The sequence below is a fragment of the Streptomyces sp. NPDC048461 genome, assembly GCF_055587105.1.
Window position 1 is genome coordinate 1 of record NZ_JBVJGW010000022.1, and the last position, 55646, is coordinate 55646.

Below are 55646 nucleotides of genomic sequence, written 5' to 3' on the forward strand. Positions count from 1 at the left end.
TTGGGGCGGGCGACGAAGCCGACCAGCCACAGGACCAGGACGGCGATGGCGACCCACCAGAGAATCTTCACCGCGAAACCCGCGCCGAAGAGGATAAGTGCCAGCAGAAGAACGAGAAGCAGGGGAACCATAGTTATCAACCTCCGAGGCACCGTGTGCCCGACCCCGCCCCCACCATGCACATGATCCTATGCGTTTCTTATCCGCAGGCGGGGGCATGGGGGCCGCCCGGAGGGCATGTGGGCCGACCGGTGCGACGCAAGGCGCTTCCCACGCGGCCTGTCGAGCGCGGCCGAGCGCCCCTCTTACGCGGAGCTCGATTACCTCCTCGTCAACCGCATGAAAATCTGTGACGGCCAGAGTAGACATTGCTCGATGACGTGGTTATGGTTTCTCTCGTAGCCCAGAGAGACCGAAGGGCCTGGCAGAGACGAACTGCCGGGCAATCAGTATCGAAGTACCCGTAGTTGCAGTGCGGTGCGGTGGTGGAGTGTCGGAGCCAGGGTTTGTGCAGGTCGGCGACGGGACTGGTCACCGGACCGGGTGGCCCGCAGTCATCAGGGGCCGCCGCAAGCAGTACCGCAGTCGATGCGGTGGTGCAGTACCCAGCAGCGAAGTCAGTGGGCAGTGCCTCGGTGAAGGCGTCGGGCTGCGGACGCGCGCACCGGGAGGTTCGGCAGTGGGGTTCCAAGCCAGAGCAGACGCAGGATGGGCGACGGGGCTGGCTGCCGGAAGCGTGGCGCTAGGTCAGGTCACGAGCAGTTCCCAGTGGTGAGTAGTTGATCGTCCGAGGGATGAACGGAGGAATGGGGCGCCATCAGGATCGCCCGGGCCGAGGTCTGAGTCCGGGTACCGCAGGACATCGATAGTGAGGTGGTCTCCGGTCGAGCAACAGCGATCCCCGTACACCCGACGGCATTCCGGTCGGGCACGCGGGTAAGTAGGCCGGCGCGTTATCAGGGCCGGCAGATGGTGTAGCAGTTCCTTCGGGGCCCGGGTGCCACAGGCGCCCGGGCCCCTCCATGCGTTCCCCAGAGGGGTGCGATGCGGTGCGCGGACCGTTCTTCACCCGCGTACGGGTCTGTCCGCAGCCGACCAGTACGCTCGCGGCATGATCAAAGGGGTGATGTTCGACTTCTCCGGGACCCTGCTGCGCATCGAGTCGACCGAGGAGTGGCTCGGCGCGGTCCTGGCGTCGGCCGGCCTCCCGTCGACCGGCGAGGAGTTCGCCTGCCTGGTGCAACGCCTGACGGAGTACGGAGCACTTCCAGGCGGACCGGCACCCCGGCACGTGCCCGCGCACCTCGAAGCAATGTGGCGCGAGCGGGACCTGAGCGCCGATCAACACCGCGTCGTGTACACGGCATTGGCCCAGGAGGCCGGACTGCCGGCGCCGGAGCTGGCGCAGGCGCTCTACGACCGCCATATGACGCCTGCCGCCTGGCGGCCCTACCCGGACACCGAACCCACGCTGCGCGAGCTGCGCCGGCGAGGGATCCCGGTGGCCGTGGTGAGCAACATCGGATGGGACCTCCGGCCCGTGTTCCGCACGCACGGACTGGACGGCCTGGTCGACGCCTATCTGCTCTCCTTCGAGCTGGGCACGCAGAAACCCGACCCGGTGATCTTCCGGACCGCTTGCGAACGGCTCGGCCTGGCACCCGCCGAAGTGCTGATGGTCGGCGACGACCGCATCGCGGACGGCGGTGCGCAGGCCCTGGGGTGCGCCGTGCGCTTCGTCGACCATCTCCCGGTCGATCAGCGCCCGAGCGCATTGACGCAGGTCCTGGGACTGCTCGGCCCCTCGTAGCCGGACAGCGCTGCCGCGCTGCGGGTTCCAAGGGGCGCCGCGGACGGTCGGATCGGGGGACGCGTGTGCCGGAGGCGAGATGTCAGGGCAGTCCGACCAGTCCGAGCAGTGTGACCAGGAACCCGAGCAGCCCGAGGACCACCAGGAACACGAGGGTCAGCACGGTGCGCACGGTGCCCGGGCCCGCTTCGGCGAGGACGGCGCGTTCCGGGCTCGACGGGAGGTAGCGCAGTCGCACCTGCGCACCCAGGGGCCTTCGCCTGCCGGTTTCCACGTCGATCCGGTGCGCGCGCCCGTCGGCCGCACGGAAGCCCACGATGGCGTGCTGCAGGCCCGCCCGGCCCTGGTCTCCGGACACGACGTAGGCATCCAGCACCTTGCCCTCGGTGAACAGCCCTTCGTCGAACGTCTTGCGGAGGAACAGCCATCGGCTGCAGGTCCGCACCGCGAGGGCCGCACAGACCGACAGGGCGACGAGCCCGACCGAACTCAGCAGCAGCCGGTACCCGCCCTCGCGTAGGAATTCCATGGTGCCCTTCCCCATCGGCCCACCGCCGGGCCACCGTCCGGGTGCTGCGGGACGGAATCTACCGGCCGTGCTGCCGCCAGGCACCTGGCAGCACCCTCGTCGACCCGTCCCCGGCCCACGTGGACCGGGCCCTGGTACGCGGGTGGCGGCCGGGCAGGCTAGTTTGCTCGGATGAGTCTTCTTGATGATGTGGCCGAGCGCGACGGCTGGCGATGCTGGGTGTGTGACGAGCCGGTCGACCCCGACGAGTCGGTGAACGACCCGCGGGGCCCCAGTGTCGACAGCCGGACCGCCGACCGGAAGGCCAAGGTCGCCGAGCGGCTCGCGCACCGCGGGTGCAACACCCGCAAGGGTGCGGTCAAGGTGGTCATCGCCTGGCCGGAGCGCCTGTACGTGGTCGAACCCGCGCCGCTGATCGCCGTTGCCGACAGGCTGGGGCGCAAGGGCGGCCGCGAGATGGTGGGCCGCTGTCCGACCAGGAAGGACGCCCAAGAGGCGGCGGACTGGCTGGTGGACCGGTTCTCCCGCCTGGTACCGGGGATGCCCGTGACCGCCGACATCGAGCCCGGCGGCGGCCAGTTCCTCGTCATCCTGGCCACCGGCCGCCGCTGACCCGAGATCACTCGCGCCCACCTGCGTCGCGATCGTGGCGATCCGGGCGGTGGGTTCCGGTGTCCGGATCCCCTGGCCCGAGCGGGTGCGATCAGCGTCCCGCCGCCGACCGCCTTCGCGGCGGCCGGCGGCCGGCGCAGGGTCTCTGGCAGTTCAGCCGGGATCCACGGCGGCGCGCAGGGCTCGCGCCAGCCACGCCAGCTCCTCGGTCGCGTCGGGCGAGGCGTACTGTCCGCGTACGCGGGCGGCGAGCCTGCGGTAGCGCTCCGCCTCTGCCGCGATCCCGGCCTCCAGACACACCAGTACGGCGGTGCGATCTGCGTCGCCGAACAACTGGGACAGCACCTCGGCCGCTGCTGCTCCCTCGGGCGCGGTTCCGCGCTCCCTGGCCTCCGCGACGGTCCGCACGACCTGCCGGGCCCACCAGATGGACGCCCCGGGAGGCGGACCCTGCCCGGGGACGGGGGTGCTCAGCTCCAGCAGGGTGCGCATCCGGGTGCGGAAGCCCGCGTCCCGGACCAGCTCGGCCAGTTCGATCCAGGCGTCGACCTGCTCGGGCGTGGGGTCGTCGGGCAGCTCGATGCCGAAGGTGCGCATGCGGTCCCGCAGACGCGGCCCGAGGTCGAGGCCGCCGAACACCTCCTCCTTGAACTCGTCGACGATCTCCTTGCGTTCGGCGGCGGACAGTCGAGCCAATCGGTTCATCAGTGCTGTCTCCTCGGCTGTCGAACCGCGTTTCGAGACGGTGGACAGGACGGCCCGGCTCACCTTGAGGGAGCGGATGCGCGCGTCGATCGCCGCCACGTGCGCGTCGGCGACCTCGGCGACCGTGGCGCGGCCGTTCAGGACGCGGCACACGTCGTCGATCCCGAGGCCCAGCTCCCGCAGGGTGCGGACCAGCTCGACACGGGCCACCGACGCGGCGTCGTACAACCGGTAGCCGCCCGCGGAACGAGCCACGGGGGGCACCGCTCCCTCGTCCGACCAGAAGCGCAGGGTGCGCACCGGAAGCCCGGTGAGGTTCGCGAGACGGCCGATGGTGAGCACGTCGGGGCGTCGTTCGTTTTCCATGCGTCGGATCCTCGACCCTCCAGCCGCTGGAGGGTCAAGGGAAGGGCCCCTAGACAGGCACGGCGGCCCGCAGGAGGTCCTGCGGGAGGTAGGGGGACTCGACGCGGATCGCCCAGCCGCGCCGGCGGGCGTGGCAGGCCAGGGCCAGGATGTCGAGGCTGACGGAGACGTCCGGGCCGTCGGCGCGGTCGGCGACCTGGTAGTAGGCCCGATGGGCTTCGAGCGCGTCGGCCAAGGCGAGGTTGAAGCTTTCCTCGTCGCCCTCCACGAGCTGCGACAGAAGGACGGCCGGCGGCATCGCGAAGCCCCAGTCCTTTGCCTTCTCGGCCTCCTGGAGCGCACGCTGCGCGGCTGCTTCGGGCTCGGCGCCCTTCAGGTAGGCGTGGAGGGCTTCACGGTACGCGGTGCCGGCGGAGCCGTCCGGGCGGGCGAAGGTCGGGCCGGTGAGGACCAGCGGGGCGAGGTCCTCGCGTACGCCGGTGATCAGTGCGAAGGCGGTGGCCGTCTGCCAGTACCCGGGGCCGGCGTCATGGTCCCGCTCCGCCGGATAGCGCAGCGTGCGGCCCGCGACGGTCACCTCGACCTCCGTGCCCGGCTCCGCCAGCGCGATGCGGAACAGGGCCGCCCCGAGACCGGAGGCCAGCCGAAGGGTGGCGAACTGGGCGTCCGTGATGTCGCCGGGGTTCCCCGCCCGCCACTTGAAGAGGCGTTCCTGATCGCCCATGGCGTCGGCGAGGCGCCAGACCGGGAGGGGCCCGCCGTCGACCGGGACGAACGCCTCGCGCAGGTCTTCCTCGTACATGGCCTCGACCCGCGCGATCCCGTCGCGCTCGCACGCCGGCCGTTCCACCACCAGCGGTCCCGCGGCGAGCGCGGCGACCGCGTCGGGCCTCCGGTTGCGGCCGAACCCCGCGACGCGCGGGCCCTGCGTCTCGAAACCGGTGACCAGGGCGTGCGGGAGGTAGTCGGTGCGGACGGCCGGTGCCCAGCCCAGCGTCCGGTACGCGAACGCGGCGAGAGCGAGGGGGACGAGCGGGAGCAGTGAGCTCGCGGGGGCCGCGGGACCCTGCCGGGCGGCGTGCCCGACCAGGAGGCCGGTGAGTATGCCCTCGAAAGCCTCCCGGTCCTCGACGACGAGAGCCCGCAGCGCGTGGAGCGCCGTACTGGCCGGCTGCTCCAGGAGGGGCCGGCCGGTCTCCGCGGCGCGGGCGCGCACACGGTCCAGGGCCGCGTCGACGGCGGCGAGCCTGGCCCGCGCGCTCGGCGGGTACTCCCCGTCGTCGCCCGTGTAGTCCAGGATCACGGCCGTCAACCCGGTGGCGAGTTCGCCGGCGGGCGTGCCCGGCACCCGCGCGGCGAACTTCTGCCGGGCGAAGTGGAAGGCCTCGCCGTGGAACGCGGCCCTGTCCCTGAGGACCGCCAGGCAGAGCGCGTCGATCCACGTTCCGGTCGCGATGCCCTCCTCGGGCGCGTCGTCACCCGGGTCGTAGCCCATGCCGAAGTTCACGTACTCCAGGAAGACGTGGAAGCTGCAGTGCGGGTTGTACGCGGCGTAGGCGACGGCGCCGGCCGCGGCCTCGGAGGCATCCTTGAGGGCGGCCTTGGCCTCCGGGGTGTCGAGGTCGGGCGTCTCGACGGAGAGCGCACCCAGGTAGTCGAGGAACTCCTCCGCGATCGACTGCCACTCGTAGGTGGTCATCCGTCCGGCCCTCGACATGGACCGGACCTGACGCCCGATGCGGTTCGTGAAGTCCTCGCGCGCTGCCGATGTCACGGCCTCGTCCACCTGGTGACGCTCTACTCGCACAGTCCTGCTCCTTGATCGAATCTTCCGACAGCCTAGGCGCGGGGGCTGACAGCGGCCGGCGCCCGGGGAGGCGACCGGTCCGCCGTTCGTCAGGAGGGGAGGCTCAGTGCTCGCAGAGGGAGAATTCCCGTTCGTAGAGCTGCTCGTTGTGTTCGTCGACGAAGAACTTGCGCTCCCGCATGAGTTCTTCGCGATGGCTCTCGGCCTGCTGGAGAGTCATGGTCGTGGTGGCGGACCACGGCTGTTGCGGCGGCACGTCGGACGTCGAGACGATCCGCTGCGACGGGTCGACCAGGAAGAACGCGAGGATCTTGCGGTGCCCCGGGCGGGCGGGGTCGTCCAGGCGGAACGGGCCGACGCGGTGTTGCAGGACGTTCGGGAACGCCAGGCAACGGCCCGCGGGGGTCGAAGCCGATCCCAGCACCTGGTTCAGCGCGTCCTCGTTCTCCAGGCCGTAGACCTCGCGCATGCCGTTGTCGTCGCTCTGCTCGTAATCCGGATCGTCGAGTGCGGTCCGGAAGCTCAGCCGGCTCTCGGTGATGTTCTCGCTGTCCCAGTAGTAGATGCCGGTCGAGACGATCCGCTCGTTCATCATTCCCTCGACGTGCCAGGAACCGCCCGCGTACTCGGGCTTGTCCGGGGTGAGGTGGATGGTGGCGAGCTTGACGATGACCTGGAGACGACGGCCGCGCAGGTCGACCCGGGCGGATGCGCCGGGCAGCTCGGGCGGGGTGAACTCCGGGGCGTCCGGGACGACCGGACGGCGGTTCTCCCACCAGTCGTCCATGGCCTCGTCCCAGGCGTGGCGGGCTTCCGTAAAGGCCGCGTCATCGCTGTACGAGGATCTTTCGGGACGCTCCGGCTCCGACGCGTACCACCCGTAGGGATCGGCCTCGATCCGCAGGGGGCGGGGATGGCGCAGATCGGTGAGTACGTTCTCCAGCAGCGGGAGCATGCGGGCGAACAAGTCCGGCAGCACGGCGGCCAGTTCCCGATGCGTTTGCGGATGGACGTTGTTGACGTACGAACGGAAGGCGACATCGCCGTCGTCACTGACGTCGACGTCCGTGGGCAGCCACTGGAACCTCTCCGAGAACTCGTACTTCGAATAGCGGTCCGTCGGGTTCTGCCAGGCCTCCTCGGGTGCGCCGCTCGCCTCCCGTACCAGGCAGAACAGGGAGGGGTGGACCAGATCCAGCACCTGGCCGTCGGAGCCGGGGTGCCAGTCCTTCTCCGCTTCCGGGACCTGTTCCAGAACCCGCACCGCATCGCGCAGCCGGGACCTGAGCGCGTCGTCGACGAGCGAGTCCGACTGCCACACCCCGTCGACGGCGGACACCTCGACGCCCGTTCGCCCGTCGCGCAGCCCGGCGTAGTGGGCGAGTTCGGCCAGCACGTAGCGGACCTGTGCTTCGGTGAGGCCCTGGTCGACCGCTTCTCGCGTCCACCTGCCGACGATGTCGGCGTCGTTCATCTTCTCGAACCACCCCGGCTTCGCCCGAAGGTGCGAGCTGCACTGCATCATCTGAATTTCCCGCAGCGTTCGGGGTGTCGCGAACGATATGGAACGGGATGCTTGAAAGGGCAGGGGGAAAGCGGGCAGGGCAGACAATTCTCTCGGTCCTCCGAGTCGGTGTGCGGTGGCCGGAAGGATACGTCAGCGCACTGACACCGCAGCCGGGCCCGGGCCGGGTGACCGGCCGCCGAGGGGACGTGTGAGACTCCTGCGTGCGCGGCCGGAACGAACCTCGTCCGGCGGCTGGGCAAGGGGTGGGGCGCAGTATGAACAACAAGCTCAAGGGGCTCGCGGTCGTGACCGCCGGGCTCGGAGTGCTGGTGGCCGGGGGCCTGCTCGCTCCGGACGGCGAAAGCTCCGCCCGCGGCGGCTGGCAGGCGGAGCCTGCCTCGGGGTCGCCTCGGTACACCGGTCCGGACCCGGCTCAGGACGACGTGCTCCAGGACTTCGATTCCGTGGCCGCATCCGCGGGCGTGGGACCCGGCACGCCCCACACCGCGCCGGAGATGCCCGGGTGCGCGGCGGCCCGGAACTACCCCGGCTCGACCAGCGCCACCCAGCTGACCCTGATCCTGGACCGGCTGGCCGACCGCGGCTGGCACATCACCCAACGCCGGACGGCGCCGGTGGCCGTGGCCCTGTCCAAGGGCACCTGGAGCCTGGTCGTCAACCCCGAGCCTCCGGGCGGCCGGACCCACCTCGCCCTCCTGGCGCTCCGGGGCACCCCCGCGTGCGACGAACAGTTCGCCGCATGGGGACGAGCGGCCTGAGGCAGGGGGTCCGGCGGCGGAGCAGGGGTCCGGCGGCGGAGCGGCCTGGGGTCAGTGGTCGCCCGGACGGCGTTCCAGAGGGGTTGCTACCGCTGAGTTGCTCACACTGAAGGTCACGCTGCCGGCCCTGTAACGGTCGTCGGACCACTCGATCGGGCGGGCGGCCGCCGTTGCCGAGACGTGCCGTTGGCGCAAAAGCGGGCTGCCGCGCCGGATCCCCAGGAGGCGGGCGTCCTCGCTGCCCGCCGCGAGGGCGTCGATGAGGTGCTCGCCGTAGTGGGCCACCACCCCGGAGTCCTCGGCCAGGGCGTCCATGACGGACCGGCAGTCCGCCGGCATCGCCTCGACCGCCGCCGCGACCCAGTCGGCGTACGCGGTCCGCTCCACCATCACCGGCTCCCCGTCGAGCAGGCGCAGCCGCAGCACGGCGAGGACCCCGGTGCCCGGCGCCAGGTGCAGCCGGTCCGCCTCCTCGGCCGTGGCGGGCCGGCGGACCCGGGACAGGAAGCGGCTGCCGGCCTCGTGCCCGACGCCCTCGGCCCACTGCGCGAAACTGTTCAACTCGCCGAAGCTGTGCCGCCGCTCGTGCCGCAGGACGATCCGGCGCGCCCCCTGCCGGGAGCCGATCAGGCCCTCCGCGGCGAGCGTGGCGACCGCCTGGCGGACCGTGCCGCGCGAGGCGGACCAGCGGGCCGCCAGATCGCTCTCGGAGGGCAGCTGCCCGCCCACCGGGAGCTCGCCGGAGGCGATCGCCCCGCGCAGCGCGTCGGCGATCTCCAGGTACCGGACCGTGCCCATGCCGTTCGCTCCCTCGTCGCGGTGTGTGCCGGGTGCCGGGATTCCGCACCCCGCCCCTCCATGATCACTCCAGCAGCTCCGGGCACGTCTCCTTCCGGCCATTCTCGTCTCTTCCCCCAGTCGTGCTTCGGGCGACGGGCGCCGTTCACCGTCCGTACAGCGGGCCCGGGCGAACTGGAGCCAACTTGTTCAGACAAGTGATTGCCCCCTTCTTGTTGGATCCGTCTCCGGGAGAGACCGTGCTCAGTTCCTCCGCCCGTCGCGGTGCGGCCGTACTGCTCAGTGCCGCCGTCCTCACCACGCTCAGCGCGTGCGGCGCCGCCCCCGACCCGCAGCCCGCCGGCGCCGCCGGTGACGCGAAGAACGCGAAGCAGCCGGGCGCCGCGACCTCCGCGGCCGACTTCGGCTCCGTGGAGGCCCTCACCGCCGCCGCGCAGAAGGAGGGCCAGCTGAACGTGATCGCGCTGCCCCCGGACTGGGCGAACTACGGCGAGATCATCAAGGCCTTCGAGGCCAAGTACAAGATCAAGGTCAACAGCGAGAACCCGGACGCCTCCAGCTCCGACGAGATCGCCGCCGTCAAGTCCCGCAAGGGCCAGAAGCGCGCCCCCGACGTACTGGACCTCGGCATCGCCTTCGCCCGCAGCGGGGCCGCGGAGAACCTGTTCGCCCCGTACAAGGTCGCCGCCTGGGACAAGATCCCCGCCGGCCAGAAGGACGCCGACGGCCGCTGGTACAACGACTACGGCGGCTACGTCTCCATCGGCTGCGACGCCGCCCGCGTCCCCACCTGCCCGCAGACCTTCGCCGACCTGCTCAAGCCCGAGTACAAGGGCAAGGTCGCCCTCAACGGCAACCCCACCAAGTCCGGCTCCGCCTTCGGCGGCGTGTACGCGGCCGCACTGGCGAACAAGGGCTCCTTCGCCGACATCCAGCCCGGCATCGACTTCTTCGGGCAGCTGAAGAAGAGCGGGAACTTCATCCCCGTCGAGTCCACCCCGGCCACCGTCGAGAAGGGCGAGACGCCCATCTCCATCGACTGGGACTACCTGAACGCCGGCTACGCCGATCAGTTCAAGGGCAAGGGCGTCGACTGGAAGGTCGCCGTCCCCACCGACGGGGTCTTCGCCCAGTTCTACTCGCAGGCCATCAACAAGGAGGCCCCGAACCCGGCGGCCGCCCGCCTGTGGATGGAGTTCCTGTACAGCGCCGAGGGCCAGAACCTGTGGCTCAAGGGCTACGCCCGCCCCGTGCTGCTGCCCGCCATGACCCAGGACGGCACCGCCGACAAGGACGCCGTCGCCAAGCTCCCCCAGGTCCAGGGCACCCCGGCGTTCCCCGCGTCCGAGGAGCTCGACAAGGCCAAGGCCGCCCTCGCCGAGAAGTGGGACAAGGCCCTCTCCTGATGTCCGCCACCTCCACCACCCCCCACCCGGCGGGGACCGCCGGCGGCACCAGCCGCCGCCGGCGGCGCGGCCCGCGCACCTGGCTCGCCGCCCTCCCCCTCCTCGCCTTCACCGGCCTGTGCTTCGGGATCCCGCTCGGCGCCATCGCCTTCGGAGCCGTCACCCGCACCGACCCGGCGACCGGCGCCACCGCACTGACCGGCGAACACCTCGCCCGCTCCCTCCAGGGCCCGTACCTCGGCTCGCTCGTCGGCAGCGTCCAGCTCTCCGCCCTCACCGCACTGATCGGCGGAGTCCTCGGCGTCGTCATCGCGCAGGCCGTGGTCACCTCGGGCTCGGCCGGCCTGCGCGGCGCGGCCCTCACGGCCTCCGGGGTCCTGGCGAACTTCGGCGGCGTTCCGCTCGCCTTCGCCTTCATCGCCACGGTCGGGATCTCCGGAGTCGTCACCCAGCTCGCCGACCTCGGCAGCCTCGGCTGGAACCTGTACTCCTTCACCGGACTGACCGTGGTCTACCTGTACTTCCTCACCCCCCTGATGGTGCTGGTGATCGCCCCCGCCCTGGACGGACTGCGCCCCCAGTGGCGCGAGGCCGCCCAGAACAGCGGGGCCACCGCCGGACAGTTCTGGCGCCACGTCGGCCTGCCGGTGCTCGCCCCCTCGCTGCTCGGCGGGTTCGTCCTGCTCTTCGGCACCGCCTTCGCCGCGCACGCCACGGCGGCGGCCCTCGTCGGCGGATCCGTACCCCTGGTCACCCTGAAGATCGCGGACGCGCTGTCCGGCAACGTGCTCACCGGCCAGGAGAACGTGGCGCTCGCCCTCGGCCTCGACATGATCCTGATCGCCGGCCTGGTCATGGCGGTCTACCTGCCCCTCCAGCGACGGAGCGCCCGATGGCTGCGATGACCCCGACCGCCGCCCGCACGACCCCGCCGGCCGAGGCCGGAACTCCGGCCCCGCGCCCCGCCCCGGCCCGCGCCCGGCGCCGGCCCCGCGTCTGGCGCGGCGCCGTACTCGCCCTCGCGGGCGCCTACTTCGTCCTCCCGCTCCTCGCCTCCTTCGTCTTCACCGTCCACGTGCCCGGGCAGGGGATCTCCTTCGAGGCGTACACCGGTCTGCTCGCCGCCGACGGCTTCACCGAGAGCCTGCTGCTGTCCCTGGGCCTCGCCGCCGCCACCATCGCCCTGTCCCTGCTGCTCGCGGTGCCGGCGCTGGTGGCCGTGCGCATCGGCTCCCCGCGGCTGCGGCCGGTCGTCGAGGTGATGTGCATGCTGCCGCTGGTGGTACCGCCGATCGCCCTGGTCACGGGGATCACCACCGTCCTGCGCTGGGGCCCCGAGCACCTGTCGCGGACCCCGCTCTACCAGACCTTCCTGGCCGTGCAGAACGAGAGCTTCCCGGTCGTCCTGGTCCTCGCCTACACCGTGCTGGCCCTGCCTTTCGTGTACCGGTCGCTCGACGCGGGCCTGCGCGCCGTCGACGTGCCGACCCTGGTCGAGGCCGCCCGCAGCTGCGGCGCGAGCTGGCCGTACGTCGTCCTGCGCGTCCTCCTGCCCAACCTGCGGGCCGCGCTCGCCGGAGCCGCGTTCCTGACCCTCGCCCTGGTCCTCGGCGAGTTCACCATCGCCTCGCTCCTCGGCTTCCAGCCCTTCGCCGTCTGGATCGTGTCGATCTCCGGGGCCCAGGCCCGGATGTCGGTCGCCGTCTCCGTCCTCAGCCTCCTCATCACCTGGCTGCTGCTGCTCGCCCTGTCCCGGGCCGGCACCGCTCCGTCCACGGCCGCGGCCGCACCCGCCACCACCTCCCGCAAGGAATCCTGAGCCCATGTCCACCACGCCCACCACCGCCCCCGCGGCCCCGGCGCCCGCCGACTCCGCCGCCCCCGCGGGCGCGCGCGTCGAATTCCGGGCCCTGCGCCGGGCGTTCGGCTCCACCGTCGCGCTGGACGGCCTCGACCTCACCGTCGAGCCCGGTGAACTCCTGGCCCTGCTCGGCCCGTCGGGCTGCGGGAAGACCACGGCCCTGCGCGTGATCGCCGGCTTCGAGCAGCCCGACTCCGGCGAAGTCCTCGTCGACGGAAGGGACATCACCCGCGTCCCGGCCAACCGCCGCGACGCCGGCATGGTGTTCCAGTCGTACAGCCTCTTCCCGAACCTCAGCGCCCGCGACAACGTCGCCTTCGGCCTGTGCGTCCGCAAGGTCGGCGCGGCGCAGCGCCGCGAGCGCGCCGCCGAACTGCTCGACCTGGTGGGCCTGCCGGACCACGGCGACCGCTACCCGCACCAGATGTCCGGCGGCCAGCAGCAGCGCGTCGCACTGGCCCGCGCCCTGGCGCTGCGCCCGCGCGTGCTCCTGCTCGACGAGCCGCTCTCCGCGCTGGATGCGAAGGTACGGGCGAACCTGCGCGAGGAGATCCGCAGGCTCCAGCTGTCCCTGGGCATCACCACCGTGTTCGTCACCCACGACCAGGAGGAGGCGCTGTCGATGGCCGACCGGGTCGCGGTCCTGAACGCGGGGAAACTGGAGCAGTGCGCGGCCCCGGCCGAGCTGTACGAGCGCCCCTCGACGCCGTTCGTGGCCGAGTTCGTCGGCACCATGAACCGGCTGCCCGGACGGCTCGCGGGCTCCGGCCTCGTGGAGGTGGCGGGCGTACGGCTGCCCGTGGACGGCCCGGTACCGGCCACCACGGAGGTCGAGGTCCTCGTACGCCCCGAGAACGTGACGGCGAGCGCCGACCCCGACGGCGACGCCACCGTCGTCTCCGCCTCCTTCTTCGGCTCCGTCACCCGGCTCCACCTCGAACTCCCCGGCGGCGTCCGGGTCAAGGCGGACCTGCCCTCGCGGGACGCGGGCGCCCTGGCGCCCGGAACGCGCGCCGCGATGGGGCTGGCCGAGCGGCCGGTGCTCGTCGTGGCGGGGTCCGCGTGAACGCCCTCGGAGCGGTCCTGTTCGACATGGACGGCACGCTCGTCGACACCGAGGTGCTGTGGTGGCGGACCGCCGAGCGGACCGCCCGGGAGCTGGGCTACGCGCTGAGCGACGCGGACGCGCCGGAGGTGGTCGGCCGGGCCGTGCGGGACACCGCCGCCCACCTGGTACGCGCCGCGGGCGCGGGCGACGCGGCCGAGGTCGCCGCCGCGCTCACCCGGGACTTCTTCCGCCGGGTCGACGCCGGCGCGCCCCTACGTCCCGGAGCCCGGCGGCTGTTGGCCGCACTGGAGGCCGAGGGCGTACCGTTCGCGCTGGTCAGCGCCTCGCCGCGGGTGGTCGTGGACTCGGTGGTGGGCGGTTCGCTGGCCGGCGTCCCCTTCGCGTTCACCGTGTCCGCCGACGACACCGAGCGCACCAAGCCGCACCCGGACCCCTACCGGGCCGCCGCCGCCCGGCTGGGCCTCGCACCCGGGCGGTGCGTGGCGGTGGAGGACTCGCCGGACGGCGCCGCCTCCGCGGAGGCCGCCGGATGCGGGGTCCTGGTGGTGCCGTCGCTCCTCGCGGTCCCGGCGTCGGCGGCGCGCACCTTCGCCGCCTCGTTGGAGGAGGTCACCCCGGAACTGCTGCGGCGGTGCCTGGGAGCACCGGCCCGGGCGTGAGCCGGCCGACGGTCCGCAGACCCTCTCCGCGTCCCGGCCGTCCCGGCGGGCGTGGCAGGCTGGGTCCGTGAACCAGGCACCGGAACCGGCCCCGCCGGCACCCCGCCGGACCCCGCTCCACGTCGGGCTCGCCGCGGACCTGCGGGCCGCCATCGCGGCGGGGGAGTACGGGTCCGGGGCCAGACTGCCCGCCGAGGACGAACTGGCCCGTCGGCACGGCGTGTCCAGGGGTACGGTCCGCCAGGCGCTCGGCGCCCTGCGCGCCGACGGCCTGATCACCTCCCGCCGCGGCACCCGCCGGGTGGTCCTGGCCGGCCCCGGGGCACAGGGCGACGTCGCCGAGCTGCGGAGCTTCACGCGCTGGGCGCGTTCGCTGGGCGAGCGGCCCGGCGGCCGGACCGTGTCCGTCGACCGGGGCGCGGCCGACGCCGAGGAGGCGGAGCGGCTGCGGATCGCACCCGGCGCCGAGGTCTACCGCGTCCTGAGGCTGCGCACGCTCTCCGGCGCCCCCGTGATGGTGGAGCGTACGGCGTACACCGGGGCGGTCGGCGCGCTCGTCGCGCGGATGCCGCCGGACACGGTGTCGTACTCCGAACAACTCGCGCTGCACGGCGTGCTGTTCACCGACGCCCAGCACACCATCGACCTCGCCCTCGCGGATGCGGACGACGCCCGGCTGCTGGGTTGCCGGCCCGGGGAGGCGCTGCTGCGGGAGCGGCGCCGCTCCACCGACCCGGCGGGCGTCCCGGTGGAGTGGTCGCAGGACCGCTACCTCCCCGGCACGGTGGCCTTCACCGTGCACAGTACGGCGGCCGGCGCGCTCGGCCGGCGGCTCAGCCCCTGAGCAGGAGCCGCTCCAGCAACGGCCTGAAGTGCGCGAAGTCCGGGGTCGCCCGGTCCGGGTCCTTCGCCTCCTCGTCCCAGCGCCGCACGGCCACCGCGTCGGCCGCGCCCGGGAGGCCCTCGAAGGCGCGGGCCTGCGCCTCGGTCATCGGGCCGCCCTGCACCCGCAGCGTGTGCACGGAGGCCTCGGAGAGCAGGGCGGAGTACCCCGGCTCGACCGCGCACAGGTACCGCTTGGCGGCCACGTGCAGACGCACCGGCCCCGTCACCTCCGGCCCGAACCAGCGGGCCAGCCAGTCGGCCCCGGTGTGACTGTGCCGGTTGTCCAGGCCGCCCTCCATCAGGTCGCGGCCGCTCACGGCCCCGTGGAAGTGCCCCACGTCGTGCAGCAGCGCGGCGGCCACGAGGTGGTCGGGGGCGCCGGCGTCCTCGGCCAGCGCGGCCGCCTGGAGCATGTGCCCGGCCTGGGTGACGGCCTCCCCGAGGTACTCGGCGCCGCCCTCGCCCGCGAAGAGCGCGGCGATCAGGTCGAGCGGGGGCGCGTCGCCGTTCACGCGGCGCCTCCCGCGCGGCGCAGGACGGCAAGGGCGGAGAGGAGGCCGTCCAGGTCGGCGTACGCCCCCTGCAGGTGGCGCTCGCCCGACTCGGCGAAGGCCGTACGGGCGTGCAGCAGGCGGGTGTTGTCGAAGACGACGCAGTCGCCGGGCGCGAGCCGGAAGTCCAGCCGCAGTGCCGGGCGGAGCAGGATCTCCCCGAAGCTCCGGTAGGCGGCGTAGAACGCGTCGACCGCGTCGGCGGGCCCGTGCAGGGTGCCGATGGAGCGGTTGTTGAAGCGGATCTCGCGGATGCGGCCGAGGGGGTCCACTTCGATCAGCGGACGCTCGGCGCGCAGCTCGGTGTGCGCGTCGGCGAACACGAACTCCACGGGCGTGCGGGCCAGTACGGCGAAGGCGTCCGGGTCCTGCGCGCGCAGCAGCGCGGCGGCGTGGAAGCCGTCCACGAGCCCGGAGTCACCGCCGGGCGCCCCGTTGGTCAGGCAGTGCAGCAGCTGGAGCGTGGGCACCGGGTCCCGGTAGGGGTTGTCGGTGTGCGGGGCGATGCCGGCGCCGGTGAAGGCCAGGTTGGTGGGAGCGGCCTCGACGCGCACCTCGAAGAGCTCGCCGTAGTTCGTCGCGCGCACGAAGCCGAACGTCCGGGCCACGTCGAGCACCGCACGGTCCCGGATCGGCACGTCCCGCAGCAGCGCGAACCCGAGCCGCGCCACGCCCTCCAGTACCTCCTCGCGCACCCGCGGATCGCTCCGGTACGCCTCCCAGCCGGCTTCCGGCACCCGCCCCCGCAGGTCCGCCGCGGCCCACAGCTCCTTGTCGGCCTCGGTCCGGCCGTCGCCGGGCAGACCCCGGCCGGCGGCGCCCCCGCCGTCGCCGCGGCCCCCGGCGGGAGCGCCCGGCGCATGGGCGGCGAGCCATGCGGCGTCGTACACGGACCGGTGGCCGTCCGGCTCCCACACCACCTCCCAGCCGGGCCCGCCCCCGGCGGCCGGCACGCACGCGCGCACCTCGCCGACGGCCAGGCCGGAGGGCAGGTCGGTGATCTGGAACAGCTTCTGGCCGTTGCGCGGATCGCGGCACGCGCCGCAGGGGCAGTTGTCGCGCAGCCAGGGCGCCGGCGGATCGGTGATCGCCGTCGCGGGCGTCGCGGGCGTCGATGGGGTCATGGGACGCTCCCGTCCTCGTCTCGCAGAGTTGTCTGTACAACTCCGTCCCCCGGCATGCTGGCAGCCCCGGGTGACGGCCACGTGGCTCCGAGGGGAAGGGCGGGGGCGGGGGTGCGCGGGCGGCCGGCCGGGAGCGGGCCGTACGGGCGTGCGGAACCGGAACGCGGGGCCGGTCGTCTGAGACCCCGTGTGGACGAAACGAAGGATCCTGGCGCTGCTGTTCGCCCTGCTCGCGACCCAGCTGGGCTCGCTGGTCAGCCCGGCGTACGCCTGCGGATGCGGGGCGATGGTTCCCGACGGGCAGTCCCGGATCGGGGTCGACCGGGAGACCTCGGTGGTGCGCTGGGACGGCCGTACGGAGCAGATCGTGATGCGCTTCACCGTCGGCGGCGACGCCCGCCGGGCCGCCTGGATCATGCCGGTGCCGGGCCGGGCGACGGTGGAACTGGGGGACGGGGACCTGTTCGGCGAACTCGCCTCGCTCACCCGGCCCGAGCGCCGGGCCCGCGGCTACTTCTGGCCGCGGAACTCCGACTGGCCCTTCTCCTCGGGCCGCGGCGACAGCGCGGGAGCCGCGCCTCCGGGCAGCGACGGGGCGGGGGTCGGCGTCGTCGGCCGCGAGCAGCTCGGCGACTTCGACGTCGCCCGCCTCACGGCCACCGACCCCCGGGCCCTGCAGAACTGGCTGGAGGGCAACGGCTTCACGCTCTCCGACCGGCTCGCCGCCGAGGTCGAGCCGTACGTGGACCAGAAGTGGGAGTACGTCGCGGTGCGGCTCGCCCCGCGCCGGCCGGACGCGGTGCTGCGCGGCGACCTGGACCCCCTGAAGATCCGCTTCGAGAGTCCGCGGCTGGTCTACCCGATGCGGCTGTCCCGCCTCGCCCGGACCCCGCAGTCCCTCGGCCTCTACGTGCTGGCCGACCACCGCATGGAACCCGCCTCCCGCATCGGCGGCTCCGCACCGGAGGTGACGTTCGCGGGCACCGTCTCGCCGAAGGACGGCCCGCTCGCCGAACTGGCGGGCACCGGACCGGTGTTCCTGACGGCGATCGACCAGAGGTTCCCGGACCCGTCCCGCATCGACGCCGACCACGAACTGCGCGCCGCGCCCGCGGACACCCCGTACCGGCGGGTGATCCACCACGACGAGCTCCTCACGGTGTGGGGCGGCACCCCGGTGTGGCTCCTGACCCTCGCGGCGGCCCTGGTCCTCGCGGGCGCCGCCTCCGCCGCGGCGCTGCGCCTGCGCCGCCGTCGCGCCCGCACGGGAACCTGACACCGGCGGCCGTGCGCGTCCGCGTCACCGCCTACCGGTCGGCGGGATCCGGGCCGTCCGGCAGCAGCCGGGCGGCGGTGACCCGGTGCAGGTGGATGACGATGTCGTGCGCGGACGCGAGCGCGACCGGGTACTCGGCTCCGGAGGGCCCGGGATAGGCGGTGCCGATGCTCCGGGTGGCACGGGCCGTGGCCAGCCACGTACGGGCGGCGGGCGGGGCGCTGCGCAGGTCCAGGACGTAGTCGCGGTGGCCGACCCGGTCCAGGGTGTACTCGTTGCTGCCGGGCTGCGCCGGACCCACGGTGTGGCGGCGCACCGTCCCGTCGTCACCGGTGGCGTTGAACGAGCCCCGGTCGAAGGTGGTGCCGATGCTCACGTAGCCCTCGGCCGGCCTGTCGCGCAGGAAGCTGCCCTGAACCTTCGGGTACTGCGCCGGATCGCGGGTCTCCAGGGCCAGGTGCGCGTTGTGCGCCGACAGCATCACCTTGTCCCCGGTGTTCCTCCGCCACCAGTCGACGTTGTCGGCCATGACCGAGTCGCGGTAGCGCATGCAGGCCGCGACCTGCGCGGGGTCGGCGAAGTCGAAGGCGTAGCCCCTGGCCGTCTGGTCGATGGCGGTGGCGTGCTGCAGGGCCCAGGCGTACGCCTCCCCGTCGGCCCCGGTCCCGGGGCGCTGCTGCCCGAGCAGGGCCAGCGCGCGGCCCGTCCGGTCCGCCATCTCCTGCCGCTCGGCCGGCGGCTTCGCCGGGTACGCGTTCATGTACGCGTCGGCGGAGGTCGTCGGCCGGAGGCCGTCGTACAGTCCGGCGATCTCCGGCAGGAGCGCGGGGTGGGCCCGGGCGACGTAGTCGGTCACCCGGTCGTAGAGCTCCGGGCCTGCGTAGGCGAAGTCGTCGCCCATGAACTGCACCGGATCCTGCGGGTGTCGGACGTTGTACGCGCGCATCCACCGCAGGAGGCCGAGGTACTCGGCGCTGTTCCACCAGGCGTACGTGTTGCGGAACTCCTCGCGCATGATCTGCCGGGCATCGCCCTTGCCGTGCAGCACGTAGTCGTTGAGCCGGAGCCCGGTGCTCCAGCTGCTCTCCAGGGCGAAGGTGCGAAAACCCTTCTCCTCGACGAGGTAGCGGAACATGCGGTGCTTCATCGTGAAGAACTCGTGCGAACCGTGCGTGGCCTCGCCCAGGCCCACCACCCGGGCCTCGCCCACCATCCGGCCCACGGGGCGAAGGTCGTCCACGCCACCGGTGGGCTCGGTGGTGCGCAGGGGCTGCGCGGCCCGGCTCAGGGCGGACACCGGCGAGAGGGCCGGCGGCGGGGGAGCGGCGGCGAGCACCGCCCCGAGCGCGAGGAGCAGCAGGGCGGAAAGCGCCGGAGTGCGTTGTTTCATACCCCAAGCCTCCCCGCCGGCGCCCACCGCCACCAGGATTCAAACCCCCGGTTCGGGGGTGGGGCCACCCCCACCCCCCGCCCGGACGCGGGGCGGGTGTCGGGGGCCGTTCGGACGGTCCCGCCGGCCGTCCCGGCGATCCGGCCGGATCCGGACCCCGCCGCGACCGCCCCGGCGTATCGTCGTGCCGTTCCCGCGGCGGACGGCAGACGGCGGACGGCACGTTCGGCGAAGGGCCGGGCGGCCCACCGCGGGCCTCCGCCCGGACGTGTCCGTACCGGCCGGCCCCGACGAGGAGGAGCGCCCGTGCCCGTTCCGATGATCATCGACTGCGACCCGGGGCACGACGACGCCCTCGCGATCATGCTGGCCGCCGCCGATCCCGCGGTCGACCTGCTGGCCGTCACCACGGTCGCCGGCAACCAGACGCTGGAGAAGACCACGCTCAACGCCCGCCGGGTCTGCACCCTCGCCGGGATCACGGACGTCCCCGTCGCGGCCGGGTGCGACCGGCCGCTGGTCCAGCCGCTGGCCGTCGCGGCCGACGTACACGGCGCCTCCGGCCTGGACGGGCCGCGGTTCCCCGACCCCACCGTCGACGTGGTCCCGGAACACGCGGTGGACCTCATCCACCGGATCCTGACGGACCACCCGGAGCCGGTCACCCTGGTGCCCACCGCCCCGCTGACCAACATCGCCCTGCTGCTCACCCGTTACCCCGAGAGCGCCGCCCGCATCCGCGAGATCGTCCTGATGGGCGGCTCCACCGATCGGGGCAACCGCACGCCGGCGGCCGAGTTCAACATCCACACCGACCCGGAGGCCGCGGACATCGTCTTCCGCAGCGCAGTCCCCGTCACCATGTGCGGGCTCAACGTCACCCACCAGGCTCTGGCCACCCCGGAGATCCTGGCCCGCTTCGAAGGCCTCGGCACGGAACTGGGCGACACCTGCGCCGGACTCCTCGCCTACTTCGCCTCCGCCTACAACCGGCTGTGGGGCATGCCCCACCCGCCGCTGCACGACCCCGTCGCGGTGGCCCGGGTCATCGACCCGTCGATCGTCGGCTGCGTCGACGCGAACGTCACCGTCGAACTGCACGGGCGGTACACGCGCGGCGCCACCGTCGTGGACCTCCACCAGTACCTGGACCGCCCGGTGAACGCGCAGGTCGCCGTCACCCTCGACGCCGAACGGTTCTGGGACCGCATGATCGAGGCCGTCACGGTCCTCGGCTCCCGCCACCCCTGACCGGCCGTACGGCGTACCCGCGACCGCGGCCGACCGGCCGGCCCGGAACCGGCCCCCCGCCGCCCCGGCCCCCGCCGCTCGCCCAGCCGGCGACGGGACGCATCAGCCCGCGACGGGATACATCAGGCCGCGCCGCCCCTCCGGAGACGTCAGCCACTCCAGTTTGGCAGCGGTGTCCGTGCCCGGCAGCGGAGCGTGGAGCACGATCGACAGGTCGGGGCGGGCCGGCACGCGCAGCTGCGTGGACTCGACGTGCAGCGTGCCCACGACCGGGTGCTCCATCTCCTTCCGGAGCTGGCCGCCGGGCCGTACGTCCCGCTGCTCCCACAGCGCGGCGAACTCCGGGCTGCGTTCCTTCGCCTCCGCGACGACCGTACGGAACCCCTCGTCCCGCGGGTGCTCCGAGCAGGCCGCCCGGAACTGGGCCACGACCTCGCACGCCACCTCCTCCCAGCGCGTGGAGCGGAGCCGGTAGATCGGATCGGTGAAGAAGGCGACGAGACAGTTCTGCACGGTCTCCGGGCGCATCCCGAGCACCAGCGCGGCCGCCTCGTTGTACATCACCGTGTTCCAGTACACGTCCATGATGTGCGCGGGGTAGGGCATCCAGGTGTCGATCAGCCGCTTCAGACCGTGGCACATGTCGCGGTCCCCGGGGGCGACCTCCAGGGCGGGCGGGTTGAGACCGGCGAGCACGTACAGGTGCCGCCGCTCGGCGCTGGTCAGCTTGAGCACCCGGCCCACCGCGTCCAGCACCTGCGCCGACACGGTGATGTCGCGCCCCTGTTCCAGCCACTGGTACCAGGACACCCCGACCCCGGCCAGCACGGCGACCTCCTCCCGCCGCAGACCGGGCGTGCGGCGCCGCGCTCCGCCGTCCGGCAGCCCGGCCTGCGCCGGAGTGACCCGGGCCCGCCGGCTCATCAGGAACTCGCGCAGTTCCGCCCGGCGGTGCTGGTCGATCGGTGTCGCCACGAAGTTCCCCCTGCCGGCCCCCTGGTGGTGCCACCAACAGGATAAGTTCCCACTCTTCACGGGCATTCCCGCGCCGTGAAGGTAGGGCCATGGCGACCGACACACAGACGACGACCACCGCTCCGCAGACCGCGGACCCCGCGGACCCCGAGGACCGCCGGCTCTCCGGCCGGGCCAGACTGGTCCTCTTCGTACTCTGCGCCGCCCAGTTCATGGTGGCGCTCGACTTCTCCGTGCTCAACGTGGCCCTGCCCGTCCTCGGCAAGGACCTGGGCCTCGGCCGGTCCGCCCTGCAGTGGGCGGTCACCGCCTTCGCGCTGCCGTCCGGCGGATTCCTGCTCCTCTTCGGCCGCATCGCCGACCTCTACGGCCGCAAGAAGCTGTTCCTGACCGGCCTGGCCGTCTTCGGCGCGGCCTCCCTTCTCGCCACCTTCGCCTGGGACCCGGCGTCCTTCCTGACCGGACGCGCCGTCCAGGGCCTGGGCGCGGCGATCATCGTGCCGACCGGCATGTCCCTGCTGACGACCACGTTCCCCGAAGGCCCCCTGCGCGACCGGGCGCTGGGCATCTCCGGCACCCTGCTGTCGCTCGGCTTCACCGTCGGCATGCTGCTCGGCGGCGTCATGACCGACACCCTCGGATGGCGCTCGACGATGGGCCTCCTCGCGGTCGCCTCGGTGATCGTTCTCCTGCTCGCCCCCGGGCTGCTGCCCGAGTCGCGCACCCCCCGGCGACCGCGGCTGGACGTACCCGGCGCCGTGACCGTCACCGGCGGACTCCTCGCGCTGATCTACTCCCTGTCCACGGCCGCCCAGCGCGGCTTCGGCGGGGCGGACGTCCGGATCACGCTGGCCGCCGGGATCGTGCTCCTCGCCGCCTTCGCGGTCGTGGAGGCGAAGGCCGAGGCCCCGCTGGTCTCCCTGCCGATGCTGAAGCGGCGCACGGTCGCCTGGGGCAACATCGGCGGCCTCGTGACCTTCTCGATGATGTCGACGGTCGTCTTCGTCCTGACCCTCTACCTCCAGGAGACCCTGCACCTGTCCGCCTTCCGGACCGGCCTGGTCTTCGGCGTCCAGGGCATCGCGTCCGCCGTCGCCGGCACGTACGCCCCCACCCTCATCGGCCGCTTCGGCGCCCGCCGCACCCTCGTCGGCTCGCTGCTCGGCCAGGGCGTGTTCATCTCCGCACTGCTCGGCGTGGGCCCGGAGTCGGGCGCCCTGCTCGCGACCGTGGCGGTATCGCTGGCCAGCATGTTCCACCTCGGAGCGATCATCTCGTACGGGGTCACCGTGACGAGCGGGGTGCCCGACGCGGAACAGGGCCTGGCCACCGGCCTGGTCACCACCACCCAGCAGGTCGGCATCACCATCGGCATCCCGCTCCTCGGCGTCCTGGCCACCACGCAGGCGTCACTGCTCGACGGCGTGCGGACGGTGCTGGCGGTCGACGCGGCCGTGGTGCTCGCCACCGCGCTCCTGGTGGCGATCGGACTCGGCCGACGGAAGGCGTGAGGCCGGACCCGCGTGCCCGTGCGCACCGGCCGCACCGCCCCACCGGCCCCACCGCCCCATGTCCGCCCCGCCCCTGGACGTGACCCGGATCACGTCCAGGGGAAAACCCGGGGCCGCCGCCGCGCGTCTAGCAGGTGTGAAACGGGTGGGAGCGGCCGCGGCGCCGCAGCAACTGGACGAGGAACACCTCCTGCGGAGGGTGGCCCGGGGAGACCGGGCCGCCTTCGAGGAGCTGTACCGGCGCACGTCGCCGTGGCTCGCGGTGCGCCTGCGCCGCCGCTGCGCCGACCAGCAGATCGTCGCCGAGGTCATGCAGGAGACGTACCTGGCCGTGTGGCGGGCGGCGGGCTCCTTCGCCGGGAGCGGTACCGCCACCGGAGGCACGGCCGTCGGCTGGCTGTGGACGATCGCGGCCCGCCGCCTCGTCGACGCGTTCCGGCGCAGGGCCCACCACGCGCAGCCGCCGCTCGCGGCCGCCGCGCACCCCGCGGCGCCCGCGGCGGAGGAAGAGGCCCTGGGAGCCACCGTGGGCGGCGACGTCGGGGACGCGCTGCGGCGCCTGGCACCCGAACTCAGGGACGTACTGCAGGCCATGGTGCTCGACGGGCTGTCCGTCCGGGAGACCGCCGTTCTGCTCGGACTGCCCGAGGGAACGGTCAAGACCCGCGCCCGCCGGGCCCGGATCGCGATGCGGGAGGCACTGGCATGAACGGGGAACACGCGTCGGCACGGCTCATCGAGGGGTACGCGCGCGGCGACACGGACCTCGCCGCGGACGAGCTGTGGGCCCTGGAGGCCCACCTGGAGGGCTGCCGGGTCTGCCGCGACCGGCTGTCGGACGCCGTCACGGCCGGGGCGCCCGCCACGGCGGCCCTGACCGAGGCCGTCTGGTCCGAACTCGCACCCCTCCTGGCCGCCACCACACCGGCCCCACCTCGCCGCCGCCCGGCCCGCTGGTCGGCGTGGACGACGCCCGCCATGACGCCGTGGCTGGCCATGATCCTGGCCGTCGTCCTGCTCGCACTGCTGCTGGACGCGATCGGCCCGGGTTCCGGCCGGGTCTCCCTGGTGCTGCTGCTGGCCCCCGTCCTGCCCGTGTGCGGCGTCGCGGCCTCGTGGTCGCGCGCCCTGGACCCGGCCTACGAACTGACCGCCGCCACACCGCGGGCGGGGCTCCCCCTGGTGCTGCGGCGCACCGCCTCCGTCCTCACCGTGGTCATCCCCACGCTGCTGGCCGGGGGATGGGCGACGGGAATGCCGGGGGTGACCGCGGCCCAGTGGCTGCTGCCCTGCCTGGCCTTCACCGCGCTGACCCTGGCCCTCGGCGGCGTCTTCGGCGTGACCCGCGCCGCCCTCGCGCTGATCGGCACGTGGGCCGCGGTCGTGGCCGCGCCGACCCTGGCCACGAGCCGAACGGCCTTCGTCCTGCGCGGCGACGGCCTCCCCGTGTGGGGGCTGCTGCTCGCGCTCGGCGTCGCCGTGGTCATCGCCCGCAGACGCTCCTACACCGTGCCGGGAGCCCGGCCGTGAACCCCGTCGCAGCAGACCCCCTCGCAGCAGACCCCGTCGCAGCAGACCCCATCGAAGCGGACCCCGTACCGCTCGGACGACCCCCGCACGAGCCCCGACAGCAGAGGAAGCGCACCATGCCCGCAGTGAGCAGGGCCGACATCGCCCCCACGGCCTACGCCTGGGAGATCCAGGCGACCGGACTGAAGGTGAGGGCCGGCCGGAAGCGGATGGCCGTCGACGGACTCGACCTGGCGCTGGGCACCGGGGTGCACGGTCTCCTCGGCCCCAACGGAGCGGGCAAGACCACCCTCATCCGGGCACTCGCCACCGTGCTGCGGCCCGCCGGAGGCGAGCTGGAACTGCTCGGCCGGTCCGTGGGCGGCCCGGGCGAGCACCGGGCGCTGCGCCGCCGCATCGGCTACCTCCCGCAGGACTTCGGCTACTACAAGCGGTTCACCGTGCGCGAGTTCGTCGAGTACATGGCGTGGCTGAAGGAGGTGCCCAGGGCGGACATCCCCGCGGCCGTACAGCGCGCCGTGGAGCGGGTCGGCCTGGCCGACCGCGCCGACGAGCGGATGAAGGCCCTGTCGGGCGGGATGGTGCGGCGGGCCGGCATCGCCCAGGCCATCGTCAACGACCCGTCGATCCTGCTGCTGGACGAGCCGACGGTCGGGCTGGACCCCGCACAGCGGCTGCGGCTGCGCGCACTGCTCCAGGAACTGGGCACGGACGCCTGCGTGGTCGTCTCGACGCACCTCGTGGAGGACGTGGCCACCGCCTGCACCGACGTGCTGCTCTTCGCCGAGGGACGGCTCGTCTTCCAGGGGTCCCCGGACGAGCTGGCCGCGGCGGGCGGCCCGGAACACGTGGGCGACAGCCCACTGGAGCGCGGCTACTCGGCGCTCCTCGTCGACCCCGTACGGACGCGGGGTGCCTGGTGAACCTCCGCATCCTGCGCACCGAACTGCGGCGGTCCGTCGCCCCCTGGGCCGGCGCCGCGGTCCTGGCGGTCTCGCTCGCCTTCCTGTACCTCGTCCCCGGCCCGTGGTGGACCGGCACCGCGCTGTGGACGGCCCAGTGGACCTCCATGGCCCTGTGGACCCGCTTCCTGCTGATCTTCCTGTGGCCGCTCGCCGTGGGACTCGGTGCGCTCCAGGGACTGCGCGACCACCGTTCGAAGATCGCCGAGCTGCTCATCAGCACCCCGCGGCCCGCCCGGCACCGCGCGGCCGCCTCGGCGGGCACGACGGCCCTCACCCTCGTCACCGCCTTCGCGATCCTCGTCCTCCTGGGCGCGGTCCGGGTGCTGGCGGGCGGAGCCCCGTACGCCCACCTCGGCTGGCTGCCCGTCTCGCTGGTCGGCGCGCTCGCCCTGGCCGCGGGGGCCGTCCTGGGCATGGGGGTCGCGCGGGCGCTGCCCTCGGTCCTGACCCCGCCCGTACTGGCCGTCGGCGCCTTCCTGTTCACCACCCTGGTGCGGCAGACCACGGACGACGCGGTACCGGCCTCGGCCGCGCCGAACCGCCTCTCGCTGCTGTCGCCCGCGGTGCCGGAGGTGCGCGAGACGCTCCTCACGCTCTCCGCCCCCGTGCACCTCGGACAGACCGTGTGGCTGCTCGGCATGGCCGCGACGGGCCTGGCGCTGCTGGCCGCCGCCACCCCGCGCGTGCGGCTGCTCGCCCTCACCCCCCTCGTGGCGGGCGGGGCCGCCGCCGTGCTCCTGCTCCCGGCCGACCCGCGCGACACGCACGTCGTCGACCGCGCCGCGGCGGCCCAGGTGTGCGACGGCCCGGTGTGCGTGACGACGGCCCGGCGGGCGCGCCTCGACGGCCTGGAGGGCCCCGGCAAGGAGGCGTTGCGCCTGCTGCGCGAGGCCCTGGGGGACCGGGCCCCCGTCACCGTCCGCGAGACCACCGTCCCGCGGGCGCTCGGCGACACACCGGAGCGGTCGGCCGATTCCGTGCTCGTCGACTTCGGCGACGGGACGATCGGCGGCGCCGTCGGCCGGGAGCGGCTGACCCGGGCGCTGGTCGGCCAGGGCCTCGCTCCCGTGTGCCGCCCCCGCAGCGGCACCGAGAGCGGCACCCTCGACGAGGCCGCCGCCCAGAGCATCGGAGCCGCCTGGGCGCTCGGTGAGGACCTCCGGCCGCTCGACGGAACCATGCACTCCGCGCGTCACCAGGAGGAGGTGGCCCGTCCGGTGTGGGAGGTGTTCACCGCGCTGCCGCGCTCCGAACAGCGCCTGCGGATCGCTGCCCTGCACGCCGCCGCCGTCGACTGCTCGGGCGACGTGCTGGCCGCGCTGACCGGCGGGGCACCCCGGTGAGGTGGCTGGTGCTGTACGCGCGCTCGCGGCGGGTGCCCGCCTCCCTCGCCGCGGTGGCGGCCGGTGCGGTGGCGGTGTGCGCCCTCGCCCGGATCGTCGGCACGGGGCCGGGCGACCCCCGGCTCGCCACCCTGGTCCTCGCCGCGGGGGTGACGGCCCTGTCGGTCGGGCTCGGGGGGCAGGACCTCGGGCTGGACCGAACGGCGGCGATCCGCTGGAGGCCCCGCAGGGCCGTGCACGTACTGCTCTGCGGGGTGCTGGCCGGCGCGGTGCTGCTGGCGGCGCAGACGGCGGGCGGGCAGCCGGCCGCCCTCGCGTTCACGGTGCGCAACAGCGCGGGCCTGATGGGGCTCGTCGCCCTCGGGGCGGCCTGGTGCGGGAGCCCGTACGCGTGGATCCCGCCGTTCGCGTGGGTGGCCGTGTCCCTCGTCGTCCCGCCCGCGGCGGACGGACCGGCCCGGGTGCTGACCTGGATGCTCCTGCCGCCCGGCACGGCGGCCGGCACCTGGACGGCCCTCGCCCTGGCCGTCACCGGCACCGCGGTCTACGCCACCGGGGGCCCGAGGCGCTGAGTGCCTTCAGGGGGCTCTGCCCCGGCCCCGGGCCGCCGGTGGTCAGGCGGGCCGTACGTCCTCGCCCAGCAGGTCCGCGCGCCACACGAGGAGCTGGGTGGTACCGGAGCCGTACCAGCCGGCGCCGCGGGCGACCCGCAGCCGCGGCTCGCTCCGGGTCCACCAGGCCAGCCGCTCCTCGTCCTCCGGCGTCACCTGGTGCGGGGCCGAGGTGATCGCGGCGGGGGCTCCGCCGTGCGTCCAGGACGTCAGGCGGTCCAGCCAGTCGTGGTCCGGCCCGCTGCCCCCGTACTGGGTACAGGTCCAGGGCGTGCAGCGCCGGCTGGCCCGCCGCTGGAGCCACCGGGGGCAGCAGCCCGACCGGCTCTGCTTCAGCCCGAGCGACCCCGCCCAGCCGGTGACCGCCTACTGCGCGGCCAACCGGTCCGCCACGGCCTCCTCGTACCGGGCCTGCGCCTCCCCGGTCGGCTGCCTCGGGGAGTTCGGCAGGTCCAGCCCGTACGGCCAGCGGATACGGCCCGCCTCCCGGCCGAACACGGCGGCAGCCCGGTCGGCGAGCGGGGCGTCGGGGCGGGGCCCGGTGGCCTCGCGCGCCCGCCGGGCCGGGGCCGAACGGCGCTGGGCGGGGCGCGCGTCGGTGTGCGGTGCGCCGCGGCCGTCGCAGGGGGAGGCGCCGCAGCGGGGGCAGGGTGGGGCCGAGCGGTGCGCGGGGAGAGGGGGAAGCGTGGTCGTCACCACTCGACGGTATCGGGGGCGCCGGGGGAAGCGCGGGACCCCCGTCCGCTCCTGTATGAATGGACGTCGAGCACCCGCCGCGAACAGTCGTGAACCGGACGGTGAACCGGGCCGGCCGGGCGCGAAAACCGGCGCCGCCGACCGGGATCCACCGAGAGAGGCCCTTGCCCGTGAACCTGCCCGCCACCGGCCGCCGCGTACTCGTCAGCGGTGCCTCCCGAGGCCTCGGCCGAGCCGTCTCGCGGGCGTTCGCCGCGAACGGAGACCGCGTCGCCGTGCACTACGGCTCGCGCGAGGCCGAGGCGCGGCTGACCCTGGAGTCCCTCGACGGCGCGGGACACGGGCTCGTCGGCGGCGACCTCTCCGACCCGGCCGGGGTGGCCGCCGTGGAGTCGGCGGCCGCCGAACTCCTCGGTGGCGTTGACGTGTTGGTGAACAACGCGGCCGTGAACCTGCGCCATCCGCTCGCCGAGACCCCGTACGAGGAGTGGGTGAGCGCGTGGCAGCAGCACGTCGCCGTGAACCTGCTGGCCACGTCCCATCTCAGCTACCTGGCCGGCCGCCGGATGATCGAGCAGGGCACGGGCGGGCGCATCGTCAACATCGGTTCGCGGGGCGCCTTCAAGGGCGAGCCGGACCACCCCGCGTACGGGGCGACGAAGGCGGCGGTCCACGCGCTCGGCCAGTCGCTCGCCGTCTCGCTCGCCCCGTACGGCATCGGTGTCGCGTCCGTGGCCCCCGGATTCTTCGACACCGAGCGGGTCGCGCCCCGGCTGAGCGGAGCGGACGGCGCGGCGATCCGGGCGCAGAGCCCCTTCGGCCGGGTGGCCTCGGCGGAGGAGGTCGCGGCGGCGGTGCTGTGGCTGGCTTCGCCGGAGGCGCAGTGGGCGTCGGGAGCGGTGCTCGACCTGAACGGCGCTTCCCACCTGCGCACCTGACGGACGCCGGGCGCCCCCGCCGGTCTCCGGCAGGGGCGGAAGACGGACGTGCCCCGCGCCGCCGACGGCGCGGGGCACGCCCTGCGGCCCGGCGCGGCCGGCGGGAAGCCCCACCGGCCGCGCGGCCACGTCACGGACGGTGCGTCAGCACCACGGCACGACCGTGTAGTTGTGCACGTACCGAGCCGACACCCAGCCGCTCGGCTGGCCGTGCAGCCGGTACCAGACGTTGTTGCCCTCGACCCACTTCGCCTGCACCTGGCAGGACAGCCTGACCTTCTCCCACGGGCGCAGGGAGCCCACCACACGGGCGTTGGTGGTGGCGTTGGCGCGGACCTTGACGCCGGCCGAGCTGACGACCAGGCCGTCGGCGTACGGTACGGCCGCCAGCGCGCCCCCGGCGAAGAGAACTGCCGAGGCGGCGGCCGCCGTACCTGCCACAGCGATCCTTCTGAACATGCGCATCTACGTCTCCCCAACCTCACGACTCACCGGCGCGCATCGAACGCGGCCTTGGGGACGACCCTGCGCCGCCGTTCGCCGTACGGCCGTCCGGCACACCGCACGGTCCCTCGAACGGCGGAGCGACCGGGGCGGGAGCGGGGCGCGACCGGGGCGCGGCGGTCAGCGGAGCGATGCGCCGTACACGTGGTCGACGGCGATCGTCACCAGCACCCTGCGGTCCGACACCATGACGGACCGGTACTCGTCCCAGTCCGGGTGCTCGCCGGCGGCCAGCCGGTAGTAGTCCACCAGGGCCTCGACCTCGGGGCCGTGCGGGTCGGTGCCCGGCCCGACGAGCGTCACCGTGCCCTCGGCGGTGGCCCACGTCCGGCCGTCCGGGCCGGTCACCTCCAGCGCGGCGCGCGGGTCACGGCGCAGGTTGGCGGTCTTGGCGGTCCCCTCCGTCGTCGACACCCGGATGACCCCGGCGGCCCGGTCGTACGAGGGGAGGACGGGAGAGAGCTGGGGGCGGCCGTCGGACTTGAGGGTCGCGAGGACCCCGAGCCGGCTGCCCGCGAGCAGCTCGTGCGGGTCGAAGGGAGCGCTTCCGCTGCCCGCATCGCTCGCAGTGCTCGCAGTGTCCGGCGCGCCCGGCGCGCCCGTCGTGTTCGTGGTGTCTGCCATGTCGAGCCACAACCCGGGACCCGGCGCCAGGTATTCCGGCAATCGGTGGCCGATTCTGCGGAACCGATTCTGCTCCGCGTCGTTGATGGGACGGGTGCACCCGCCCGCTCCGGGTCTCCGTTCCCCGGAGCGGGCTCCGCGCCCCTCTCGTCCCCGCACCCCTCGTGTCGGGCCCTGGAGGACGGAACGCCGATCGAACTGACGAAGGCAGTGGGGTCGTTCCTGTCATGCGCTCTCCCTGTGGCACGAGAGATGCCAGGAGACCTCGCTGAGGCAGTGACCGAACTCCATTTCAGTCTCCTTAGGTGTGCGGCCCGTAGATCAGCCGCACCCTGACCAGGCAGTGTGCGCGGGGGCCGCCAGTGAGATGGCCCCATCTCGCAGACCCGAGGACGATGCCCGCGATGTGGAGTCCGGCGAGGTAGTCGATGGCGCTCTCTCGTAGCTGGTGGCGATGCCGCACCAGAGGCCTTTGTAGACTCACCGGGTTTTGGTGATTTTCCTCAGAGGGGCGGCACGAGTACGTGCAAGCGATACGAAGAACACTGGTGGCCGGCCTGATGCTCGCGGCGGGTCTGTTCGCCGGTACGGCGGCGGGCCCGGCCGCCGCGGCGGGGGCCGCCCCGGCCGGGAAGCCGGTGAGCCTGATCTCGTACAACGTGTGCGGCGCATCCTCGACGTGCAAGAGCAGCGCGGCGGACGAGGACGTGTGGGCGGACGAGGCGCTGCAGAAGGTGCCCGACCTGGGGGCGACCGATGTGGTCATGCTCCAGGAGTTGTGCGCCGGCCAGTACGAGAAGCTGATACTGAAGCTGGGGGCGGGATACTCCGGGCATTTCGAGGCCAAGCTGAGCAGCCCCGGATGCGACCAGTGGAGTACGACGGCCACGCCGACCGCTGAATCGACCCGGCTCGGACAGGCCGTCATCCTGCGGACGAGCGCGGGCGTCGCCGGATCGTCCGTTCAGGTCGTGGCGAACGACACGCGGCTCGCGGTGTGCGCGAAGGGTCCGGTCGCCGGCCGCCACACCCTGGCCTGCAGCGTCCACCTGTCCGCCAGTACCGCGGCGGGCGATATGCACGAGCTGTTCGGGCACATCGAGGCCAAGGCCGGCGGCGCCGCCGTCATCCTCGGCGGCGACTTCAACGCAAGGCCCGACGTCGTGGACCCGACAGTCGGCCCCGGCAGGCCCGTGACGGGCCCGTTCCTCGAAGCGGACGCCGGGACGAAAACCCCGACGGCGGGTTGGAACACCACCACCAAGACCTATACGGCGAAGTTCGACCACGCCTTCTTCAGCTCGGAGGACTTCGCGGCCCCGTCCGCGTCCGTTGACGACGTGCAGCTCGCCGGGGCGAAGGACCACGCCCTCCTGCGGGCGAAGGCGGTCACCCGGGCCCCCGTGAACGGCGATCTCACCGGAGACAGCCGCCCCGACCTGCTCGCCGTACGCAAGGACGGGACGCTGCGCCTCTACCCGGGCATCGGCGACGGCCGGTTCGGCTCCCCTCAGCTCATCGGAAGCGGCGGTTGGCTGGGGGCCGTGGTCAGTCACCGCGGCGACTGGACCGGCGACGGGCGCGAGGACGTGGTGGCGCGGATCGGCGACAACCTGTGGGTCTACCCGAACGTGGGCGGCGGAACGCTGGGCGAGCGCGTAGCCGTACCCAACCGGGAAACCGGCTGGACGGGCACCGTCCCGCTGGCCGCCGGAGACCTCGACGGCGACGGCCAGAGCGACCTGGTCGTCAAGAGCGCGGGCGGCAGCAGCATGTGGCTGCACCGGGGCGGCACCCCGGCGACCGGACCCTCACTGCCCCGCGCGGCGATCGGACTGCAGCCCACCGAGGGGAGCTGGGCGGATTACGACGTGCTCACCCCGGGAGACGTCACCGAGAACCCGGCCGAGACCGGTGACGAGAACATGGCCGACCTGTGGGCACGCAACCGAACCACGGGCGAGCTCAAGGAGTTCCGCTCCAAGGGCGCGGCCGGTCTGGCCGCGCCCCAGACGATCGGCGGCGACACCTGGACCGCCGCACAGCGCCCCCTGGCCGTCTCCCTCGGCGACGCGGACGCCGATGGCCGCGCCGACCTCTGGGTCACCACGAAGTACGACGCGACAACCGCCACGGGCGGCGACCTGTGGTTCCGCTCGGGCACCACCGGCACCTTCGGCACCCCGGTCCGAGTCGGCGAAGGCGGCTGGGCCTACATCGAGTCCCTCGCCTGAGACACACCGGCAGCCCCGGCGGGACACCGCGCGTCGGGACTCCCAAGTGGGAGGTGGGCGACGCTGGTGGACCCCTCGGCTCATCGCCGCTCCAGGTAGAACGTGTAGGGGTCCAGCCTGCTGGGCCGGGGCAGGTTCTCGCGTGCTGTCCTGCCAACGTACGGAGTTCGCGTTGAAGTCGGACCTTCGGAAGGACTTGCCGCGGGGGATCCCGCCCATCCGGGTGCCGTTGGCAGCACGTACAGGGGGTCAGTGCCGAGGCCGAGATGGCCTCCCGACCTCCGTGGTATCCCAGGTTGACCTGCGGGGCCTGGTCGAAGGAAAAGGCGACCTCACTGCGCGTCGAACCACTCCGGGTGACGCGTCTTGGCCCAGGCCGTCGCCTCATCCATGGTCTGTTCATGAGCGTTTGCCGCCGAGGGCACAGGGCCGAACGCGGAGTAGAACAAACCGACTCGGCCGAACCGATCTACCGCCCACCAGTGAAACTGAAGTCCCCAACGAGGATGCGCAAAAGTCATGGGATAGGCGTATTCGAGGCGTCTTAATCCCTTCTGTGCCACCGGGTCTGACCTACGGCGAAGTCTGGCGTCCATTCCGTTCCGATCCGGTCGTACCCAGCTCCGTTCGTGCTTGCGCGTCGCTCGATGAGACGGCGGAAGTCCGTCAAGACGGACCGCTCCACGGGGGAACCCTTGCCGCGGACGCTCAGGCTGCCGCCTGGGCCCGCTCTGCGGTGTGCCGGTGCGGGCGCACCCCGACCCCGGCCGACCGGGGTCGTCCCGTACGGGCTGACCCCGACCCGAGGAAGCTGCCGATGACCTACCCGCCCCAGCCCGAACTGCTCGCGGAAGCCCTCGGGGAAGCCGCCCAGACCGCCGCGACGGCCTACCGGCCGGCCATGACCCGCATCGGCATGTCGGTGCATGGCTTCTCGGCACTCCTGCCAGGGCAGGTACTGGGATGGCCTGAAATTCTTGGGTGAACTCCCAAGTCGATTGCGATGAGCGGCCGTGCGTGACCATCCGCTGCCAGGACAACATGTCCGTTGGAGTCAGCTTCCGTGACCGGCGCAGCTCCGACGGCTAATGCGTGCACTAGTCGGTGGAGATTCAGGCTGCAGGGTTGAGCGCGTGCCTCGACGAGGCTGTGGCTTGGACCGGGAACAACAAGGACCTCGCGCCGTTCCTGGAGAAGCTCGCCGGAGACTTCACTGGTGGGGATGGCGAGCAGTGTTGGGAGACCGGCGACCACGACCTCGCCGTATCAGCAGCCTTCCGACCGGATGGACACGTCGACTTGACCTTGACGCTGCGCCCTTGGCGGAAGGCCGCAGGCGGCTGGAGTGCTTCGGTGACGACACAGCTGGAAGCCGGCGAGCAGATGGCGTCCTTTGCCGCCGGCATCCGTCACTTCCTCGAATGCCAGGCCGCTGACTGGGTGGCAGGATCGTCACACGGGTACCGGCCCGGGATGGACGGGCAGGCGGGCACGTGTCGTTGCTCTCAACGCCGGGGCGGCTGGGCGTCACGCCGTTGGGCCGTTCAGGTGCTCAGGCGGCTGCTGGTGCCGTCCTGGTCGCTGATGCTGTCGTCGTTGAACCAGCAGTCCCGGGCGGCTAGGCAGCGAAATGAGTGGGTGCTCGCGGCGGCAGAGCGACCGTGACGGCCCGCTTTCCGTCCTCGGGCCCGGTGAGGGTGTGGACGCCGGGCTGCCAATCGTTGAAGTCGCCGATTGCTGACCGGCCGGCCAGGGCATCGGGGCCCCTGACCCCAGTACGGGTGGTCGCCGATCCGGTACGAGAGCCGGAACAGCTCCGCCCGCGGCTCGACCGCCTCCGCGCCCGGCTGCCGGGCGAGCCGGTTGTAGAGCCGGCTTCAGGCCTGTTGGAGGGCGAGCAGGCCCTGAGCTACGAGAGTGGCCGGCCCTCAACCACGTCGCCCGCGCACCTGCTGCGTTCTGTGCATCGCAGTTGTCTGTCGGGGCCAACCAGTAGCTCCTTGACGACCTTGCTGCGATGGACCGGGTGCCGGTCGACGATGACATGAACCTTCCGGCGGGCCCGAGCGGCGAGGCGGTTCAGGAACGCACAGAACACCTTCGCGGTGAACTTGCCGGGGAAGACGATGAAGCACAGCGAGCCCCGCGAAGCGATCGCAGACATGATGTTGACCCTGAAGCGTCGGCCGTTGACCCGCACCAGCGGGTGTGCCCGGCCTGGGCCCAGGAGCGCCCGGGGGCGGGGGTGTCGGAGCGCAGGCCGCACTGATCAGCCCCAGCCAGGCCCGCACCTGTACGTCCTGCTGCCGGTAGGAGCGGCGGGCGTGACGCTGCGGCGTGAAGCCATGCCGGCGCAGCGTCCGCGACCTCCGGGGCCGGCCCCGCAGACCCGGCCCGGCCCGGGCGGCCGCAATCACCCGCTCCGCGCGGTCGGGGGCGCGTACGGCCCGTCCGTCGGCGTTGGCCGCCGCCGTCCGCACCAGCCGCGGGCGCCGGGCGAGGAGGTCGACCAGATCCCCGAGTCGAGCGCGTCGATCAGGGAGCGGATCTCGATCAGGTTCCGGGGCCCGGTGCTCGGCATGGGCGCCGTCATTTCACGCGGTGGTCCTCGCAGCAGCCGTCCTTGACCATTTGCTCGGTGACCGCCGCCCAGCCGCCCGGAGGCGCCGCAGGGGCGGCCGCCCGGCTCGCCCGCGGACCGCCGAAGGCCCCTTCCAGCGCGGCCCGTTCGTGCAGGACCCCGCCCCGAACGACACCGACCGTACGGATGAGGGAGGCGAAGTCCTCGAAGGGGTCACCGTCGACCAGCGTGAGGTCCGCCAGCTTCCCCCGCTCGACCGTGCCCAGGTGCCGGTCCGCCCCGAAGACCCGGGCGGGCGACAGGGTGGCCGTGGTCAGCACCTCGGCCGGCGAGAGCCCGTACCGGTGCAGGGCCCGCATGGCCATGTGCAGGTGCAGCCCGACCGGGGACAGCGGCGCGTCGGTGCCCAGCACCAGCCGGCCGCCTCCGCGCGCCACCCGCCGGTAGGCGTCGACCTCGCGTTCCAGTACGGCCAGTTCACCGTCCGTCGGCGGCCGGGAGGCCAGCCCCTGCACGACGGAGACGTCCCAGGGCGGCATCATCGCCGTCACCCGCGGGTCCTGCGCCACCTCCGGGTGCGCGCCGATCAGCGCCATCGCGGTGAACGGGGTGGCGATCAGGTCGAAGCGGCCTCGGTTGTAGATCTCCAGGGTGTCCTGGTGGGTGTGGCCCTCGGCGCTCGCGCCGTGCCCGTACTCGGCGCGGTCGGTCGACAACAGGTGCGTGGTGAGGTCCATCCCGGACTGGATCCCGGCGGCGCACAGGTGCGTACCGCTCAGCACGCCCAGCCGCTCGTGCGCGTGGCGGGCGGCAGCGGCCATCTGCCGGTAGGGGGCGCGCACGTACGTCTTGACGAAGTCCCAGTCCAGCGCGTCCGCGCGGGCCAGGGAGCGGGCGAAGCCCTCGTCGGTGCGGTGCGCGCGGCCCATGCTGTAGCCCACGCGCGAGCCGTCGAGCAGTTCCCCCGTGGCCAGCAGCCGGGGCGCCGCCAGCAGGCCCGCGGCTATGTCTTCGCGCAGCCGGGCCTGTTCGTAGGCGAAGCCTCCGAGGGAGACAGCCGTGGTGATGCCGTACGCGAGCTGGAGGGCGCCCTGGCGGGCGCCGTAGGTGTACTGCCAGGGGTGCACGTGCGAGTCCCACAGGCCGGGCAGGACCGTACGCGCGGAGGCGTCCACGGTACGGACGGCGGCGCGGCCCGGACGGTGCGGTTCGACGGCGGTGATCCGGCCGCCGCTGATGAGCACGTCCACGTCGGCGCGCGGCGCGGATCCGGTGCCGTCCCACAGCAGCCCGGCGTGCACCACCGTGTCGACAGGGGTGGGACGCCTGTAAGTCAGCGACACCGGCACGGTGCGCGGGGCTCCGGCCGGAGCGCCCGCGGCGTCGACGCCGAGCAGCCGCAGCCGGCCGCTGGACTGGTAGAGCAGCGTCCGGGAGTCCCCCGACCAGGACGGGTGGTCGGCCGGCTCCTCCGTCAGGAGGCGGGCCTCGCCCGCAGGGGCGCCGTCGGGGCCCACCGGAAGCAGCCACAGCGCGGACTCGCTGACGCAGGCCATCGCCCGCCCGTCCGGGGACCAGACGGGCCCCGAGGCGTACCGGTCGGACAGGGACACGTGCGGGGCCAGGCCGTACAGGCGGGCCGCGCCGGTGTGCGTGTCGACGACACGGATGAGGTTGTGGCCTTCGCGGAAGCGGAAGTTGAGCCGGTTGCGGTCGCAGAGGGCGAGGTAGCGGCCGTCGGGCGACCAGCTCGGCCGGCCCGGGAGCCCGCCGCCGCCCAGCGGGGTGGCCAGCACCCGCTCGGCACCGGTCGAAAGCTCCCGCACCAGCAGGTTGCCCGCCATGTCCAGGCAGGCCAGCCGGGTCCCATCCGGCGAGGGCACCCCGTGGACACGGCCGCCGGGGGCGAGGACGCTCTCCGCCCCTCCGTCGAGCTCGCGGCGGCGCACCGCGCCCAGCCCGTCCCGGTCGTCGGTCCAGATCAGCGCGCGGCCGTCAGGGGACCACACCGGGCCCTGGACGTAGGCGGTGGGCGGGCTCTGCAGAATCTTGCGCGGGGAGCCGCCGGAGACGCCCACCACCCACAGGGCGTTCAGCGCGGCGAAGGCGATGCCGCGCCCGTCCGGGGACAGGCTCGGCTGGTGGATGCCGCGCACCGGGCGGGAGGTCTCGGCCTCCAGCGCGTACTCCTTGACCGTGTAGCGGGGCCGGCGGACCCGGAGGGTTGCGTCGAGGGCGATCTCGTGCCCCCGGTCGTCGCGGTGCGGGCGGATCACCCGAAAGCGGCCGCCGACGGTCAGCAGCAGTTGCTCGTCGTCGATCCAGCGCGGCGGGGCGGGCGCGAGTTCGGCGTCCAGCGCCACCTGACGGCCGTCCACGAACAGGGCGATCGCCTCGGTCTTCGGTGGCCCGGGTGTGCTCCGCAGCCACACGGTGCGCCCCGCCGGGGAGACGGCGGGAGCCAGCAGGTTGCCCTCGGCGGCGGTGTGTTCGACGCGCGCCGCGCTCCCGTCGGCCGCGGCGGACACGAGCGTACGGGCCGTCAGCACGGGAGCGGTCCAGCCCGCGCGGACGAACAGCAGCCGGGAGCCGTCGGCGGTCCAGGCCGGGTCGAAGTCCTCCCACTGGTGGTCCTGTCCGGGCCCGTCCCGGCCGGGAAGGCCGGTCACCTGCGTCAGGGCGCCGTCGCGCACGGACACGGTCCAGATGCGGTACGGGGCGCCGGTGACGGGGTCGCCGCCGCGCTCGGAGCAGAAGGCGAGGGTGCGGCCGTCCGGGGACCAGGCGGGCGCCCGGTCGTCCCAGGGGCCGTCGGTGAGCCTGCGCAGACCGGAACCGTCCGCCCGCATCAGCCAGATGTGGAAAGCTCCGTCCCGGTAGGCGCTCATGGCGACCTGCCGGCCGTCGGGCGAGAAGACCGGCCGGTTCGGCTCCAGGTCCGGCGGAGTCAGCGCGGTGGCGGCCGAGCCGTCCCGGGGCACCGCCCACAGGACGCCCTGCACCTCGGCGACGACCCGGTCCCCGCCGGCGGTCGCGGTAGCGGCGCCGTTGGTGGCGTCCGTGAAGCGCAGGGACACGTGCTCGCCGGCCTCCGCGGTGGCCGGGGCCGGCGGTACGGGATCGGGCGACGGCGCCTCGGCCCGGGCGGGTGGGGCGGCGAACCCGTCGAGGAGCAGTCCTCCGGTCAGGGCCGTTCCTGAGGACGCCGTGAGGAAACTTCTGCGGGGAACCGGTGACACGTTCTCTCAACTCTCCTTGTCCGAGGGGGATGTACGGCCCGGCGAGGCCGGCATCCCGAAGTGGGCGGCGAGCGCCGCGAGCACCGCGACGGCCCCGCACAGCAGCCAGACGGCGTCGCCCATCAAGGCCCACGCGGCGACCCCGGCGGCGGGACCCACGGCGGAGCCGACGCCGAACATCGCCTGCGAGGCGCCGAGGTACTGGCTGCGGTTCTCCGGCGCCGCGGCCAGCGCGGGGTAGGCGGTCATCGTCGGGGAGCCGATGATCTCGCCGACGGACCACACCACGGTGGCGAGCACCAGTCCGGCGAGGCCCAGCGGCAGGGCGTAGGCGGTCAGGCCCGCGCCGACGGCCAGGATCCCGGCGATACTCGTCACTCGGGCCGGCCAGCGCTGTACCTGCCGGGTGACCAGCAGCTCGCAGAGGATGACGATGGCCCCGTTGACCGCGACGAGCACGCCGTAGACGAAGATGTCGAAGCCGTGGGCGCGCACGGCGAGCGGCAGCGTCGACAGGTATTGGGTGTAGACGGCGGAGAAGCCCAGGATGGCCAGCAGGAACAGGACGAAACCCCGGTCGCGCAGCACGGCCCGGTATCCGGTGGTGCCGGTACCCCGCGGCCGCGCCGACGGGGCGGCCGTAGAGCGCGGGGGCCGGTCGCGCGGGAGCAGCCGCTGCGCGAGCACGGCGACGCCCAGGGCCGCTGCCGCCTCCGCCCAGAAGAGCAGGGCGTACGAGTGGGTGACGAGCAGCGCCCCGATCAGCGGGGCGGCGGTGGTGCCGACGTTGGTGGCGAGCCGGTACATGGCGAAGACCATCACGCGGCGCTGCTCGCTGGTCAGGCGGCTGACCAGCTCCGCGGAGGCGGGCCGGTAGACCTGGCTCGCCGCGCCGGTGCCCGCGGCGAGCAGCAGCAGTACCGGGTAGGAGTGGGCGTACAGCAGGGCTGCGGTGAGGACGGCGTTGACGGTCATCGAGGAGACGATCGAGGCCCGGACGCCGATCCGGGCGACGAGCCAGCCGCCCAGGAGGATCCCGGCGACCGCGCCGGCGCCGTGTGCGGCGAGGGCGAAGCCCGCCCGCACCACGGGGAAGCCGCCCGCCACCATGTAGAGCACCAGGAACACCTGGAGGAAGCCGCCCAGGCGGTTCACCATGATCCCGGCGATCACCGCCTTGACGGGCAGGGGGGCTTCGCGCCAGGTGCGCGCGATGCCCACCGCTTCCATCCCGGCGGCGTTGCGCGTGCCCTCGTCCACGCTCATCGCGCTGCGGTGACCGGGGCAGCCGCTTCGAGGCGTACGGCGTCCTCGGCCGCGTTCAGGGCCGCCCGGCAGCCGTTCGCCGTGTCGGCGGCGGCCACCAGCATGGCGTAGCGGCCGGTGTGCGAGGCGGGCGGGAGTTCCAGGACGTGACCGGGCCGGGCGACGACCCGGGCGATCTCGATGGCGGCGGGGAGCCGGTCCCGGTCGATGGTGACCCGGCCCACGACGGTCTCCACCTCGGGGTAGAGGAAGCGGACGGCGGCTGCGCCGTGCCGGGCGGCGCCCTGTTCGGGCTGCTTGCCCAGGGCCAGGGAGGCGGCGGCGAGGCCGGCGTTCCATCCGGTGGCCAGCAGACCCAGGTAGGAGATGAAGTCGCCGCCGCTGCGCGCGTTGACCTCGACCAGAGCCGGGCCGCCTGCGGTGAGGCGCCACTCCGAGTGTGTCCAGCCGCGGGTGATGCCGACGGCGGCGTGCACGGTGGTCAGCGCCCGCAGCAGTTCGGGGTTGGCGAGCAGCGGGTCGGCGGCGTCGACGCCGTGGCCCACCTCTTCGAAGTTGGGCGGTGGGCTCAGCTCCTTGCGGGCCACGAAGAGCGGGGTGACCTCACCGTCCCAGATCAGGGCGTCGACGCTGATCTCGGGGCCGTCGAGGTACTCCTCCACGAGGACGGGCTGCTCGAAGCGCTCGCGTACCTCGACCATGGTGGTCCCGCGGATGCCGGGGAAGATCGCGGCGAGTTCCTCGGGCGTGCGGGCCATCCGGGTGCCCGTGCTGCCGACCAGCGCGCGTGGCTTGACCACGACGGGGTAGCCCGTCCGAGCGGCCGCCGCGTACGCCTCGTCCAGCGTGGACACGGCGGTGGAGCGGGCCTGGGGGCCGCCGGCCGCGGCCACCGCGAGACGGGTCAGGTGCTTGTCGCGACAGGTCAGTACCGCCTCAGGGGTGAGCCCGGGCAGACCGAGGGCTCGGGCCACCCGGGCAGCCGGCAGGATGCGCGTCTCGTCCCAGCACAGGATCGCGTCCGCGCCGACGGGACCGGCGTGGCGGGTCATGCCCTCGGCGTCCAGGGTGTCGACCAGGGTGTGCCCGGTGATGAACGGGGCCTCCCAGCCGGGCTCCCGGTCGGAGAACAGCCAGATCCGGTGCTCCTGCGCCACGGATTCCAGCAGGTGGCCGCGGGTCTCCTGGTCCATGGGGCTGATCAGGATCAGCAGCGGACGGACGTCGGGGCCGGGGGCGTCCGACGAGGGCGGGAACGGCGACGGGGAAGGCATCGGGGCACCTTTCGGTTCGGTTCGGGGACGGCTGCGTGCCGCGGGCCGTGCGACGGTCGGCCGTCGCGGCGCACGCGGAGCGCAGAGCAAGCGGAGGAACGGCTACGGGTTCGGGAACGGGGGTCGCAGGGTCAGGGCACGAACGTGGCCGAGACCTCGGCCCGGCGCCCGGTCAGGGTGGTGGCCGCGCCGGAGCCGACGGTCTCGGCGGCCCGTTCCGGCCGACCCCCGATCCACTCGGTGCAGGGGAGACCGGCCACCCGTGGGTCCCGTGCGGCGGCCTGCGCGGCCCGGTTGCCGTGCTTGACGACGCGCGCCCCGGCCGCGGCGGCCACGACTGCGGCCACGGTGGAGATGTCGACCGTACGGGCACGGTCGCCGCCGGTGCCGGCCACGTCGACGGTGGGGCCGCACGTCCAGGGGGCACGGCGTGGGCGCGCCTCGCGTCCACGAAGCCGCGCACCTCGGCGGTCTCCCTTGCCCCGCAACGCGACGAGCAGCGAAGGCAGTTGGTCGGAAGTCGCCCCGCCGGTCATCACCTGTTCCCCGGCCCAGGAGGTTTCGGCCACCGGCAGGTCCCGCCCGTCCAGCAGGGAACGGAGCAGGTCCGGCCAGGTCGTCGTCAGTTCGCGGGCTGTCACAAGAACACAGTCTGCGAATCCGGGTAACAGCACACCAGACCAGTTGAACGGCTCGGAACCGGACCAATCGCAATCCACCTGTAAGTTCGCGGCTGACGCAACACACGCTTGAGCAGGGGGATTCCATGACGTGGCACGTGGTACTAGAGGTCCGTCGTGACGGACCCGAGCCACTGGGAGCCCAGATCGCGGACCAGCTGCGCCGCCAGGTGGAACAGGGCCGGCTGGCGCCCCATTCCCGGCTGCCGTCCAGTCGTCAACTCGCCCAGGACCTCCAGGTGTCCCGGAGCGTGGTGGTGGAGGCGTACGAGAAGCTCACCGGGGAGGGGCTGCTGGAGTCGGTGCGCGGGTCGGGGACGCGGGTGGCGGCCCATGCCGACAACCGGATCAGGAAGCCGGTGGTTCTGGTGGACCGGGCGGTGCCCCCGGCCCGGTTCAACCTGCTGCCGGGTACGCCGAACGCGGCGACCTTCCCGCACCGCGAGTGGACCAGTTCCTACCAGCGGGCGGTGGAGTCGGCCCGCTATCAGGGGCTCGGCTATCCGCCGCTGCTCGGTGTCGACCAGCTGCGCACGGAACTGATCTCCTACCTCGGCCGGGTGCGCGGTGTGCTGGGGCACCCCGACAACACCATGGTGACGGGCGGGTTCGCGCACGGTCTGGGGCTGATCTGCGCGGCCCTGGTCGAACTGGGCGTGGACCGGCTGGCGGTCGAGGACCCCAGCCACGACCGGCAGCGCCAGTTCATCGAGGAGAACGGCATCCGGACGGTGGCGGTGCCGGTGGGGGCGGAGGGCGTGGAGATCGAACCGCTCTATGCCAGCGGGGTGCGGGCCGTGCTGGTCACGCCCTCGCACCAGTTCCCCCTGGGCATCCCCATGTCCCAGCAGCGCAAGCAGGAGCTGGTGCGCTGGGCGCAGGACACCGGCGGCTGGATCATCGAGGACGACTACGACGGCGGGCTGTGGCTGGACCACCGAGGCCGCCACCTCGCGATGCAGCCCGTGAGCCCCGAGCGGGTCATCTACGCCGGTACGGCGAGCAAGCTCCTCGCGCCCGGTCTGCGGCTGGGGTGGCTGGTGCTGCCGCCCGAGCTGACGCGGCTGATGGAGATGGTCCGGGTCCGGCGAGACCTGGGCGGCGACGGACTGATGCAGCTGGCGTTCGCGGACTTCCTGCGCAGCGGCCTGCTCGACGGTCACCTGCGCAAGATGCGGACGCGCTACCGGGCGCAGCACGGGGCCCTGATGCAGGCCGTGGAGCGGTACCTGCCGTCCGCGACGCTGGTGGGTCCGGTCGCCGGGCTGCACGTGTTCGCGACGCTGCCGGAGAGCGCGGACGAGGAGCGGCTGGTGGCCCGGGCGCTGCGGCGGTCCGTCCTGGTCAAGGGCAGCCGGGTGTTCTACGACCGGCCGGGTACCGCCCTGCCCGGTCTGGTCCTCGGGTACACGGCCCTGGGGCGGTCGAGCATCTCGGAGGCGGTCCGGCGCATCGGGGAGGCGTACGAGGAGTGATCCCGCACGATACGCCTCCCCGGCCGAACGGTGTTTCCCTTACGTTCAGTTGAAGGGGGACAATGCGGAGCGGGCCCGGATCCAGGGGTCGAGCACGGCCGTCCCCGCCGTGCGGTGCTGCGGCAGCAGCGTGCGGTCGTCGGCGTCGAACAGCCGGTCCTGGTAGAAACCGCGCAGGTACGGGGCGCCGGAGGTGCCGCCCGAGCCGGTGGCCTCCGGTGAGAGGTAGCGCAACGCCACCCCGTAGTGGACCTTCCGCCAGGCGAAGAGTTCCTGGTCGAGGCGGTAGGCCGCGTCCAGTACCCGCTGTCCGGACTCCTCGTCGGGCACCCAGCGCAGCAGGTCCCGCAACGGCTCGAAGTCCGGGTTCTGGTGCATCAGTACGTAGGAGTTCTCGGTAGCCTCGCCGAGTGCCTCGACCTTCTCGGGGTGTACCCCGAGCAGGTGGATGTGGAGCAGCTGGGTGGGAAAGGCCTGAACGGCGCTGGCGTCGCCGGTGGCCTCCCGGAAGCCGTGGAAGTGCTCGACGGGCATGGTCCTGCGCATCACGAGCAGCGCCTCGGTCTGCGCGGCGGCCATGGTCGCCGCGCGGTCCAGGCACTCGGTGGCGTACTCCCACTGCCCGGCACGCAGCCATTCGGCGGCGGACATCACCCGGGCGAGCACGCCCCAGGTGGTGGCCTCGACGAGGTGGATCACCCGCAGGAAGGTGACCTCGTCGTGCTGGGTGGTTTGCGGGAGGACGGCCAGGTGCTCCAGGATGTCGGCGCGGCCGTGCGGGAGCAGATAATCCTGCCAGTGGCGGGGCGGTTCGGCGGAGGCGGGCCGCAGCGCGGGAGCGCGGCCGGCGGTCAGCGAGACCAGCGAGCCGAGCCGTGCAATGCGCTCCGTGAGCTGCGCGGCGCTGGGCAGTGCGTCCTGGGCCCACTTCTCGGTGCCTTCGACGGTGCGCTGTTCGTACGCCCGCCAGCCCGCGGCGGTGGCGCGGATCGCCTGCCAGCAGGCCCGCTCGACGGCGCCGTCGGGGGCGTGGGAGCGGGTGCCGAGGACGTGGTTGAGAAAACGGACGTTGCCGTAGGGCTGGTAGCGCTTGCCGCGCCGGTCCAGGGGGCCGCCGCCGCGGGCGGCGACCTCCTGGGGGCTCTCGCCGCCGGGGAGAGCCAGTTTCCATTCCGCCTGGAAGACGAGCTCGGCGAAGCGGAGCACGGCCCGCTCCTGGCGGGTGAGCCGGTCGCGGTCCAGGGCGAGAAGGACGACGATGTCCTCGTAGGCCTCGGCCATCCAGGCGCGCAGTTCGGGGTCGAGGCGGTCGCGGCCCTCGGCGCGGGCGTGGCGGACGTAGTCGGCCAGGTCGAAATCCAGTACGGCGCGTAAGGTCGTCGTAGTGGTGGCGGTGGTCGTGGTGCGCATCTCGGTTCCCCCCGGATCGCTGGTGACGCTTCAAACGGTGTGGTCGGTGGTGCGCCCGGTCATTCGTCGGCGAGGGCCGCCGAGAAGGGCAGGGCGTCCCCGCCGCCCCGCAGGTGGTCCAGCGCGTCGAAGACCTCCAACCGGCTCTCGGCCTCGGCCGCCAGGGCCCGCGCCGAGTCGGCGAAATGGTCCTCCAGCGCGGCCCAGCCCGGGGCCGCGGGCCCCTCCGGCCCCCCGGCCGTGACCATGCTTCCCGGCACCCGGGTCACCAGGGGGAGCGCCAGGGCGTCCTCGCCGAGCCGGCTGTTGACGTACGCGGCCGCGGAACGTGCCGCGTCCATGTCCCGCTGCGGGTAGGGGCCGACCACGTCGGTCGCTCCGAGCAGCACCAGCTCCGCCGCCCGGAGCGAGTCGAACTCCGCGTCCAGGGGCAGCGCGTCGATGCGCCCTGCCAGTAAGGACAGCGTGGGGACGTCCGCGGGCCGGTAGAAGTGGATGGCCTGCAGGGTGCACCCGGCGGCCGTGAACTCGGCGACGGTGGCGCTCTGCCGGGCGGCGTCGCCCGGTACGCGCACGTAGACCCCGCCGACGTACTGGCGCTGCCAGCGGGCCGCGGCCTGCTGGAGGCGGGCCGGTCCGGCGCCGTCCGGGCCGGCGGATATGAGGATGCGGCGCTGGTGGCGGCTGGGCAGCGGGTCCTGGGAGAGCCGCTCGCAGTCGGCCGCGCTGAAACCGGTCACAGGAGCACCTCCAGTACCTCGGGCTCGGAGCCGGCCGCCGTGAGGAGTTCACGCAGCACGCCCACCCCCGCGTCGAACGCCTCGACGGGCAGCCCGGGGGCGTCGTACACCGTGAAGACCAGGTGCCGGGAGTTCTTGGTGACGCTGGTGCGGCGGTCGGGGCCTTGGAGCACCGAGGCCACGATCGCCGTCGCGTCCCGTACCACGGGCTCGTCGCGGACACAGGTGACGGTGGAGCGGAACCCGGTGAAGGACTCGCCCTCGCGCGCCCAGTCGAAGCGCAGTCCGCCGTCGATGGCGTCCGCGTCCTGGGCCCCCATGAGTACGCCGGTGGTCAGCTCCGCGTACAGCAGCGTGTCGATGGTCGGCATGATCGAGGGCAGGCCCTTGCTCCGGGCCGCGGCGATTTGGCCGGGCAGCGGACAGGTGTGGCCCTGGGCCTCGAACCACCGGGCGTAGACCCGCGCCACCTCGGCCGCGCGCGCGAACACGTCCTCGACGTCGGGCCGTCGCGCCAGTTGCAGACGCCGCTCGTCGAGCAGCGCGCCGAGGGCAGCGGGGTCGACCGCTGCCGCGACGGCGCAGAAGCGGGTCGTTTCAGCCGATCCGGACGGCCTACGGCCCGCGCTCAGTGCTGGCGCTTTCAAAAGGTTCTCCCGATTCACTTGCCGCGCGTACTTCGCGTGATCATTCCAACAGCCTGACGGAGTCCACCCAAGGCCACTCCGGGCGCCGTGGTCCGTACCAGTCTTGGTATGTGGACGTATCCGACCACCGGTTCCGTGCGTGCGTACCCGCACGACACGTTCGTTGCGGTCGTCCCACGGCAGGACGGACTCTCCGCTGACGTCCGCGCGGCGCCGCAGCAGCAGGATCACGTCGCGCATCCGAGGCACCATCCGCTCCCGCCTCCAGTCCCTCGGTGTCCGTCAGGGCCGGCTCCCGGGAGGAGGACCGATGACCGCGATCCAGCGCCTTCGACCAGGGCCGCCCGGTGACGATCGACGGGCTGGTCACCATTCCGATCAAGGTCTACCCCGCTACCGAGTCGCACGCGGTGTCCTTCTGGCAGACCCACCTCGCCGACGGCGGCCTGATCAGTAACCGAAAGGTCTGCGAGCTCGACGGCCGCAAGCTGCGGCAGGACGAGATCGGCCGCGGTTACGAGACCGCGACGGGCACGCTCGTGGAGATCACCGACGCCGACCTCGACAACATGCCGCTGCCGACCGCGAAGGCCATCGAGATCGTCGCGTCCGTCCCGGCCGACAGCATCGACCCGATCCAGATCGGCGCCTCCGGCTACCTCGCCGCCGCCGCCGACGCCGTCGGCGCCAAGCCGTACGAGCTGCCGCGCCAGGCCCTGCAGCGCAGCAGCAAGCTCGCCGTCGCCAAGTTCGCGATGCGCGACCGCGAGCGCCTGAGCCTCCTGCGCGTCATGGACAAGGTTGTCGGTAGCTTCGGATATTCGAGTGTGCGGAATAGGGCTGCAATCCGGCTCTGCTGCGCTTCACACCCGGCTGGCTGGGAAGCTTCGTGCTGCCTCGGTGAGCGAGGGGATCGCGGCCGGCTCGGCCATCGCACCTCGCGGTAGCCTCTCGCCATGAGTCATGGGGAGGGCGAGGGCGCGCTGGTTCTGGAGGCGCAGGAGATGTTCGCCGCAGGGCAGAGCGACGAGGAGGTCTTCGCCGAGCTGGCCGCGAGGACCGGCAACTGGGGTGGCTGTGTGTTGGCCGTGTGCTTGGCCCTGGGTGTGCCCCGGACTGACGCCGAGGTCCGGCTCCGCGAGGTCGAGCCACTCTTCTCAGACTTCGCGGTGGGTGAGGAGGAGGACCTCGCCTTCCTTCTCAGGTTTGGGCACGTCTTCATCGTGGACCGAGTACTTGAGGAACACGAGGAGCGCATCCGCGACCTCTTGGGAACCGCCGCTGGTGCCCGCGGAGGCTATCCCGGCGGCCTGCTCGCGTGGTTTCGCAGCGGGGAGCTCACGAAGATCTTCCTCTACTTCGCCAAAACCCGTTTCCGGGACGGGCGCGGCTCACCACCCGATTTTTGGGCCGCCATGACCGTGGCGGGTGAACTCCTGGCCAGCCAGGACCGCCCGGACCACGAAGAGGTGACTGCAGGGCTGGAACGATGCCGCACGCAGGCTGCGGCCATCAGCTCGAAGTAGCATCGTCATCGACGGACATCCCCCGCTGGGTAGGCGGTCCTGATGGCTCCCCACGGCCCAACAGCCCCGCGCAGGCCACGCCGAATCCTGTAGCAACGCCCGCGTTCGCTCCCTACAGTCGCTGCATGGCCACCGAGGACGAGAACCCAAGTCAGCCCGATATCACCGCGATGCTCAAAGACCAGACCGGTGCCTGCGAGGCGGCACGCGACGCCATCGCCGCGGGCGGCGAGGTAATGCTCTACAACGGACAGCCGCCACAGTGGATGGTCCTCGGCATCGCTGCGACAAGGCTGAAACGGTCGTTGAAGATCGGCCTGACGACCCTCGGCCTTGACGAGACCGTTGAGATCCTCGGAGCTCTGCACCGCGACGAGCACCTGCGTACCGGCAACATCAGCGCAGCAGACCGGTCTTGGTTCTTCACCCTGTACTTCGACGCCACCGGGACCGAGCTCTTGGCGTGCAGCGGCGTCAAGAATGAGCGTCCCTCGCGGGGAGACGGTCAGAAGCTCCAGCTGTAGAGGCCGCCACCCGTATTTGCCGCAGACGCTGCGAGGCGGGCAACGCCCTGCAAGACCGCAAGGAGATCATCGTCGGTCATATCGTCGCCGTCCTCAGATCGGAGCCGCGCAATCCAGCGGCCTGCGAGCTCGTCGAGTTCGGCGGAACTGGCTTTGCCGAGCGCTCGGGTCAGCCGCTTCGGCAGAGCGAACACCTCAACGCCATCGTTCAAGGGGGCGGTGACCCACTCCGGCCATGGCCGCCACGCATAGAGCTGCTCAAGCGGCGGGGCCTCGGTTGAAGGCGCCTCGAAGTACATGTCCCACTCGGCGATGGCACTGTCTGGCTCAATAAATCGGCAGGTCACGGTCTCACAGTCCCCGCCCGGTACCCGCAGGCGCGTCGAGGCGGCCGTCTCGTCGTCAGGGGCGAGGAAGAACACTATGTCGTGGGCCATTCGAGCATGATGGCAGCGCGCGGCAGACGGGGTGCTGGGCAATCGATCTCAGTCGTCTGATCTGCGGGCAGGACCTTCAGGAAGAGGAGAACCACCCGGCTTGTCGCGCCGAACCGCATGGCTACCCCGCCAAGATCATCCAACTGCCCCTTGGGCTCACCATGGACCCCGACGAGGACCCGGCCGGCGCATGGGTCCGGTGCGGCGCCTCATCAGCGTTGAGCCAAGTCAGCTGCGTAGTGGATGCGGCTGGCTGCGGCCTCGGCGGTCCAGTGTTCGGCTGAGGTGATGCTCAGGCCGAGGAGTCGGCTGATGACAGCGGCGGGAAGCTCTGCGGCGAGTTCCATCAGGGTGGTGTTGCGGGCGGGGCGGGCCCGGATGCCGAGTTGGTTCAGGCGTTGGACCAACGGCTGAACGGTGATGGGCTCGCCTGCCGTTTGGCCAGGGATGAGCCAGCGGTGGTCGTCGGTACGGCCGAGAACACCGCGGCCGTGGCGCTGGGCAGCGAGGCCTAGGACGAGGTGGTCGAGAGGGGTGGGCAGGACGGTAGGTTCGGGACCGAGCGCGAGGGTGACATGCTCGCCAGTGCATGCGAGCTGGTCGAGGCGGAGGCGGGCGATACGGCTAACGGGCTGCCCGTACAGCAGCACGAGCAGGCCGGTCACCCGGGTGAGCGGTTCGAGGTTGTCGTCTTGGATAAGTCGGCGGACCAGGCGCCATCTGCGGTCGTGCCCGAGAACGGACACCTGGGTGTTGCCGCGTGCGCGGGGGATGGCCACGCGGTGGGCCAAGCGGTGGGCGACCGCCCAGGACAGGAAAGTACTGGCGGTGTAGCGCAGGTAGTGGCGGCCGCTGAGCCAAGCGTCGATGTCGTGCTGGGAGCAGGCGGTGAGGCTGGTGCCCTGGTCACGAAGCCACACTGTCAACGCGGCGCCGGCCTGGATGTCACGGCGTACGCCGATGGCCTGGTAACCCGACGTAGTGGCTGGCAGGGAGATCCGGCGCAGCCGCTTGAAGTGGTGCCAGGTGGCGAAAGAGCGAACCGCGTGCCGGTCCTCAGGATCAGGAAGGTTCCCAAGGGCGCGGGGGAGCCAACGCTCCAGGGCGGCCAGGCGTTCGTCGCGGGGCGGGAGCACGCCGTCGACCACGAGGGCGGCGCGCAGCTGGCGTACAGCTCTCGCGGGAGCCAGGCCGTCGAGGAGAACATGGGTGAGCGGGCCTTCGGCCTGGGCCAAGGCGGGCAGCACGGCTTGCGGGCCGGGTCGCTCCTCCAGCCAGCGCAGGACAGACCGGGGCTCGGCCCGATGCAAACTGCGGGCGACCGCCCGTAGGCCGGGGGCGACGGTGCCATCAGGGCCGGCCAGGAGCCGGTCCAGGAGCGCAACGAGTGCGCACGGGGGACACAGGCCGTGGCGGTGCAGCCGGGTCACGACCTTGCAGCCGACGCACGGCTGACGGGCGATCGGATGGGCGGCGTAGCAGGAGCGGCACAGAGGCGCGCCGTCCGGCGTGCGCCCACCGACGCGGCGCTTCCACCCGCATTGTGAACACGCCAGCCGCTGGCGCCCGCAGTTTGCGCACAGCGGCCGGCCGTCCTGCCTGCGGACCTCAACGCGTCGTTCCAGGCCACAGCCCGCGCACACGACCGCACGTCGCTGGAGGTTGTTGCACGACCCGCACTGCGGGCTGGGGGTCTTGGCGTACAGGCAGGGCCGGGTACGGCCGCATGTCGAGCAGACCGCGGGCGGGAGGCGATAGCAGCGGGCACAGAGTCCGGCCCCATCGATGCGCCGCACGATCCACGCCGTGCGGCCGCAGCCCGTGCACGCAGAGTGGTTGGCAGGGTCCGCACGAACGCACGGCAGACACAGGGCGGCGCCACAGGAGTCCCGCCCGCCTACCGGCCGGATCTTCCCGCACCGTCCGCAGGGTTCCGTCCGGCCCCTCACATAGCAGGACCGGCATACCCGCACACCGCCCAGCGGGGAGGCGACCCCCTCCTTCCCACACAGGCCGCACACCGGGCGGACCACCACCTGAGCACCGCGGGCCAAGAGAGCGTCGATGAAGCGAACCATCCGGGCCGAGCCCCGGGCACCGGCACCCGTCAGCAGGACAGGATCCGTGCGCAGGGCCCGGGCGATTTCCCGCCGGCCGGCCAAGCTCGGGGCAACCGCACCCAGGGCCTCGGTGACAACGGCCGGGTCCAGCCCCGGCTCGACAGCCAGCACTGCCTCGATGATGGCCACCGACGCAACGGCGGCGCTCTGGGACAGCCCCTCTTCGGTGGACACTGCAGGCCTACTCAGGCAGGATCCGCGCCCGGCGCGGGCGCAGCGCACCCAGCCCCTGATCGGCCGTACCGCCAGTTCCTGGAGAGGGCCTTGCCTCGCCCGCGGTGCGACGACGGACCGCCGACGCCGCGACGGGCTCGATCAGCTCATCCATCGAGCAGCCCAGAATGTCGAGCAGAGCCATCAGCGTGTTCAGGTTCAGCCTCTCCGGCTTCTCCGCGACCAGCCGGTACACCTGGCTCGACGACAGATCGATCCCCCGCTCCGAGAGCAGCGGCGCCAGGTCGGTAGTCGAGAACATGCCCCGCAGGGCCATGACCTCCCTCAGCCGCCACCGGTAGTCCAGCTTCGCGCTCATCGGTCCCGCCCTTTCATTGCCCGGCCAAGGTCCGGTCCAGGATCTTGCGCATCATCGTGTTCATGAAGTCCCCGCTCACCCCGGTGTAGATCGCGGTCGTCGAAGCGTAGAGGTGCCCCACCTGTTCCTGGACGAACTTCGGATCCGCTCCGTCCTCGATCAGATGCGTCACGTAGGAATGACGCAGGCAGTGCGGGGTCAAGTCCTCGGCCAGACCGATCGCGCGCCGGTACTCAGCGAACCGGTCCTCGATCTCCCGCGGCTGCAGCCGGCCCCCACGCTCGGTCAACCACAGGTCCGGACCGTCCGCCGCCCGGTAGCGGGGGCGCAGGTTGACCAGATAGTCCTCGGCCGCCTCCACCGCCCACGGCATCACGCTCAGCACCATCCGCCGCCGCGGCGGCGAGCCCTTCGTCCGCTTCCCCCACCGCACGTGCAGCGACCCGAAACGGCCCAGCTCCGGTGCCTTCGGGTTCCGGTACCAGTCCGCGACTTCCAGCCTCGCGGCCTCACTGCACCGCAGCCCCCACCCGTAGATCACCTTGAACACCGTCGAGTCCCGGTACGCGGCCAACGCTCCCTTGCGCCCGCGTCGTACCGCACGCTCCACCTGCTCGTCGGCGTAGTCGAAAAGTGCCTGGCACTCTGCCCTCGTCAAGGGCCGACGACCTGGGCCGCCCTCGTACTCAGCCAAGTGCGCCACGGTGTTCCACTCGTGGCAGATCTGCACCGGATGCGTCCCGAACCGCTCCTCGCACACCGCTGGCCACTGGTAGTACGGCGAGGTGATGTAGTCGCAGAACAACCGCATCGCCCCTTGATAGGACCGGATCGTCGACGGCGCGGTACGGCCCGCCGACACAAGGTCGGCCATCCACTCGTCGAGGTGACTGGCCGACCAGGTCCACGGATGCTCGTTCGTCCGTGCCACGAACCGGCGCACGACCGACGCCCGGGCCTCGACCGTCCTCCTCTGCAAGCCGCGTCCGCCAACCTGCTGGGCACCCCAACCCGACAGCATGGCCTCGAACACAGCCTCCTTGGGATGCAGCAGGGCCACGCCCTCCACCAGCGCCATCCGGGACGCGCCCGGTACTGAGATCCGCTCCACCAATCCACCTCTCCAGACGCGTGAATCATGCAGTAAATGCATGATCATCGGCAAAGGGGCAGGTCGACGAGTCGAGATCGCCGGGTAGCGTCTGCGACAAGACCTTCAGCCACCAGGCCCTCGACCCAACGCCGTCCTGCATCGGATGCAATTGCCCGGGGTTGATCGTCCTGCACGGCCTGCGCTGGCCGGACGAGATCCGCGCCACCGACCAGGTCCCCGTCCCCGACGCCGCCCTCGCCCTCGCCGAAACCCTGTCCGGGCTCGACATGAGCGAGCTGCGCGACGAGTACCGGGCCGCCCCGGAGCAGGTCATCGCCGCGTAGGCCGGCGGCGAGAGCCCCGCGGCCGCCGAGGTCGTGGTCAGCCTCGGCGCGCGTGCAGGCGGCGAGCATCCGCAGGCAGGGGGTGTCGAGTCCGGCGACGAGCGCATCACAGGCGGCATTCACGACATCGCTTGCGCGGATTTCCCCATGCTCCAGAGAGCGGCGCGCCCTTCCCGCGCCGACCAGCTGGGAGACCTGTATCGGCGATCCGGTCGGCCGTACCGCGCGACACCTCACCATGCGAGCCCACCAGTCCCGCCCGGCGTGCAGAGGTACGTACTGATCCGGTGTCGGCCGTGGCCCGGCAGGCGGAGCACGGCCCGACCGCCCTCTCGGGCCTCTGTCGGGTCATCACATATCGCGGCTCATTGGAATGAAGATGCCGCGCAGAAACCGTTGGCCAACTCTTGGCTGCTGCTACCAATTGCCCTGCGCTCGAAGCGGGATGGAAATCCCACTCGCCGCCGGGCGCTCATCCCACTTCTCCACCAGGAACGGATTTCGCCCTCATGGCAATCACCCTCCGCAAGACGCTCGCCCTCACCACACTGGCGCTGACCGCTTCCTTCCTGCCGGCCACCGGGGCACAGGCAACCAGTGCTGCAGCCCCGACGCTGAAGGCTCCCGGCCTCTACTGCCTCGCCAACGCCTGGAACACTCCGAACATCTCCACCAAGCCCTGCGACACCAAGGACCAAGGCCAGCACTGGACCCTCTCGGGCCACCAGATCTCCCTGACCAACGCCCCGGCCTACTGCCTCGCCAACACCTGGAACGCCTCGGACGTCTCGGTGAAGCCGTGCAACCCGAAGGACCAGGGACAGTACTGGAACGTCTCGGGCCAGCAGATCACCCTCGCCTACGCCCCGGCCTACTGCTTCGCCAACGCCTGGAACACCCCGAACGTGTCGACCAAGCCGTGCGACACCAAGGACCCGGGCCAGCGCTGGGTGATCTTCAAGGATCAGATCAGCCTCGCCGCCGCCTGACCTGAGCCCCCATCGAACGCCTGAACGGGTTCATGGGGTCCCGGTGTCGAGACCAGCTGTCGGGAGTGCTCGTGTCCCGACAGCCGGCAGCCGCCGAGGTTCCGGTAAGAAGACCCCGTGAAGACGAAGATGGCCTTGTGCATCGCTACGACGGCTTTCACCGCGGTGCTCGCGACGCCGCCGGCGGCTACGGCGCCTGCCGCACCGCATCAGGGTGGCCTGCATTTCGGTGCGCGGTAGTTCGATACCACCGCGCTGGCCCCTTCATCGCCCGTAACGGGAACGAGGGTACCCGGAGCCCCTCCGGCGGGACCCGGGGTCACTGCAGGCCGGAGAGCTTGAACACGGTACGGGCGGTTTCACCGTCGATGCGCGCCGCCAACTGGCGCAGCGCCGTGGCGCCGCACAGCAGAGTGCCCCGCCGGATCGAGATGCGGGTGTCCTCGTCGAAGCGGCGCCACATGGCGGGATTCCTGAACAGGACGGTCGGGTCGATCTCGACCACGTTGCCCTTCGTGTCGCGCAGGATCATGCGCTGGGCCACGCCGTCGGACCACCTGATCGAGACGAGGCTGTCGGTACGGACCATGTGCCCCGTCAGGAGGCCGCGGGCGCTCAGTACGCCGGGACCCGTTGTAACCCGTAGCGGCAGCAGGATCACGAAGACGAGGACCGCCAGGCCGGTCCAGAGGGCGCGTCGTGTCGAGCGTGCCGAAGCCCGCGTCCACGGCGAGGAGGGCCGTGTACAGGAGACACGTCACGCCGATCGCCGTGCGCCGATCGCCGGCCCAGTGGATGTCGTCCGAGCGGGGTCCTGGAGGCTCTGCGACGGCGGCCCGTGCGCCGCTGACGGATCGCGTGAATCGTCGTCCCATGGGGAGACGGTAGGGCGGGTGCCGGCCTGCGGATCGGCCTCTGACGCGACGCTGATGCGGCGGCTACGGCATGGTGATGGGAACGTCTCGCGGGCCGCTCACGTGCGTACAGCCGTAGTGTCGCCCGCGCGTGCCGTGACGTGTGCGCGTCCGGTGACGTGGTGCACGTATGCGCGGGTCAGGCGGAAGCCGGCCGTCCAGGCCCCCCGCCAGGGCCGCCCCAGCCGGCGTGTGTCCAGGCGTTCTCGGGGTGGAGTGCGGCCAGCGCCGGAGCGTCTTCGTGGGTCAGGCGTCGGACCGTGATGCCGCGCGGTGCCCGGGGGAGGGGCGCCGGGACCCGGTGGACGTACAGCATCCGCTCCCAGGGCACGATCCGGTCGAAGGCGGAGGCGAGGGACGGCCCGAACCATGCGGGGGCTTCGACGTACCGGTCGGCGAACCGCGCCAGCGCATCCGGTGCGAGGAGGCTCGGCTCGCCGCGCAGCAGGACATGGTGCGCGCAGCTGACGGCGAGCACGCGGGGCCGGTCGGGCCGGTCGGCCCACCACTGCTCGTGGCCGGTGGCCAGCACGTGCTCGGCCAGGCTGCCGGGGCCGGGCGAGCCGGCGGGGAACCAGCGGTTCAGGGCCGGCAGCTGCTGCGGGGCGATTTCGAACATGGGGCCTCTCCGGGCTGTGCCCCGGACGTCCGGGCGGAGGAAAGCAGGGCACCGGTGCCTGCGAACGGTGGCGCCCCGCGCCTGCCGGGACGGCGGTGGGCACGGGGCGGGAGCGGCCGCCCGTCGTACGGGCGGGGACGGGCGGCCGCGGATCGGAGGGCGCTTCAGCGCACCGTCGGGTGAGCAGCGCGCGGGGCCGGGCGCACAGTATGAGGTGGCCGGTCGTGATGGCGCTGACCGTTGTTCACCTCGTCCATACAACGGGGTGGCGAGCCCGCACTCAACGAGGTCGGAGCGTCCTTGACACAGCTCTTACACGGGCCGGCCCCGCTCCCGTAGGGAGGCCGTCAAGGTCACGTCCGTGGGCGTATGGACGTCGTCAACGCCCGTCGGCACGGGAGGAAACGGCTGTTTGCTCGAGTGAGCCGTCCCGTCTCCGCAGGACGCACGACAGGAAGGCGGCACGCCGATGACCCGGGTGCTGGTGGTCGATGACGAACCGCAGCTCGCTCGGCTGATGGTCATGAACCTGGAGGCACGCAAGTACGAGGTGAAGTCCGCGCAGGACGGGGGTGAGGCCCTGGACGCCGTTGCAGCCTGCCGGCCGGACGCGGTCCTGCTGGACCTCGGGCTGCCCGACATGGACGGGATCCAGGTGATCAAGAACCTGCGGGGGTGGTCGCAGGTACCCGTACTGGTCGTCTCCGCCCGCCACGGTTCGAGCGACAAGATCCAGGCCCTCGACGCCGGCGCCGACGACTACATCACCAAGCCCTTCAGCATGGACGAACTGCTTGCCCGGCTGGCGGCCGTGGTCCGCCGTACGCCCGACCGCAGCGCGACCGCCTCGGACGAAGCGGTGGTGGAGACCGAGGAGTTCACCGTCGACCTGCCGGCGAGGAAGGTCAGGCGGAAAGGGA

The 55646-nt window shown here is 72.7% G+C and carries 57 protein-coding genes (1 of these 57 running past the window's edge); 28 read left to right on the top strand and 29 right to left on the bottom strand.

From position 1 onward, the window contains the following. A partial coding sequence (locus ACZ6S8_RS29755) for a hydrophobic protein (RefSeq protein ID WP_469460622.1) occupies nt 1-131 on the bottom strand: 131 nt, incomplete at its 3' end. A gap of 980 nt (nt 132-1111) precedes the next feature. Between ACZ6S8_RS29755 and ACZ6S8_RS29760 the strand changes: the two genes are divergently transcribed. Next, on the top strand, nt 1112-1810 hold the full coding sequence (locus ACZ6S8_RS29760; RefSeq protein WP_469460506.1) for an HAD family hydrolase: 699 nt from the start codon (nt 1112-1114) through the stop codon (nt 1808-1810). Between the two features lie 82 nt (nt 1811-1892). Here the strand turns inward: ACZ6S8_RS29760 and ACZ6S8_RS29765 are convergent, their stop codons facing one another. Beyond that, entirely contained in the window at nt 1893-2339 is a 447-nt protein-coding gene (locus ACZ6S8_RS29765; RefSeq protein WP_469460507.1) for a DUF3592 domain-containing protein, read from the bottom strand. A 171-nt stretch (nt 2340-2510) separates the two neighbouring features. On the opposite strand from ACZ6S8_RS29765, the gene ACZ6S8_RS29770 reads away from it, so the two are divergent. Continuing rightward, nucleotides 2511-2951, top strand: coding sequence for a hypothetical protein (locus ACZ6S8_RS29770; RefSeq protein ID WP_469460508.1), 441 nt, complete (start codon nt 2511-2513; stop codon nt 2949-2951). Between the two features lie 153 nt (nt 2952-3104). Here ACZ6S8_RS29770 and ACZ6S8_RS29775 read toward each other — a convergent pair whose 3' ends face one another. The 3 genes from ACZ6S8_RS29775 to ACZ6S8_RS29785 all read right to left on the bottom strand — a co-directional run bounded on the left by ACZ6S8_RS29775 (nt 3105) and on the right by ACZ6S8_RS29785 (nt 7441). Continuing rightward, nucleotides 3105-4022 (bottom strand): helix-turn-helix domain-containing protein, encoded by a 918-nt coding sequence (locus ACZ6S8_RS29775; protein WP_469460509.1) that lies wholly within the window; start codon nt 4020-4022, stop codon nt 3105-3107. Nucleotides 4023-4071: 49 nt separating this feature from the next. Next, on the bottom strand, nt 4072-5829 hold the full coding sequence (locus ACZ6S8_RS29780; RefSeq protein ID WP_469460510.1) for an immunity 49 family protein: 1758 nt from the start codon (nt 5827-5829) through the stop codon (nt 4072-4074). A 103-nt stretch (nt 5830-5932) separates the two neighbouring features. After that, nucleotides 5933-7441 carry a DUF4246 domain-containing protein gene (locus ACZ6S8_RS29785; RefSeq protein ID WP_469460511.1) on the bottom strand — a complete coding sequence of 503 codons (1509 nt, stop codon included), beginning with the start codon at nt 7439-7441 and terminating at the stop codon, nt 5933-5935. Nucleotides 7442-7611: 170 nt separating this feature from the next. Between ACZ6S8_RS29785 and ACZ6S8_RS29790 the strand changes: the two genes are divergently transcribed. Then, nucleotides 7612-8115 (top strand): hypothetical protein, encoded by a 504-nt coding sequence (locus tag ACZ6S8_RS29790; RefSeq protein ID WP_469460512.1) that lies wholly within the window; start codon nt 7612-7614, stop codon nt 8113-8115. A 51-nt stretch (nt 8116-8166) separates the two neighbouring features. On the opposite strand, the gene ACZ6S8_RS29795 is transcribed toward ACZ6S8_RS29790, so the two are convergent. Beyond that, complete coding sequence (locus ACZ6S8_RS29795; protein WP_469460513.1) at nt 8167-8913, bottom strand: GntR family transcriptional regulator; 747 nt, start codon at nt 8911-8913, stop codon at nt 8167-8169. A 239-nt stretch (nt 8914-9152) separates the two neighbouring features. On the opposite strand from ACZ6S8_RS29795, the gene ACZ6S8_RS29800 reads away from it, so the two are divergent. The 6 genes from ACZ6S8_RS29800 to ACZ6S8_RS29825 all read left to right on the top strand — a co-directional run bounded on the left by ACZ6S8_RS29800 (nt 9153) and on the right by ACZ6S8_RS29825 (nt 14752). Further along, nucleotides 9153-10319, top strand: coding sequence for an ABC transporter substrate-binding protein (locus tag ACZ6S8_RS29800; protein ID WP_469460514.1), 1167 nt, complete (start codon nt 9153-9155; stop codon nt 10317-10319). Continuing rightward, entirely contained in the window at nt 10319-11224 is a 906-nt protein-coding gene (locus tag ACZ6S8_RS29805) for an ABC transporter permease (protein ID WP_469460515.1), read from the top strand. The genes ACZ6S8_RS29800 and ACZ6S8_RS29805 overlap by 1 nt, the downstream gene beginning before the upstream one ends. Further along, nucleotides 11212-12138 carry an ABC transporter permease gene (locus ACZ6S8_RS29810; protein WP_469460516.1) on the top strand — a complete coding sequence of 309 codons (927 nt, stop codon included), beginning with the start codon at nt 11212-11214 and terminating at the stop codon, nt 12136-12138. Before ACZ6S8_RS29805 ends, ACZ6S8_RS29810 begins: the two co-directional genes overlap by 13 nt. A gap of 4 nt (nt 12139-12142) precedes the next feature. Continuing rightward, nucleotides 12143-13246, top strand: a complete 1104-nt coding sequence (locus tag ACZ6S8_RS29815; protein WP_469460517.1) for an ABC transporter ATP-binding protein — start codon at nt 12143-12145, stop codon at nt 13244-13246. After that, nucleotides 13243-13908 carry an HAD family hydrolase gene (locus ACZ6S8_RS29820; RefSeq protein ID WP_469460518.1) on the top strand — a complete coding sequence of 222 codons (666 nt, stop codon included), beginning with the start codon at nt 13243-13245 and terminating at the stop codon, nt 13906-13908. Before ACZ6S8_RS29815 ends, ACZ6S8_RS29820 begins: the two co-directional genes overlap by 4 nt. Before the next feature lie 67 nt (nt 13909-13975). Next, a complete protein-coding gene (locus tag ACZ6S8_RS29825; RefSeq protein WP_469460519.1) occupies nt 13976-14752 on the top strand; it encodes a GntR family transcriptional regulator in 777 nt (258 codons plus the stop codon). Here ACZ6S8_RS29825 and ACZ6S8_RS29830 read toward each other — a convergent pair. Beyond that, nucleotides 14742-15305: a phosphonate degradation HD-domain oxygenase gene (locus tag ACZ6S8_RS29830; RefSeq protein WP_469460520.1), complete on the bottom strand. Its 564-nt coding sequence runs from the start codon at nt 15303-15305 to the stop codon at nt 14742-14744. The genes ACZ6S8_RS29825 and ACZ6S8_RS29830 overlap by 11 nt on opposite strands. Continuing rightward, entirely contained in the window at nt 15302-16468 is a 1167-nt protein-coding gene (gene tmpA / locus ACZ6S8_RS29835; protein ID WP_469460521.1) for a 2-trimethylaminoethylphosphonate dioxygenase, read from the bottom strand. Before tmpA ends, ACZ6S8_RS29830 begins: the two co-directional genes overlap by 4 nt. A gap of 187 nt (nt 16469-16655) precedes the next feature. Here tmpA and ACZ6S8_RS29840 point away from each other — a divergent pair, with 187 nt between their 5' ends. Next, nucleotides 16656-17744 carry a DUF2330 domain-containing protein gene (locus tag ACZ6S8_RS29840; protein ID WP_469460522.1) on the top strand — a complete coding sequence of 363 codons (1089 nt, stop codon included), beginning with the start codon at nt 16656-16658 and terminating at the stop codon, nt 17742-17744. A gap of 31 nt (nt 17745-17775) precedes the next feature. Here ACZ6S8_RS29840 and ACZ6S8_RS29845 read toward each other — a convergent pair whose 3' ends face one another. After that, the gene (locus ACZ6S8_RS29845; RefSeq protein ID WP_469460523.1) at nt 17776-19134 is read right to left on the bottom strand and encodes an erythromycin esterase family protein; all 1359 of its coding nucleotides are present in this window, start codon (nt 19132-19134) and stop codon (nt 17776-17778) included. A gap of 306 nt (nt 19135-19440) precedes the next feature. Here ACZ6S8_RS29845 and ACZ6S8_RS29850 point away from each other — a divergent pair, with 306 nt between their 5' ends. After that, complete coding sequence (locus ACZ6S8_RS29850; protein WP_469460524.1) at nt 19441-20385, top strand: nucleoside hydrolase; 945 nt, start codon at nt 19441-19443, stop codon at nt 20383-20385. 102 nt (nt 20386-20487) lie between these two features. Here ACZ6S8_RS29850 and ACZ6S8_RS29855 read toward each other — a convergent pair whose 3' ends face one another. Then, on the bottom strand, nt 20488-21309 hold the full coding sequence (locus ACZ6S8_RS29855; protein ID WP_469460623.1) for a helix-turn-helix transcriptional regulator: 822 nt from the start codon (nt 21307-21309) through the stop codon (nt 20488-20490). 140 nt (nt 21310-21449) lie between these two features. On the opposite strand from ACZ6S8_RS29855, the gene ACZ6S8_RS29860 reads away from it, so the two are divergent. The 6 genes from ACZ6S8_RS29860 to ACZ6S8_RS29885 all read left to right on the top strand — a co-directional run bounded on the left by ACZ6S8_RS29860 (nt 21450) and on the right by ACZ6S8_RS29885 (nt 27281). Further along, nucleotides 21450-22871 (top strand): MFS transporter, encoded by a 1422-nt coding sequence (locus ACZ6S8_RS29860; RefSeq protein WP_469460525.1) that lies wholly within the window; start codon nt 21450-21452, stop codon nt 22869-22871. Nucleotides 22872-23070: 199 nt separating this feature from the next. Continuing rightward, entirely contained in the window at nt 23071-23580 is a 510-nt protein-coding gene (locus ACZ6S8_RS29865) for an RNA polymerase sigma factor (protein WP_469460624.1), read from the top strand. Then, on the top strand, nt 23577-24401 hold the full coding sequence (locus ACZ6S8_RS29870; RefSeq protein ID WP_469460526.1) for a zf-HC2 domain-containing protein: 825 nt from the start codon (nt 23577-23579) through the stop codon (nt 24399-24401). Before ACZ6S8_RS29865 ends, ACZ6S8_RS29870 begins: the two co-directional genes overlap by 4 nt. A 116-nt stretch (nt 24402-24517) precedes the next feature. After that, the gene (locus ACZ6S8_RS29875) at nt 24518-25324 is read left to right on the top strand and encodes an ABC transporter ATP-binding protein (protein ID WP_469460527.1); all 807 of its coding nucleotides are present in this window, start codon (nt 24518-24520) and stop codon (nt 25322-25324) included. Continuing rightward, nucleotides 25321-26709 carry a hypothetical protein gene (locus tag ACZ6S8_RS29880; RefSeq protein ID WP_469460528.1) on the top strand — a complete coding sequence of 463 codons (1389 nt, stop codon included), beginning with the start codon at nt 25321-25323 and terminating at the stop codon, nt 26707-26709. The genes ACZ6S8_RS29875 and ACZ6S8_RS29880 overlap by 4 nt, the downstream gene beginning before the upstream one ends. Next, nucleotides 26706-27281 carry a hypothetical protein gene (locus ACZ6S8_RS29885; RefSeq protein ID WP_469460529.1) on the top strand — a complete coding sequence of 192 codons (576 nt, stop codon included), beginning with the start codon at nt 26706-26708 and terminating at the stop codon, nt 27279-27281. The genes ACZ6S8_RS29880 and ACZ6S8_RS29885 overlap by 4 nt, the downstream gene beginning before the upstream one ends. A 42-nt stretch (nt 27282-27323) precedes the next feature. On the opposite strand, the gene ACZ6S8_RS29890 is transcribed toward ACZ6S8_RS29885, so the two are convergent. Further along, nucleotides 27324-27476: a hypothetical protein gene (locus ACZ6S8_RS29890; RefSeq protein WP_469460530.1), complete on the bottom strand. Its 153-nt coding sequence runs from the start codon at nt 27474-27476 to the stop codon at nt 27324-27326. Nucleotides 27477-27686: 210 nt separating this feature from the next. Continuing rightward, nucleotides 27687-28016, bottom strand: coding sequence for a hypothetical protein (locus ACZ6S8_RS29895; protein ID WP_469460531.1), 330 nt, complete (start codon nt 28014-28016; stop codon nt 27687-27689). 170 nt (nt 28017-28186) lie between these two features. On the opposite strand from ACZ6S8_RS29895, the gene ACZ6S8_RS29900 reads away from it, so the two are divergent. Next, a complete protein-coding gene (locus ACZ6S8_RS29900) occupies nt 28187-28954 on the top strand; it encodes an SDR family NAD(P)-dependent oxidoreductase (protein ID WP_469460532.1) in 768 nt (255 codons plus the stop codon). Nucleotides 28955-29098: 144 nt separating this feature from the next. On the opposite strand, the gene ACZ6S8_RS29905 is transcribed toward ACZ6S8_RS29900, so the two are convergent. Together ACZ6S8_RS29905 and ACZ6S8_RS29910 are read right to left on the bottom strand one after the other, a co-directional pair. Beyond that, nucleotides 29099-29395: an SH3 domain-containing protein gene (locus tag ACZ6S8_RS29905; protein WP_469460533.1), complete on the bottom strand. Its 297-nt coding sequence runs from the start codon at nt 29393-29395 to the stop codon at nt 29099-29101. A 183-nt stretch (nt 29396-29578) separates the two neighbouring features. Further along, nucleotides 29579-30082, bottom strand: coding sequence for a PPOX class F420-dependent oxidoreductase (locus ACZ6S8_RS29910; protein ID WP_469460534.1), 504 nt, complete (start codon nt 30080-30082; stop codon nt 29579-29581). Nucleotides 30083-30630: 548 nt separating this feature from the next. Here ACZ6S8_RS29910 and ACZ6S8_RS29915 point away from each other — a divergent pair. The 3 genes from ACZ6S8_RS29915 to ACZ6S8_RS29925 all read left to right on the top strand — a co-directional run bounded on the left by ACZ6S8_RS29915 (nt 30631) and on the right by ACZ6S8_RS29925 (nt 33981). Continuing rightward, complete coding sequence (locus ACZ6S8_RS29915; RefSeq protein WP_469460535.1) at nt 30631-32316, top strand: FG-GAP-like repeat-containing protein; 1686 nt, start codon at nt 30631-30633, stop codon at nt 32314-32316. A gap of 817 nt (nt 32317-33133) precedes the next feature. Beyond that, nucleotides 33134-33301 (top strand): hypothetical protein, encoded by a 168-nt coding sequence (locus ACZ6S8_RS29920; RefSeq protein WP_469460536.1) that lies wholly within the window; start codon nt 33134-33136, stop codon nt 33299-33301. A gap of 119 nt (nt 33302-33420) precedes the next feature. Next, the gene (locus ACZ6S8_RS29925) at nt 33421-33981 is read left to right on the top strand and encodes a DUF6228 family protein (RefSeq protein ID WP_469460537.1); all 561 of its coding nucleotides are present in this window, start codon (nt 33421-33423) and stop codon (nt 33979-33981) included. A gap of 244 nt (nt 33982-34225) precedes the next feature. Here ACZ6S8_RS29925 and ACZ6S8_RS29930 read toward each other — a convergent pair whose 3' ends face one another. The 6 genes from ACZ6S8_RS29930 to ACZ6S8_RS29955 all read right to left on the bottom strand — a co-directional run bounded on the left by ACZ6S8_RS29930 (nt 34226) and on the right by ACZ6S8_RS29955 (nt 41317). Then, a complete protein-coding gene (locus tag ACZ6S8_RS29930) occupies nt 34226-34582 on the bottom strand; it encodes a transposase (RefSeq protein WP_469460538.1) in 357 nt (118 codons plus the stop codon). Between the two features lie 147 nt (nt 34583-34729). Then, nucleotides 34730-34897, bottom strand: a complete 168-nt coding sequence (locus tag ACZ6S8_RS29935; protein WP_469460539.1) for a hypothetical protein — start codon at nt 34895-34897, stop codon at nt 34730-34732. 8 nt (nt 34898-34905) lie between these two features. After that, nucleotides 34906-38136 (bottom strand): amidohydrolase family protein, encoded by a 3231-nt coding sequence (locus tag ACZ6S8_RS29940; RefSeq protein WP_469460540.1) that lies wholly within the window; start codon nt 38134-38136, stop codon nt 34906-34908. A gap of 6 nt (nt 38137-38142) precedes the next feature. Beyond that, on the bottom strand, nt 38143-39402 hold the full coding sequence (locus ACZ6S8_RS29945) for an MFS transporter (protein ID WP_469460541.1): 1260 nt from the start codon (nt 39400-39402) through the stop codon (nt 38143-38145). Next, nucleotides 39399-40676 (bottom strand): ATP-grasp domain-containing protein, encoded by a 1278-nt coding sequence (locus ACZ6S8_RS29950; protein WP_469460542.1) that lies wholly within the window; start codon nt 40674-40676, stop codon nt 39399-39401. Before ACZ6S8_RS29950 ends, ACZ6S8_RS29945 begins: the two co-directional genes overlap by 4 nt. Before the next feature lie 131 nt (nt 40677-40807). After that, on the bottom strand, nt 40808-41317 hold the full coding sequence (locus ACZ6S8_RS29955) for a hypothetical protein (protein WP_469460543.1): 510 nt from the start codon (nt 41315-41317) through the stop codon (nt 40808-40810). A 125-nt stretch (nt 41318-41442) separates the two neighbouring features. On the opposite strand from ACZ6S8_RS29955, the gene pdxR reads away from it, so the two are divergent. Continuing rightward, nucleotides 41443-42831 carry a MocR-like pyridoxine biosynthesis transcription factor PdxR gene (gene pdxR / locus ACZ6S8_RS29960; protein WP_469460544.1) on the top strand — a complete coding sequence of 463 codons (1389 nt, stop codon included), beginning with the start codon at nt 41443-41445 and terminating at the stop codon, nt 42829-42831. A gap of 45 nt (nt 42832-42876) precedes the next feature. Here pdxR and ACZ6S8_RS29965 read toward each other — a convergent pair whose 3' ends face one another. The 3 genes from ACZ6S8_RS29965 to ACZ6S8_RS29975 are packed head-to-tail and all read right to left on the bottom strand — an operon-like array spanning nt 42877 to nt 45628. After that, entirely contained in the window at nt 42877-44241 is a 1365-nt protein-coding gene (locus ACZ6S8_RS29965) for a hypothetical protein (RefSeq protein WP_469460545.1), read from the bottom strand. 59 nt (nt 44242-44300) lie between these two features. Next, a complete protein-coding gene (locus tag ACZ6S8_RS29970) occupies nt 44301-44981 on the bottom strand; it encodes a hypothetical protein (RefSeq protein ID WP_469460546.1) in 681 nt (226 codons plus the stop codon). After that, nucleotides 44978-45628, bottom strand: a complete 651-nt coding sequence (locus ACZ6S8_RS29975) for a phenylalanine--tRNA ligase beta subunit-related protein (RefSeq protein WP_469460547.1) — start codon at nt 45626-45628, stop codon at nt 44978-44980. The genes ACZ6S8_RS29970 and ACZ6S8_RS29975 overlap by 4 nt, the downstream gene beginning before the upstream one ends. Nucleotides 45629-45975: 347 nt before the next feature. Between ACZ6S8_RS29975 and ACZ6S8_RS29980 the strand changes: the two genes are divergently transcribed. The 3 genes from ACZ6S8_RS29980 to ACZ6S8_RS29990 all read left to right on the top strand — a co-directional run bounded on the left by ACZ6S8_RS29980 (nt 45976) and on the right by ACZ6S8_RS29990 (nt 47678). After that, nucleotides 45976-46575 (top strand): Ku protein, encoded by a 600-nt coding sequence (locus ACZ6S8_RS29980; RefSeq protein ID WP_469460548.1) that lies wholly within the window; start codon nt 45976-45978, stop codon nt 46573-46575. Between the two features lie 9 nt (nt 46576-46584). Continuing rightward, on the top strand, nt 46585-47154 hold the full coding sequence (locus ACZ6S8_RS29985; RefSeq protein ID WP_469460549.1) for a hypothetical protein: 570 nt from the start codon (nt 46585-46587) through the stop codon (nt 47152-47154). Between the two features lie 125 nt (nt 47155-47279). Further along, entirely contained in the window at nt 47280-47678 is a 399-nt protein-coding gene (locus ACZ6S8_RS29990; protein ID WP_469460550.1) for a hypothetical protein, read from the top strand. Here ACZ6S8_RS29990 and ACZ6S8_RS29995 read toward each other — a convergent pair. The 4 genes from ACZ6S8_RS29995 to ACZ6S8_RS30010 all read right to left on the bottom strand — a co-directional run bounded on the left by ACZ6S8_RS29995 (nt 47660) and on the right by ACZ6S8_RS30010 (nt 51878). Then, nucleotides 47660-48115: a hypothetical protein gene (locus ACZ6S8_RS29995; RefSeq protein WP_469460551.1), complete on the bottom strand. Its 456-nt coding sequence runs from the start codon at nt 48113-48115 to the stop codon at nt 47660-47662. The genes ACZ6S8_RS29990 and ACZ6S8_RS29995 overlap by 19 nt on opposite strands. Before the next feature lie 212 nt (nt 48116-48327). Then, entirely contained in the window at nt 48328-49545 is a 1218-nt protein-coding gene (locus ACZ6S8_RS30000) for a hypothetical protein (RefSeq protein WP_469460552.1), read from the bottom strand. An 871-nt stretch (nt 49546-50416) separates the two neighbouring features. Further along, nucleotides 50417-50767 carry a helix-turn-helix domain-containing protein gene (locus ACZ6S8_RS30005; RefSeq protein ID WP_469460553.1) on the bottom strand — a complete coding sequence of 117 codons (351 nt, stop codon included), beginning with the start codon at nt 50765-50767 and terminating at the stop codon, nt 50417-50419. Nucleotides 50768-50780: 13 nt separating this feature from the next. Next, nucleotides 50781-51878, bottom strand: coding sequence for a tyrosine-type recombinase/integrase (locus ACZ6S8_RS30010; protein WP_469460554.1), 1098 nt, complete (start codon nt 51876-51878; stop codon nt 50781-50783). Between the two features lie 161 nt (nt 51879-52039). Between ACZ6S8_RS30010 and ACZ6S8_RS30015 the strand changes: the two genes are divergently transcribed. Then, nucleotides 52040-52204: a hypothetical protein gene (locus tag ACZ6S8_RS30015; RefSeq protein ID WP_469460555.1), complete on the top strand. Its 165-nt coding sequence runs from the start codon at nt 52040-52042 to the stop codon at nt 52202-52204. Nucleotides 52205-52713: 509 nt separating this feature from the next. Beyond that, nucleotides 52714-53193: a ricin-type beta-trefoil lectin domain protein gene (locus tag ACZ6S8_RS30020; protein ID WP_469460556.1), complete on the top strand. Its 480-nt coding sequence runs from the start codon at nt 52714-52716 to the stop codon at nt 53191-53193. A gap of 319 nt (nt 53194-53512) precedes the next feature. Here ACZ6S8_RS30020 and ACZ6S8_RS30025 read toward each other — a convergent pair whose 3' ends face one another. Both ACZ6S8_RS30025 and ACZ6S8_RS30030 read right to left on the bottom strand, forming a co-directional pair. Next, nucleotides 53513-53782 carry a hypothetical protein gene (locus ACZ6S8_RS30025; protein ID WP_469460557.1) on the bottom strand — a complete coding sequence of 90 codons (270 nt, stop codon included), beginning with the start codon at nt 53780-53782 and terminating at the stop codon, nt 53513-53515. A 464-nt stretch (nt 53783-54246) separates the two neighbouring features. Then, nucleotides 54247-54726, bottom strand: a complete 480-nt coding sequence (locus ACZ6S8_RS30030) for a hypothetical protein (protein ID WP_469460558.1) — start codon at nt 54724-54726, stop codon at nt 54247-54249. 469 nt (nt 54727-55195) lie between these two features. Here ACZ6S8_RS30030 and ACZ6S8_RS30035 point away from each other — a divergent pair, with 469 nt between their 5' ends. Continuing rightward, a protein-coding gene (locus tag ACZ6S8_RS30035; protein WP_469460559.1) for a response regulator crosses the window boundary here: on the top strand, nt 55196-55646 show its 5' portion. 236 nt of this gene lie beyond the right edge of the window; 451 of the gene's 687 nt are visible here — the first part of the coding sequence; the start codon lies at nt 55196-55198; its stop codon lies beyond the right edge, outside the window.

Excerpts from the sequence above, each read along its gene's own strand:
- ACZ6S8_RS29760 (WP_469460506.1), top strand. The coding sequence starts at position 1,112 with ATGATCAAAGGGGTGATGTTCGACTTCTCCGGGACCCTGCTGCGCATC.
- ACZ6S8_RS29765 (WP_469460507.1), bottom strand. The coding sequence starts at position 2,339 with ATGGAATTCCTACGCGAGGGCGGGTACCGGCTGCTGCTGAGTTCGGTC.
- ACZ6S8_RS29770 (WP_469460508.1), top strand. The coding sequence starts at position 2,511 with ATGAGTCTTCTTGATGATGTGGCCGAGCGCGACGGCTGGCGATGCTGG.
- ACZ6S8_RS29775 (WP_469460509.1), bottom strand. The coding sequence starts at position 4,022 with ATGGAAAACGAACGACGCCCCGACGTGCTCACCATCGGCCGTCTCGCG.
- ACZ6S8_RS29790 (WP_469460512.1), top strand. The coding sequence starts at position 7,612 with ATGAACAACAAGCTCAAGGGGCTCGCGGTCGTGACCGCCGGGCTCGGA.
- ACZ6S8_RS29795 (WP_469460513.1), bottom strand. The coding sequence starts at position 8,913 with ATGGGCACGGTCCGGTACCTGGAGATCGCCGACGCGCTGCGCGGGGCG.
- ACZ6S8_RS29805 (WP_469460515.1), top strand. The coding sequence starts at position 10,319 with ATGTCCGCCACCTCCACCACCCCCCACCCGGCGGGGACCGCCGGCGGC.
- ACZ6S8_RS29810 (WP_469460516.1), top strand. The coding sequence starts at position 11,212 with ATGGCTGCGATGACCCCGACCGCCGCCCGCACGACCCCGCCGGCCGAG.
- ACZ6S8_RS29815 (WP_469460517.1), top strand. The coding sequence starts at position 12,143 with ATGTCCACCACGCCCACCACCGCCCCCGCGGCCCCGGCGCCCGCCGAC.
- tmpA (WP_469460521.1), bottom strand. The coding sequence starts at position 16,468 with ATGACCCCATCGACGCCCGCGACGCCCGCGACGGCGATCACCGATCCG.
- ACZ6S8_RS29845 (WP_469460523.1), bottom strand. The coding sequence starts at position 19,134 with ATGAAACAACGCACTCCGGCGCTTTCCGCCCTGCTGCTCCTCGCGCTC.
- ACZ6S8_RS29855 (WP_469460623.1), bottom strand. The coding sequence starts at position 21,309 with ATGAGCCGGCGGGCCCGGGTCACTCCGGCGCAGGCCGGGCTGCCGGAC.
- ACZ6S8_RS29860 (WP_469460525.1), top strand. The coding sequence starts at position 21,450 with ATGGCGACCGACACACAGACGACGACCACCGCTCCGCAGACCGCGGAC.
- ACZ6S8_RS29870 (WP_469460526.1), top strand. The coding sequence starts at position 23,577 with ATGAACGGGGAACACGCGTCGGCACGGCTCATCGAGGGGTACGCGCGC.
- ACZ6S8_RS29875 (WP_469460527.1), top strand. The coding sequence starts at position 24,518 with ATGCCCGCAGTGAGCAGGGCCGACATCGCCCCCACGGCCTACGCCTGG.
- ACZ6S8_RS29910 (WP_469460534.1), bottom strand. The coding sequence starts at position 30,082 with ATGGCAGACACCACGAACACGACGGGCGCGCCGGGCGCGCCGGACACT.
- ACZ6S8_RS29920 (WP_469460536.1), top strand. The coding sequence starts at position 33,134 with ATGACCTACCCGCCCCAGCCCGAACTGCTCGCGGAAGCCCTCGGGGAA.
- ACZ6S8_RS29935 (WP_469460539.1), bottom strand. The coding sequence starts at position 34,897 with ATGCCGAGCACCGGGCCCCGGAACCTGATCGAGATCCGCTCCCTGATC.
- ACZ6S8_RS29945 (WP_469460541.1), bottom strand. The coding sequence starts at position 39,402 with ATGAGCGTGGACGAGGGCACGCGCAACGCCGCCGGGATGGAAGCGGTG.
- ACZ6S8_RS29950 (WP_469460542.1), bottom strand. The coding sequence starts at position 40,676 with ATGCCTTCCCCGTCGCCGTTCCCGCCCTCGTCGGACGCCCCCGGCCCC.
- pdxR (WP_469460544.1), top strand. The coding sequence starts at position 41,443 with ATGACGTGGCACGTGGTACTAGAGGTCCGTCGTGACGGACCCGAGCCA.
- ACZ6S8_RS29965 (WP_469460545.1), bottom strand. The coding sequence starts at position 44,241 with ATGCGCACCACGACCACCGCCACCACTACGACGACCTTACGCGCCGTA.
- ACZ6S8_RS29985 (WP_469460549.1), top strand. The coding sequence starts at position 46,585 with ATGAGTCATGGGGAGGGCGAGGGCGCGCTGGTTCTGGAGGCGCAGGAG.
- ACZ6S8_RS29990 (WP_469460550.1), top strand. The coding sequence starts at position 47,280 with ATGGCCACCGAGGACGAGAACCCAAGTCAGCCCGATATCACCGCGATG.
- ACZ6S8_RS29995 (WP_469460551.1), bottom strand. The coding sequence starts at position 48,115 with ATGGCCCACGACATAGTGTTCTTCCTCGCCCCTGACGACGAGACGGCC.
- ACZ6S8_RS30005 (WP_469460553.1), bottom strand. The coding sequence starts at position 50,767 with ATGAGCGCGAAGCTGGACTACCGGTGGCGGCTGAGGGAGGTCATGGCC.
- ACZ6S8_RS30020 (WP_469460556.1), top strand. The coding sequence starts at position 52,714 with ATGGCAATCACCCTCCGCAAGACGCTCGCCCTCACCACACTGGCGCTG.
- ACZ6S8_RS30025 (WP_469460557.1), bottom strand. The coding sequence starts at position 53,782 with ATGGTCCGTACCGACAGCCTCGTCTCGATCAGGTGGTCCGACGGCGTG.
- ACZ6S8_RS30030 (WP_469460558.1), bottom strand. The coding sequence starts at position 54,726 with ATGTTCGAAATCGCCCCGCAGCAGCTGCCGGCCCTGAACCGCTGGTTC.